General features: G+C 47.7%; 58 protein-coding genes and 1 other RNA gene (1 of these 59 cut by a window edge). 24 read left to right on the top strand and 35 right to left on the bottom strand.

The features are described from left to right. The 5 genes from lysS to xerD form a co-directional block, all read right to left on the bottom strand. Positions 1–688: the start of a lysine--tRNA ligase gene (gene lysS, locus MKR94_RS14475; RefSeq protein ID WP_241647575.1), read on the bottom strand. The gene continues 833 nt to the left of window position 1, outside the view; only the first 688 of its 1,521 coding nucleotides appear in the window; its start codon is at positions 686–688; its stop codon lies beyond the left edge, outside the window. Between the two features lie 9 nt (positions 689–697). After that, a protein-coding gene (gene prfB / locus MKR94_RS14470) for a peptide chain release factor 2 (protein WP_241647574.1) occupies positions 698–1,796 on the bottom strand; the annotation gives its coding sequence in 2 pieces (ribosomal slippage) (positions 698–1,720 and positions 1,722–1,796; 1,098 coding nt in all). An 85-nt stretch (positions 1,797–1,881) separates the two neighbouring features. Next, the gene (gene recJ / locus MKR94_RS14465; RefSeq protein WP_277755684.1) at positions 1,882–3,612 is read right to left on the bottom strand and encodes a single-stranded-DNA-specific exonuclease RecJ; all 1,731 of its coding nucleotides are present in this window, start codon (positions 3,610–3,612) and stop codon (positions 1,882–1,884) included. A 4-nt stretch (positions 3,613–3,616) separates the two neighbouring features. Next, positions 3,617–4,318 (bottom strand): bifunctional protein-disulfide isomerase/oxidoreductase DsbC, encoded by a 702-nt coding sequence (gene dsbC, locus MKR94_RS14460; protein ID WP_422047534.1) that lies wholly within the window; start codon positions 4,316–4,318, stop codon positions 3,617–3,619. Positions 4,319–4,346: 28 nt separating this feature from the next. Further along, on the bottom strand, positions 4,347–5,234 hold the full coding sequence (gene xerD / locus MKR94_RS14455; protein WP_214217534.1) for a site-specific tyrosine recombinase XerD: 888 nt from the start codon (positions 5,232–5,234) through the stop codon (positions 4,347–4,349). 141 nt (positions 5,235–5,375) lie between these two features. Between xerD and fldB the strand changes: the two genes are divergently transcribed. Then, complete coding sequence (fldB, locus tag MKR94_RS14450) at positions 5,376–5,894, top strand: flavodoxin FldB (protein ID WP_241647573.1); 519 nt, start codon at positions 5,376–5,378, stop codon at positions 5,892–5,894. 3 nt (positions 5,895–5,897) lie between these two features. On the opposite strand, the gene MKR94_RS14445 is transcribed toward fldB, so the two are convergent. After that, complete coding sequence (locus tag MKR94_RS14445; protein ID WP_241647572.1) at positions 5,898–6,308, bottom strand: protein YgfX; 411 nt, start codon at positions 6,306–6,308, stop codon at positions 5,898–5,900. Further along, positions 6,289–6,555, bottom strand: a complete 267-nt coding sequence (gene sdhE, locus MKR94_RS14440; RefSeq protein WP_048912650.1) for an FAD assembly factor SdhE — start codon at positions 6,553–6,555, stop codon at positions 6,289–6,291. The genes MKR94_RS14445 and sdhE overlap by 20 nt, the downstream gene beginning before the upstream one ends. Before the next feature lie 227 nt (positions 6,556–6,782). On the opposite strand from sdhE, the gene ygfZ reads away from it, so the two are divergent. Further along, positions 6,783–7,748, top strand: coding sequence for a tRNA-modifying protein YgfZ (gene ygfZ, locus MKR94_RS14435; RefSeq protein WP_241647571.1), 966 nt, complete (start codon positions 6,783–6,785; stop codon positions 7,746–7,748). A 78-nt stretch (positions 7,749–7,826) separates the two neighbouring features. Here ygfZ and trhA read toward each other — a convergent pair whose 3' ends face one another. From trhA to MKR94_RS14390, 9 genes are all read right to left on the bottom strand, one after another. Next, the gene (gene trhA / locus MKR94_RS14430; protein ID WP_241647570.1) at positions 7,827–8,480 is read right to left on the bottom strand and encodes a PAQR family membrane homeostasis protein TrhA; all 654 of its coding nucleotides are present in this window, start codon (positions 8,478–8,480) and stop codon (positions 7,827–7,829) included. A 140-nt stretch (positions 8,481–8,620) separates the two neighbouring features. Next, a complete protein-coding gene (gene gcvP, locus MKR94_RS14425; protein ID WP_241647569.1) occupies positions 8,621–11,488 on the bottom strand; it encodes an aminomethyl-transferring glycine dehydrogenase in 2,868 nt (955 codons plus the stop codon). Positions 11,489–11,496: 8 nt separating this feature from the next. After that, positions 11,497–11,883, bottom strand: coding sequence for a glycine cleavage system protein GcvH (gene gcvH, locus MKR94_RS14420; protein ID WP_241647568.1), 387 nt, complete (start codon positions 11,881–11,883; stop codon positions 11,497–11,499). A 14-nt stretch (positions 11,884–11,897) separates the two neighbouring features. Continuing rightward, positions 11,898–12,992 (bottom strand): glycine cleavage system aminomethyltransferase GcvT, encoded by a 1,095-nt coding sequence (gene gcvT, locus MKR94_RS14415; protein ID WP_241647567.1) that lies wholly within the window; start codon positions 12,990–12,992, stop codon positions 11,898–11,900. Between the two features lie 344 nt (positions 12,993–13,336). Continuing rightward, on the bottom strand, positions 13,337–13,993 hold the full coding sequence (pncA, locus tag MKR94_RS14410; protein ID WP_241647566.1) for a bifunctional nicotinamidase/pyrazinamidase: 657 nt from the start codon (positions 13,991–13,993) through the stop codon (positions 13,337–13,339). A gap of 11 nt (positions 13,994–14,004) precedes the next feature. After that, positions 14,005–15,210, bottom strand: coding sequence for an FAD-dependent 2-octaprenylphenol hydroxylase (ubiI, locus tag MKR94_RS14405; protein WP_241647565.1), 1,206 nt, complete (start codon positions 15,208–15,210; stop codon positions 14,005–14,007). A 15-nt stretch (positions 15,211–15,225) separates the two neighbouring features. After that, the gene (ubiH, locus tag MKR94_RS14400; RefSeq protein ID WP_241647564.1) at positions 15,226–16,404 is read right to left on the bottom strand and encodes a 2-octaprenyl-6-methoxyphenyl hydroxylase; all 1,179 of its coding nucleotides are present in this window, start codon (positions 16,402–16,404) and stop codon (positions 15,226–15,228) included. Beyond that, positions 16,401–17,747 carry a Xaa-Pro aminopeptidase gene (gene pepP / locus MKR94_RS14395; RefSeq protein ID WP_241647563.1) on the bottom strand — a complete coding sequence of 449 codons (1,347 nt, stop codon included), beginning with the start codon at positions 17,745–17,747 and terminating at the stop codon, positions 16,401–16,403. Before pepP ends, ubiH begins: the two co-directional genes overlap by 4 nt. Before the next feature lie 38 nt (positions 17,748–17,785). After that, complete coding sequence (locus MKR94_RS14390) at positions 17,786–18,355, bottom strand: YecA/YgfB family protein (RefSeq protein ID WP_241647562.1); 570 nt, start codon at positions 18,353–18,355, stop codon at positions 17,786–17,788. A 163-nt stretch (positions 18,356–18,518) separates the two neighbouring features. Here MKR94_RS14390 and zapA point away from each other — a divergent pair, with 163 nt between their 5' ends. The 3 genes from zapA (at position 18,519) to MKR94_RS14375 (ending at position 19,760) form a co-directional block, all read left to right on the top strand. Further along, a complete protein-coding gene (gene zapA / locus MKR94_RS14385; protein ID WP_048912634.1) occupies positions 18,519–18,848 on the top strand; it encodes a cell division protein ZapA in 330 nt (109 codons plus the stop codon). A gap of 41 nt (positions 18,849–18,889) precedes the next feature. Further along, a non-coding RNA gene (gene ssrS, locus MKR94_RS14380) (6S RNA) lies at positions 18,890–19,073 on the top strand. 81 nt (positions 19,074–19,154) lie between these two features. Continuing rightward, entirely contained in the window at positions 19,155–19,760 is a 606-nt protein-coding gene (locus MKR94_RS14375; RefSeq protein WP_241647561.1) for a 5-formyltetrahydrofolate cyclo-ligase, read from the top strand. Between the two features lie 20 nt (positions 19,761–19,780). On the opposite strand, the gene serA is transcribed toward MKR94_RS14375, so the two are convergent. Together serA and rpiA are read right to left on the bottom strand one after the other, a co-directional pair. Beyond that, entirely contained in the window at positions 19,781–21,019 is a 1,239-nt protein-coding gene (serA, locus tag MKR94_RS14370) for a phosphoglycerate dehydrogenase (RefSeq protein ID WP_241647560.1), read from the bottom strand. Positions 21,020–21,225: 206 nt separating this feature from the next. Next, positions 21,226–21,918 (bottom strand): ribose-5-phosphate isomerase RpiA, encoded by a 693-nt coding sequence (rpiA, locus tag MKR94_RS14365; protein WP_241647559.1) that lies wholly within the window; start codon positions 21,916–21,918, stop codon positions 21,226–21,228. A gap of 151 nt (positions 21,919–22,069) precedes the next feature. On the opposite strand from rpiA, the gene MKR94_RS14360 reads away from it, so the two are divergent. Next, positions 22,070–22,972: a LysR family transcriptional regulator ArgP gene (locus tag MKR94_RS14360; RefSeq protein WP_241647582.1), complete on the top strand. Its 903-nt coding sequence runs from the start codon at positions 22,070–22,072 to the stop codon at positions 22,970–22,972. Here the strand turns inward: MKR94_RS14360 and MKR94_RS14355 are convergent. From MKR94_RS14355 to speA, 10 genes are all read right to left on the bottom strand, one after another. Beyond that, entirely contained in the window at positions 22,914–23,681 is a 768-nt protein-coding gene (locus MKR94_RS14355) for an oxidative stress defense protein (RefSeq protein ID WP_241647558.1), read from the bottom strand. The genes MKR94_RS14360 and MKR94_RS14355 overlap by 59 nt on opposite strands. Positions 23,682–23,693: 12 nt before the next feature. Further along, the gene (locus tag MKR94_RS14350; RefSeq protein ID WP_241647557.1) at positions 23,694–24,320 is read right to left on the bottom strand and encodes a LysE/ArgO family amino acid transporter; all 627 of its coding nucleotides are present in this window, start codon (positions 24,318–24,320) and stop codon (positions 23,694–23,696) included. Between the two features lie 133 nt (positions 24,321–24,453). Then, the gene (gene mscS / locus MKR94_RS14345) at positions 24,454–25,305 is read right to left on the bottom strand and encodes a small-conductance mechanosensitive channel MscS (RefSeq protein ID WP_241647556.1); all 852 of its coding nucleotides are present in this window, start codon (positions 25,303–25,305) and stop codon (positions 24,454–24,456) included. A gap of 169 nt (positions 25,306–25,474) precedes the next feature. Next, positions 25,475–26,554, bottom strand: a complete 1,080-nt coding sequence (gene fbaA, locus MKR94_RS14340) for a class II fructose-bisphosphate aldolase (protein ID WP_048912641.1) — start codon at positions 26,552–26,554, stop codon at positions 25,475–25,477. An 87-nt stretch (positions 26,555–26,641) separates the two neighbouring features. Continuing rightward, the gene (gene pgk, locus MKR94_RS14335) at positions 26,642–27,805 is read right to left on the bottom strand and encodes a phosphoglycerate kinase (RefSeq protein ID WP_241647555.1); all 1,164 of its coding nucleotides are present in this window, start codon (positions 27,803–27,805) and stop codon (positions 26,642–26,644) included. Positions 27,806–27,845: 40 nt separating this feature from the next. After that, positions 27,846–28,874, bottom strand: a complete 1,029-nt coding sequence (gene epd, locus MKR94_RS14330) for an erythrose-4-phosphate dehydrogenase (RefSeq protein ID WP_241647554.1) — start codon at positions 28,872–28,874, stop codon at positions 27,846–27,848. 336 nt (positions 28,875–29,210) lie between these two features. Then, positions 29,211–31,199 carry a transketolase gene (tkt, locus tag MKR94_RS14325; protein ID WP_241647553.1) on the bottom strand — a complete coding sequence of 663 codons (1,989 nt, stop codon included), beginning with the start codon at positions 31,197–31,199 and terminating at the stop codon, positions 29,211–29,213. A 122-nt stretch (positions 31,200–31,321) separates the two neighbouring features. Further along, positions 31,322–31,732, bottom strand: a complete 411-nt coding sequence (locus MKR94_RS14320; RefSeq protein WP_241647552.1) for a YidB family protein — start codon at positions 31,730–31,732, stop codon at positions 31,322–31,324. A gap of 37 nt (positions 31,733–31,769) precedes the next feature. Beyond that, on the bottom strand, positions 31,770–32,699 hold the full coding sequence (gene speB, locus MKR94_RS14315; RefSeq protein WP_241647551.1) for an agmatinase: 930 nt from the start codon (positions 32,697–32,699) through the stop codon (positions 31,770–31,772). Between the two features lie 55 nt (positions 32,700–32,754). Further along, positions 32,755–34,731 (bottom strand): biosynthetic arginine decarboxylase, encoded by a 1,977-nt coding sequence (gene speA, locus MKR94_RS14310; protein WP_241647550.1) that lies wholly within the window; start codon positions 34,729–34,731, stop codon positions 32,755–32,757. A gap of 598 nt (positions 34,732–35,329) precedes the next feature. On the opposite strand from speA, the gene metK reads away from it, so the two are divergent. The 8 genes from metK (at position 35,330) to ruvX (ending at position 42,518) form a co-directional block, all read left to right on the top strand. Continuing rightward, on the top strand, positions 35,330–36,484 hold the full coding sequence (gene metK, locus MKR94_RS14305; protein ID WP_099824041.1) for a methionine adenosyltransferase: 1,155 nt from the start codon (positions 35,330–35,332) through the stop codon (positions 36,482–36,484). Between the two features lie 359 nt (positions 36,485–36,843). Next, the gene (locus MKR94_RS14300) at positions 36,844–38,241 is read left to right on the top strand and encodes a sugar porter family MFS transporter (RefSeq protein WP_241647549.1); all 1,398 of its coding nucleotides are present in this window, start codon (positions 36,844–36,846) and stop codon (positions 38,239–38,241) included. Between the two features lie 54 nt (positions 38,242–38,295). Continuing rightward, on the top strand, positions 38,296–38,808 hold the full coding sequence (locus MKR94_RS14295) for a SprT family zinc-dependent metalloprotease (RefSeq protein WP_241647548.1): 513 nt from the start codon (positions 38,296–38,298) through the stop codon (positions 38,806–38,808). Between the two features lie 103 nt (positions 38,809–38,911). Continuing rightward, positions 38,912–39,613 carry a deoxyribonuclease I gene (endA, locus tag MKR94_RS14290; protein ID WP_241647547.1) on the top strand — a complete coding sequence of 234 codons (702 nt, stop codon included), beginning with the start codon at positions 38,912–38,914 and terminating at the stop codon, positions 39,611–39,613. An 82-nt stretch (positions 39,614–39,695) separates the two neighbouring features. Then, entirely contained in the window at positions 39,696–40,427 is a 732-nt protein-coding gene (rsmE, locus tag MKR94_RS14285; protein WP_241647546.1) for a 16S rRNA (uracil(1498)-N(3))-methyltransferase, read from the top strand. Positions 40,428–40,522: 95 nt separating this feature from the next. Next, positions 40,523–41,473 (top strand): glutathione synthase, encoded by a 951-nt coding sequence (gene gshB, locus MKR94_RS14280; RefSeq protein WP_048912658.1) that lies wholly within the window; start codon positions 40,523–40,525, stop codon positions 41,471–41,473. A gap of 59 nt (positions 41,474–41,532) precedes the next feature. After that, positions 41,533–42,096 (top strand): YqgE/AlgH family protein, encoded by a 564-nt coding sequence (locus MKR94_RS14275; RefSeq protein WP_241611224.1) that lies wholly within the window; start codon positions 41,533–41,535, stop codon positions 42,094–42,096. Next, positions 42,096–42,518, top strand: coding sequence for a Holliday junction resolvase RuvX (gene ruvX / locus MKR94_RS14270; RefSeq protein ID WP_048912660.1), 423 nt, complete (start codon positions 42,096–42,098; stop codon positions 42,516–42,518). The genes MKR94_RS14275 and ruvX overlap by 1 nt, the downstream gene beginning before the upstream one ends. Here ruvX and MKR94_RS14265 read toward each other — a convergent pair. Next, positions 42,481–43,518 carry a type IV pilus twitching motility protein PilT gene (locus MKR94_RS14265; protein WP_241647545.1) on the bottom strand — a complete coding sequence of 346 codons (1,038 nt, stop codon included), beginning with the start codon at positions 43,516–43,518 and terminating at the stop codon, positions 42,481–42,483. The genes ruvX and MKR94_RS14265 overlap by 38 nt on opposite strands. Positions 43,519–43,532: 14 nt before the next feature. Between MKR94_RS14265 and MKR94_RS14260 the strand changes: the two genes are divergently transcribed. The 4 genes from MKR94_RS14260 to hemW are packed head-to-tail and all read left to right on the top strand — an operon-like array spanning position 43,533 to position 46,558. Next, positions 43,533–44,237, top strand: a complete 705-nt coding sequence (locus MKR94_RS14260) for a YggS family pyridoxal phosphate-dependent enzyme (protein WP_241647544.1) — start codon at positions 43,533–43,535, stop codon at positions 44,235–44,237. 13 nt (positions 44,238–44,250) lie between these two features. Beyond that, entirely contained in the window at positions 44,251–44,805 is a 555-nt protein-coding gene (locus MKR94_RS14255) for a YggT family protein (protein ID WP_241647543.1), read from the top strand. 3 nt (positions 44,806–44,808) lie between these two features. Then, positions 44,809–45,420 carry an RdgB/HAM1 family non-canonical purine NTP pyrophosphatase gene (gene rdgB / locus MKR94_RS14250; RefSeq protein ID WP_241647542.1) on the top strand — a complete coding sequence of 204 codons (612 nt, stop codon included), beginning with the start codon at positions 44,809–44,811 and terminating at the stop codon, positions 45,418–45,420. Beyond that, a complete protein-coding gene (gene hemW / locus MKR94_RS14245) occupies positions 45,413–46,558 on the top strand; it encodes a radical SAM family heme chaperone HemW (RefSeq protein ID WP_241647541.1) in 1,146 nt (381 codons plus the stop codon). The genes rdgB and hemW overlap by 8 nt, the downstream gene beginning before the upstream one ends. Positions 46,559–46,689: 131 nt before the next feature. Here hemW and mltC read toward each other — a convergent pair whose 3' ends face one another. The 3 genes from mltC to mutY are packed head-to-tail and all read right to left on the bottom strand — an operon-like array spanning position 46,690 to position 49,173. Continuing rightward, a complete protein-coding gene (mltC, locus tag MKR94_RS14240; RefSeq protein WP_241647540.1) occupies positions 46,690–47,766 on the bottom strand; it encodes a membrane-bound lytic murein transglycosylase MltC in 1,077 nt (358 codons plus the stop codon). A gap of 41 nt (positions 47,767–47,807) precedes the next feature. Further along, positions 47,808–48,086: an oxidative damage protection protein gene (locus tag MKR94_RS14235; RefSeq protein WP_048912667.1), complete on the bottom strand. Its 279-nt coding sequence runs from the start codon at positions 48,084–48,086 to the stop codon at positions 47,808–47,810. A gap of 19 nt (positions 48,087–48,105) precedes the next feature. After that, the gene (gene mutY / locus MKR94_RS14230) at positions 48,106–49,173 is read right to left on the bottom strand and encodes an A/G-specific adenine glycosylase (RefSeq protein WP_241647539.1); all 1,068 of its coding nucleotides are present in this window, start codon (positions 49,171–49,173) and stop codon (positions 48,106–48,108) included. Positions 49,174–49,316: 143 nt separating this feature from the next. Here mutY and trmB point away from each other — a divergent pair, with 143 nt between their 5' ends. The 4 genes from trmB to MKR94_RS14210 all read left to right on the top strand — a co-directional run bounded on the left by trmB (position 49,317) and on the right by MKR94_RS14210 (position 52,199). Beyond that, positions 49,317–50,036, top strand: a complete 720-nt coding sequence (gene trmB / locus MKR94_RS14225; RefSeq protein ID WP_241647538.1) for a tRNA (guanosine(46)-N7)-methyltransferase TrmB — start codon at positions 49,317–49,319, stop codon at positions 50,034–50,036. Then, positions 50,036–50,362, top strand: a complete 327-nt coding sequence (locus MKR94_RS14220) for a YggL family protein (RefSeq protein WP_241647537.1) — start codon at positions 50,036–50,038, stop codon at positions 50,360–50,362. Before trmB ends, MKR94_RS14220 begins: the two co-directional genes overlap by 1 nt. A 73-nt stretch (positions 50,363–50,435) precedes the next feature. Further along, a complete protein-coding gene (locus MKR94_RS14215; RefSeq protein ID WP_241647536.1) occupies positions 50,436–51,152 on the top strand; it encodes a DUF2884 family protein in 717 nt (238 codons plus the stop codon). Between the two features lie 51 nt (positions 51,153–51,203). Further along, a complete protein-coding gene (locus MKR94_RS14210; protein WP_241647535.1) occupies positions 51,204–52,199 on the top strand; it encodes an MDR family oxidoreductase in 996 nt (331 codons plus the stop codon). Here the strand turns inward: MKR94_RS14210 and MKR94_RS14205 are convergent. Then, positions 52,196–52,990, bottom strand: coding sequence for a siderophore-interacting protein (locus MKR94_RS14205; RefSeq protein ID WP_241647534.1), 795 nt, complete (start codon positions 52,988–52,990; stop codon positions 52,196–52,198). The genes MKR94_RS14210 and MKR94_RS14205 overlap by 4 nt on opposite strands. A 264-nt stretch (positions 52,991–53,254) precedes the next feature. Here MKR94_RS14205 and treF point away from each other — a divergent pair, with 264 nt between their 5' ends. After that, complete coding sequence (treF, locus tag MKR94_RS14200; protein WP_241647533.1) at positions 53,255–54,922, top strand: alpha,alpha-trehalase TreF; 1,668 nt, start codon at positions 53,255–53,257, stop codon at positions 54,920–54,922. Between the two features lie 39 nt (positions 54,923–54,961). On the opposite strand, the gene MKR94_RS14195 is transcribed toward treF, so the two are convergent. Next, a complete protein-coding gene (locus tag MKR94_RS14195; protein ID WP_241647532.1) occupies positions 54,962–55,432 on the bottom strand; it encodes a hypothetical protein in 471 nt (156 codons plus the stop codon). Positions 55,433–55,865: 433 nt separating this feature from the next. Here MKR94_RS14195 and MKR94_RS14190 point away from each other — a divergent pair, with 433 nt between their 5' ends. Further along, entirely contained in the window at positions 55,866–56,474 is a 609-nt protein-coding gene (locus MKR94_RS14190) for a hypothetical protein (RefSeq protein WP_241647531.1), read from the top strand. 59 nt (positions 56,475–56,533) lie between these two features. Here MKR94_RS14190 and MKR94_RS14185 read toward each other — a convergent pair whose 3' ends face one another. Then, positions 56,534–56,785 (bottom strand): FaeA/PapI family transcriptional regulator, encoded by a 252-nt coding sequence (locus MKR94_RS14185; RefSeq protein WP_241647530.1) that lies wholly within the window; start codon positions 56,783–56,785, stop codon positions 56,534–56,536. Positions 56,786–57,211 lie beyond the last annotated feature (426 nt).

The following is a 57,211-nucleotide window of genomic DNA, read 5'->3' as shown; positions in this document are numbered from 1 at the left end:
GCGCATTATGATGTGTGATAAACGGACGCGCAGACGCTCCCCCCGGGATCACTTGCATCATCGGGGTTTCCACTTCCATAAAGTTACGGTCGACCATAAATTGGCGCACGCCAGCCATAATCTTAGAGCGAATTTGGAAAGTATGACGTGACTCTTCGTTGGCAATCAGGTCCAAGTAGCGCTGACGATAGCGGGTCTCTTGGTCTGCCAAGCCATGGAACTTATCAGGGAGCGGACGCAGTGCTTTGGTCAGCAGGCGCAGTTCGCTACAGTGGATAGAAAGCTCGCCGGTTTTGGTTTTGAATAGCTTGCCACGCGCCCCAAGAATATCGCCAAGGTCCCATTTTTTGAATTGTTCGTTATAGTAGCCTTCTGGCAGATCATCGCGAGAAACGTAAAGCTGAATACGCCCCCCAACATCTTGCAGCGTAGCAAACGAGGCTTTGCCCATGATACGGCGCGTCATCATACGACCTGCTACCGTCACTTCAATACCGAGATCTTCCAACGCTTCTTGGCTTTGCTCATCATGGCGCTGGTGTAGCACATCAGAGCGATCGGTTGGCCGGAAGTCATTCGGGAAAGGGTTTCCTTTCTCACGCAGGGCGTCTAGCTTTTCACGGCGTGCGCTCAATTCATTATTCAGTTCGAGGGCGAGATCCGCCGGCGCGGGGGTTTGTTCTGACATAAAGGTTCCTTATAGGCCAGCTTTCAAGCTAGCTTCGATAAATCGGTCTAAATCGCCATCGAGGACGGCCTGCGTATTACGAGTTTCTACACTGGTACGAAGATCTTTAATTCGCGAATCGTCGAGCACGTAAGAACGAATCTGACTGCCCCAACCAATATCGGATTTGTTATCTTCCATCACCTGTTTCTCAGCATTTTTCTTTTGCATTTCCAGCTCGTACAGCTTCGCTTTCATCTGCTTCATCGCTTGGTCTTTGTTTTTATGCTGAGAGCGATCATTCTGACACTGTGTGACGATACCGCTAGGAAGGTGCGTGATCCGTACCGCGGACTCAGTACGGTTAACGTGCTGTCCCCCTGCCCCAGAGGCACGATAGACATCGATGCGCAGATCGGCGGGATTGATCTCAATATCAATATCATCATCCACTTCAGGATAGATAAAGGCCGAGCTAAAGGAGGTATGACGACGTCCCCCCGAATCGAACGGACTTTTACGGACTAGACGGTGAACACCTGTTTCGGTTCTTAACCAGCCGAAGGCATAGTCACCGATAATTTTCACCGTTGCGGATTTAATCCCAGCCACATCGCCGTCCGAGACTTCGATGATTTCGGTTTTAAAGCCTTTCGCTTCCGCCCAGCGCAGGTACATCCGTAACAACATGTTTGCCCAATCCTGAGCCTCAGTTCCGCCTGAACCTGCTTGCAGGTCAATATAACAATCAGCACTGTCGTATTCGCCAGAGAACATGCGACGGAACTCTAATTCAGCCAGTTTCTTATCGAGCGTTTCCAGCTCAACGACCGCCTCATTAAAGGTTTCTTCGTCATCGGCCTCGACCGCCAATTCGACTAACCCGCTGACATCGTCAAGTCCTTGAGCGAGCAGGTCGAAGGTTTCGACGATCGCTTCCAAGGAAGAACGTTCTTTTCCTAACGCTTGCGCGCGCTCGGGTTCGTTCCAGACGTCAGATTGTTCAAGTTCAGCATTAACTTCTTCTAAACGCTCTTTTTTTGCATCATAGTCAAAGGTACCCCCGAAGAACATCGCTGCGCTCGGTAAGGTCTTGAATACGATTTTTTATCGGATTGATTTCAAACATGGTTTGTTGTCTTAAGTTGAAGATAAAAAAGTAACACAGAGGGTGGAGATTCTACCCGAAACTCCCCTCGGCGTGTAACCTCTTTTTAGGCTTTCGGCCAGAGGTATTCGACTAATAATTGTGCGCTACGTTGCCCACGATACTCATTCACATCCAATTTATAGGCTAAGGTCGCCCGTTGAATGCTGGGATCGGGCCATTGGCGTAAGTCGACGTTAAAGGCAATGCCATCGATTAGCGGACCACCGTTTACCGGTTCGAGCAGCAGTTTTAAATGCTTTTGCCCGACGAGCCGCTGTTGCAAGAGCTTAAATTCGCCATCAAACATTGGCTCAGGAAAACTCTGTCCCCAAGGCCCTGCATTTCTCAGCATCTCCGCCGTCTCCACGTTTAGATGCTGCGCACCAAGCTCGCCATCAGACCAGATTACCCCTTGCAGGGCGTCGTTATCCAGCCACGCTGTGACCAATTGCGCAAAACAGTCACGAAAGCGCGGGAACTGCTCTTCCGCAAGACTCAAGCCCGCTGCCATCGCATGGCCCCCGAATTTAAGTATTAATCCGGGATATAGGCTATCCAGACGTTCCAAGACATCGCGCAGATGCAGGCCGGTAATTGAGCGGCCCGACCCTTTTAGGGTGCCATCGCCCGCCGGTGCAAACGCAATGACCGGCCGATGGAAACGCTCTTTTAAACGTGACGCGACGATGCCCACCACCCCTTGGTGCCACTCTGGATGGTAAAACGCTAAACCGTTTGGCAGATGTTGCTGGGTTTCCAGCTGCTCGCAGATCAACAGCGCCTCTTGTTGCATCCCCTGTTCGATCTCTTTACGGGTCTGGTTTAAGGCATCGAGTTCATTCGCTAACATCCGCGCTTGGGACTCGCTCTCGGTCACCAGTAACTCGACGCCATGAGACATATCGTCGAGTCGCCCCGCCGCGTTGAGTCGTGGACCTAACGCAAAACCGAGATCGCTGGCGTTGAGACGATGCGCTTGCCGTTGGCTGACCTCCAGTAATGCCCGGATACCGGGACGACATTTCCCGGCACGAATACGTTGCAGCCCCTGCCACACCAAAATTCGGTTATTGGCATCAAGGGGGACCACATCGGCGACCGTACCGAGTGCCACCAGATCCAATAAGTCTGCAAGATTGGGCGGCGACCCGCTAAACCATCCTTGCTGGCGTAAATAAGCCCTGAGTGCGAGCATGACATAAAATGCCACGCCGACCCCAGCCAAGTTCTTCGATGGAAAGGTGGCCTGGGCAAGATTCGGGTTAACGATTGCCGCCGCCGCCGGTAAGACCTCACCGGGAAGATGGTGATCGGTAATAATGACCGGAATGCCTAACTGCGTGGCGTGCTCTACCCCACTCAAGGAGGAGATGCCGTTATCAACGGTAAAAATCAGCTCCGCTTGACGGGCATGAGCCAAGTCGACGACCTCGGGGCTAAGTCCATAACCTTGCTCAAACCGATTGGGGACCAGATAGCTGACCCGTTGCGCGCCAAACTGTTGCAGTGCTAACACAGAGAGCGCCGTACTGGTGGCGCCGTCTGCATCGAAATCCCCCACCACCATGATATGGCGGTTATCGCACATCGCCTGATGTAATAACTGTACCGCCTGGTCGATGCCGGTTAAGCCCTGTGGTGGCAGTAAATGATTTGCGCCCCGCTCCAATTGCGCGGCGTCAGTGATCCCACGCTGTCGATACAGTTGTTGCAGTAAAGGGGAAAGGGTAGCCGAAAGCTCGACGTCAGCTTGTTGCTGACGTCGTTGTAGTTCAGGGATAGCGCGTGAAGACAAAGGATTATCCTGCGTTGATACGATCCAGATACTGTTTTAACTCATTAGGACCTTGATAGCCGGGGATCATTACACCATTTTTGGTGAGGATCGCCGGAGTGCCTTGAATACCGTATAACAGTCCTAGCTGATACTGTTTACCAATATCGATATTACAGCTCGCCGCTGCGGGAGTTTTACCGCCCATCGCCGCATCGAACGCTGCTTTGCGATCCTTGGCGCACCATACGTTCTTCATCGCTTTCGCCACATCGCCCTGTAACCCTTCACGTGGGAAAGCAAGATAACGGACGGTGATGCCCAGAGCGTTATAGTCTGAAATTTGTTGGTGTAACTTATGGCAGTAGCCACAAGTAATATCGGTAAACACTGTCACAACGTGCTGCTCTTTCGGCGCTTTATAGACAATCATTTCTGGCGCTAGCGCTTCCACTTTCTTGTCTAGCGTTTGGAAAGTGACGTTTACTGGCGTTTTCCCGCTGATATCGTAAAGCGGCCCTTGAATCATTTGTTTACCATCGTCAGTGACGTAGAGCACACCATTATCGGTTAATACCGTGCTGACACCGGATAAGGGTGAAGGCTGGATATCACTGATGTTGACGCCCAATTTTGTTAAAGATTGAATAATTGCAGCATTGTTCGCATAACTGGCGCTAGAAAAGAGCGCGCATGACGCGACCATCGAGAGTAATAATTTCTTCAGCATTTCCTTATCCTTATTAACCACCCCGCTAGGCGCGTGGGTGATGCTGTTGATGCAGTTGACGGAGTCTTTCATTGGCAACATGCGTATAAATTTGTGTGGTTGATAGGTCACTGTGACCAAGTAGCATTTGTACGACGCGTAAATCGGCGCCGTGATTGAGCAAGTGCGTCGCAAAGGCATGGCGCAGCACATGGGGCGAGAGCTTCGCGCTATCAATCCCGGCGATAAGGGCGTAGTGTTTGATTCGATGCCAAAATGTTTGTCGAGTCATTTGCTGCCCACGATTACTGGGGAAGACTATATCAATTTTTGCGCCATTAATCAGCCAAGGCCGACCATGTTCCAGATAATTTTCCAGCCAGTGGATCGCCTCTTCCCCCAGCGGTACTAATCGCTCCTTGTTGCCCTTACCTAAAATTCTTACCACGCCTTGGCGTAAACTGAGATCACTAAGGGTCAGTCCCGTTAACTCAGATACCCGTAATCCCGTCGCATAAAGTAGTTCGATCATCGCTTTATCGCGTAACTCGAGCGGGATTTCGGTGGAAGGCGCCTCAAGTAGGCGAGCGACTTGCGCTTCACTGAGATCTTTTGGCAGCCGTTGCGGTAATTTCGGCGAGGAGAGTAATGCGCTCGGGTCATCGAGTCGCAGCTGTTCCCGATAAAGATATTGAAAGAGCTGGCGCATCGCACTGAGCTGTCGAGCGGAACTGGTTGCCCGATAGCCCCCTTCGAGTTTCTCTGCTAAGAAGCTTTGTAATTCTGGTGCGCTCACAGTAAGCAGCGCGAGATGATGCGCCTCAAGCCACTCCACCAACTGTTTGAGATCGCGGCGATAAGCCTCTAGGGTGTTTTCTGCTAAGTTGCGCTCAATCCACAATTGGTCAATAAAGCCTTCGAGAAGGGGATCCATTAATGGTGCTGACGTCGATTTCTTCATTGCTTTTTTTTCCGATTACCTGCGCTAAACGCAGACTATTATGCATCAACTACGCCTCGCTGTATGCTTTCTGATACACTCAACGCAGAATAGGAACCTAAGAGTCAATCAAGTATGAAAATAGGGTTATTTTACGGTTCAAGCACCTGTTATACCGAGATGGCTGCCGAGAAGATCCAAGCGTTTATCGGCCAAGAGATGGTGACCTTACATAATGTGAAGGATGAGCCGCTCTCTACCATGCACCAGTACGATCTGCTGATTTTGGGTATGCCTACTTGGGACTTTGGTGAGCTGCAGGAAGATTGGGAAGCACAGTGGCAAACGCTGGCTGATCTCGATCTTTCAGGAAAAATCATCGCACTCTATGGGCTGGGCGACCAAGCCGGGTACAGTGAATGGTTTTTAGATGCCCTCGGTATGTTGCACGATTTATTACTACCAAAAGGCGTCTCTTTCGTCGGCTATTGGCCTATTACCGGTTATGAATTTATCAGTCAGAAGCCCCTGACTGCCGATGGACAACATTTTGTCGGGTTGGCCTTAGATGATGCGAATCAGTTTGAAGAGACGGATGAGCGCATTGCCAACTGGTGTGAACAGATTCTGGGAGAAGTCGCGGAGTTGTTGTAATCCCTACTCCCACTGACGATTGCGTCCTTTTAGCCAATAGAAGCGTAGGTTGCGCCACGCTTCTTCAGACATGGTGTCTGCCATTAACCAGAAATGCTGGGTTTGTTGCGCCGATCGCCAACGAATCATTACGCCCCAGGGTAGCCAACAGAGCGGCGCGCTAAGTCGCCACTGTTGCTGCTGCCAAGACCAGGTCTCTTGATCATCCATCGCCAGTAAGCCAATCCGTGAGGCGAGCCTTTTTAGGCTGCGCGACCTTTCAATCATCACCGCAATAATCGCTAAAGGCTTCAGTAAATAAAAAGCCCCAAACCAGGGTGTCGCCACAAGTGCAGCTAGCGTTAATAGCACCCAGCTATTGACCAAGATCACGGCATTACGTGAAGGGCCGATCTTAGTTTGCCACAGGTCCACGCGCACTGTTTCGCGTCCGAATCAGTTCGACCATCCCTTTGAGCTCGTCGCTCGCGGGTTGACCATGCCCCATCAACCAATTGAATAAGTCGGGGTCGTCGGCCTTAAGCAGCGCAATAAAGGTCCGCTTTTGCGCGTCAGTTAAGGTGTGATATTCGTGTTCGAAGAAAGGACGAACGGCGATGTCCAGTTCTAACATGCCGCGGCGGCACGCCCAGTGAATACGAGAAGTGTCTTCAATACCTATTTCTGCTAAGTCCACACGCTTTTCCTTATTTTACCCTTAACCAGAGAAGAAGAGTGTACCGCAGAGCCTGGTTGAACGGCAGTACAAATCACCCTCTCTTCGGGCGTGCTCGCATTTTTGTACTTGCTAATCTCTTTCCAGGCTTTACGCTTTAATGAATAATAAACCCAATTTCGTAAAGCGGCTTGGTTCGCTTTCACCTTCACTGTTGGTCGACAGGAGATGTCATGAATTCTCAACCCACCCCTACTGCCTATCACTCAGCGCTGGCTCTCTGCTCGCTTAGCGATTGGGCGCTGGTATCCGCGCAAGGTGCCGATGCCACCACCTATCTGCAGGGCCAACTTACCGCAGATCTCAGCCAATTAGCCGAGAATGATCACCAACTCGCCGCACATTGCGATGCCAAAGGTAAGATGTGGAGTAGTCTGCGGATATTCCATGATGGCGAAGGCTATAGCTATCTATTACGCCGCGACGTGCGTGAACAGCAGCTGACTGAAATAAAAAAATATGCAGTGTTCTCTAAGGTGAGCTTTACCGCCGACGATAGCCGGGCGCTAGTGGGAGTAATGGGGAGCAAAGCGGCTGAGTGCCTAAGCCAATATTTTTCTCAGCTTCCGGATGCCGATCAACCACGGGTTAAGGTCGGTAATACATTGCTATTGTGGCTGCCCACCCCACAAGCCCGCTACATCGTCATTACTGCGCCTTCTCAGGCAGAAGTGTTGCTTAAGGATCACTCCGAGGCGGTATGTGATGCCCAGCACTGGCTGGCCGCCGATATTGCCGCGGGTATTCCGGTGATCGACGCAGCGAATACTGCTCAGTTTATTCCACAAGCTACCAATCTTCAGGCATTGAACGCGATAAGCTTTAAAAAAGGGTGCTATAGCGGCCAAGAGATGGTTGCCCGCGCCAAGTATCGCGGGGCAAACAAACGCGCACTCTATTGGTTAGCCGGTACGGCGCAGCAAGCGGTTGAAGCCGGCAGCGCCGTCGCATTACAAATGGGTGAGAATTGGCGTAAAACCGGAACCGTTCTCTGTTCGGTAATGGTTGCCCCGACTACCCTGTGGGTACAAGTCGTGCTGAATAACGATTTGGGGACCGAGGATAGGTTTCGTCTCGATGGCGATGAGGCCAGTGCATTACAGATCCAGCCACTACCTTATTCACTCGACGAGGCTTAATGCCTTAACCCCTGCCCCCTCAATTCGAAGCTAAAACGTTGAGGGGGCACTAACGAGAATGTCTATCGGTGGGTAGACTCACCGAATATAGAAGTAGATCGCGCAAAAATGGCAAATTGCGCCGCCTAAGACAAAGGCGTGCCATATCGCGTGGTTGAAAGGTATCCGTCGATTGACGTAAAAAACCACCCCTAATGAGTAGACGATTCCACCTATCGCCAACAGCCATACACTCGCCGCCGAGAGCTTAGTCGCCATTTGGTAGATCACGACCAACGAGAGCCAGCCCATAAGTAGATAGGTCACCACCGATAACACTTTGAATCGATGAGCGAACACCAGTTTAAAAAGAATCCCCAATAGGGCCAGTGACCATATTACCACCATCAGGCCTTCCGCCAACGGCGAGCGCAGCCCGACAAGCAGAAATGGCGTATAAGTCCCGGCAATAAGCAGATAAATCGCACAGTGGTCGACTTTCTTTAACCAAGGCTTAGCCGGTTGATAGGGAATGGCATGATAGAGGGTCGAGGCAAGAAACAGCAAGATCATGCTGCCACCATACAGGCTATAGCTGACGAAGGTGATAACGTCGGCATCACGCTCAACTGCTTGAACGAGTAATAGGACTAAGCCGACAACACCAAAAAGACAACCTAGGCCATGACTTACACTGTTTGCTATTTCTTCCGCCAATGAGTATCCGGGAGAATGAGTTTGTGTCTTAGCCATAACAGGTATGTTAACTCCATTATCGTCCGATGAATGAACACCTAGACTAGCTGAGAATAAATTCAGAGTACACTTGTAAGCTTAAATAAAACTGTGAGGAGGTGTAACAGCCCCCTCGCGATAGAGGACTGTTACAAGCATTATTGATAATCCGTGATCGGTACACAGGAGCAAGATAAATTACGGTCGCCGTAAACATCATCCACTCTCTTGACCGTTGGCCAGTATTTATTCTCAACGCCCTGAGGGAAGACCGCTGTTTCACGGGAGTAGGCATGTTGCCAGTCGCTAACCAGTTCTTGCTGGATATGGGGGGCATTCACCAGAGGGTTATCGTCCAAGGGCCACTGACCTTCTGCGACTTGCTCAATCTCGCGACGGATAGCTAACATCGCATCGACGAATCGATCCAGTTCACCTAAGCTTTCGGACTCCGTTGGCTCCACCATTAAGGTCCCGGCGACAGGGAAGGACATGGTCGGTGCATGGAAGCCATAGTCGATTAATCGCTTAGCGATATCCATCTCACTGATAACGCTACGTTCTTTAAGAGGCCGAATATCGAGAATACATTCATGCGCCACACGACCTTCTGGTCCGGTATAGAGAATGTCGTAGTCTGACGATAAGCGGCTAGCAATATAGTTAGCATTCAGAATCGCGAGGGCACTCGCTTGCTTCAGGCCCTCGCCTCCCATCATTCTGATATACATCCAACTAATTGGCAGGATCGACGCACTGCCAAAAGGGGCTGCAGTGACTGCACCTTGCTCGGTGAGTAAGGTTGACTGGACGATACTGTGTCCTGGGACAAACGGCGCGAGATGCGCTTTTACCCCTATCGGTCCCATTCCTGGGCCGCCACCGCCGTGAGGAATACAGAACGTTTTATGCAGATTAAGGTGGGAGACATCGGCACCAATATGGCCTGGTGTAGTGATCCCCACTTGTGCATTCATGTTGGCGCCATCCAAATAGACTTGCCCACCATGCTGATGGACAATTTCGCAGACTTCACGAATGGTCTGCTCGTAAACCCCATGAGTAGAGGGATAGGTCACCATGATGCAGGAGAGCTGATCACCTGCTTGCCTTGCCTTGGTACGGAGGTCTTCGAGATCGATATTACCTTGTTTATCACAGGCAACCACTACCACGTCCATACCGGCCATTTGCGCGGAGGCAGGGTTAGTACCATGGGCAGAAGCAGGAATAAGGCAGATATGGCGTTGTGCTTGATGACGGCTTTCATGGTAACGACGGATAGCTAGTAGCCCCGCATATTCGCCTTGGGCGCCTGAGTTGGGCTGCATACAGAGCGCGTCATAACCGGTCAGGGTGATCAGCCATTCAGAAAGCTGTTCAATCATCTGCAGGTATCCCGCGGCTTGATTCGTCGGGCAGAACGGATGGAGGTCGGAAAATTCTGGCCAGGTAATAGGTAACATTTCGGCGACGGCATTGAGCTTCATCGTGCAGGAGCCAAGAGGGATCATTGCTTGGTTGAGTGCTAAGTCTTTGCGCTCAAGTTTGTGAAGATAGCGCAGCATCTCCGTTTCGCTGTGATACTGATTAAAGACTGGGTGGCTCAGAATAGCGTCTTCACGCTGCAATGGTGCTGGAATAATGACTTGCGTGCTGACAAGACTGTCTTCTTGGTCAAGATCAACGATGATTTTACGTCCAAGCAGTACCTCTATTAAAACGAGAAGATCTTGGCGTTGCGTGGTTTCATCCAGCGTAATCCCCACCGCATGGTAGAGGTCGCTGCGCAGATTAGTATGCTGCTGCTTTGCGCGTTTGAGGACCTCGGATTTATCGGGCACCTCGACCGTTAAGGTATCAAACCACTGCGCGTAGCGTAGGGTTAGCCCATTATCTTGCACGATTTTTGCGAGGATTTTCGTATATCGATGAATACGCTGGGCGATACGTGTTAACCCTTTAGGACCATGCCACACTGCGTACATCCCGGCGATATTCGCCAGTAGGACCTGGGAAGTACAGATATTAGAGTTGGCTTTCTCACGACGGATATGTTGCTCGCGAGTTTGCATCGCCATCCGCAGCGCGATATTGCCTTGGACATCACGTGAAACGCCGATAATCCGGCCCGGCATGGCTCGCTTATAGGCTTCTTTGGTGGCAAAGAATGCCGCATGCGGGCCACCGTAACCCATAGGAATGCCAAAACGTTGCGACGAACCAAAAACGATATCAGCTCCTAATTTCCCCGGTGATTCAAGAAGCACTAAGGCCATAAATTCAGCGGCGACAGCAATGATTACGCCCTGCTCGGTTAACGCTGCCATCAGTTGACGATAGTCGTGCAACGCTCCCTGCGAACCGCAATATTGTAGGCAGACACCAAAGAGATCTTGATGGTCTAGCGCCTTCTCAGCGCTATCGACCACCAGCTCAAACCCAAAGGTTTCTGCGCGGGTTTTGATAACATCGAGGGTCTGCGGATGAATATCCTCTGCGACAAAAAACTTATTGGCATTTTTACGTTTGCTCACCCGCTTAGCCATCGCCATCGCCTCAGCCGCCGCCGTTGCTTCGTCAAGTAGCGAGGCGGAGGCAACGTCCATTCCCGTGAGATCTATCGTAACCTGTTGGAAATTGAGTAAGGCTTCCAGCCGCCCTTGTGACACTTCCGGTTGATAAGGAGTATAAGCCGTGTACCATCCGGGATTCTCAAGTACATTGCGCAGTATAACCGGTGGCGTTAACACCGCGCTGTAGCCCATACCAATCCAAGATTTATAGCGAAGGTTTTTTGCCGCAATGGCTTTCAACTCTGCCAACGCTTGGTGCTCACTGGCCGAAGGCAATTGCAGGGGCGAAGAGGATAACTGAATATTTTCGGGGACGATAGACGCAATTAACCTCGGCAAATCAGTTGCGCCAATCTGCTGCAACATCTGTTGTTGTTGATCGATATCCGGGCCAATATGGCGACGGATAAAAGCATCGGGATGTTCTAACTGGCTGAGTGTTTGCGTCATCGTCTTACTCACTTATTGATCAAGGTTTGGTAGGCATCGGCATCAAGTAATTGGTTAAGCTCATTTTCGTTAGTGATCTTAATGTTAAATAACCAACCCGCCTCGTAAGGAGAGGTGTTTACAAGCTCAGGGCTGTCATTGAGTTCATCATTGACTGCAACGATCTCGCCGCTGATCGGCGCATAAATATCAGAGGCCGCTTTAACCGATTCGGCAACCGCGCAGTCGTCGCCGACGCTGACTTCACGACCGACTTCAGGCAGATCTACAAACACCATGTCGCCGAGTAGGCTTTGTGCATGTTCGGTGATTCCCACAGTGACCGATCCATCCTCTTCTTGACGTACCCATTCGTGGCTATCAAGGTATTTTAGGTGTTTTGGTACATTGCTCATTTTATTCTCCATAATTAAATCAATGATTTACCTGCGCGGACAAAGCAGGGTTGCGTAACAGACACGGACAGTTCACGCTGGCGAATCAGTACGACAGCCTTATCCCCTACCGTTGCCGGCACCCGTGCAAGCGCGATACTGCAGCCCAATGTCGGGGAGAACGAACCACTGGTGATAACGCCTTGCTGAGGATTTCCATTGATATCGGTAAAGGAGACCGGTAAAGCATTACGCAGGACGCCTTTCTCATGCAGTACCAAGCCAACCAGTTTTTCAGTGCCTTGCTCTTGTAGACGTTCGAGCGCCGCTCTACCGATAAACTCCCGTTCTTCCGGTTGCCAAGCCACCGTCCAAGCCATATTCGCGGCAAGCGGGTTAATCGCCTCATCCATCTCTTGCCCATAAAGATTTAATCCCGCTTCGAGGCGCAAGGTATCTCGCGCCCCTAAGCCAGCCGGTTTGACGCCTACCGCAAGTAATGCTTGCCATAGCGATGCAGCCTGCTTGGCAGGGAGTGCGATTTCATAGCCTCGTTCACCGGTATAGCCAGTGGTCGCGATAAACCAGCCGCCGCTTTCCACTGAGAAGAAGGGCTTGAGTTCCGCTACCGCAGCACGCTGTTCAGTACTCATCACCGATTGGCTTTTCTCTATTGCCTCAGGGCCTTGTATTGCGATAAGCGCTAAGTCTCGTCGTTCCTCAATTTGAATACCATATTCTTTAGACTGTTCTGAGATCCACGCTAGATCGTTTTCGCGTGTTGCTGAGTTGACGACTAAACGGAAGTGTTGCTCATCGATAAAATAGACAATCAAGTCATCGATAACGCCTGCCGAGGCATTCAGCATGGCGCTATAGAGCGCCTTACCAGGCTGCGTCAACTTAGCCACATCATTGGCTAACAGATAACGTAGAAATTGTCGGGTACGGGCGCCAGTCAGGTCGACAATGGTCATATGGGATACATCAAACATACCTGCTGCACGGCGCACGGCATGATGCTCATCAAGCTGGGAACCATAATGCAGTGGCATTAGCCATCCGTGGAAGTCGACCATGCGTGCACCGCAGGCTTGGTGTTGTGCAAAGAGAGGGGTTTGTTGACTCATAACACTCCTTCTGCCGCGTGAAATCGCGGTGAGTTAGCTTGCTGAGGTCGAGCGTTAGGGTTAGAAACGCAAACGTTACCTTTCTTGCACGTTATCACTCATTTCATCGCTTAGCCATAAGGTGAAATAGGGGCAAAGCTGTGATGCACCAAAAAGGAGCGGACACGCTTAAGCAGAGGTGATTGATAAAATAAGGCGGCATTAAGCAGAAAAATGGCGACAAAAGCCGCCATCTAGAGAGAAAAATAAGATAGGCCATTCGACTCATTTAGCCTGCTCGGACTATTTTATTCGCTTTCGGATTAGTTTTCCTAAGGGTGGAAATGGTCAATAATTAGAATAAATCAGCTTTCACAACCTTGGTGCAATTGCTGAGATGTGAGGAAAATCACACCAGCATCTTGCATCGCCAGCTTGGCGCGTTGCAGTGATCCGTCAATATCGATCGCTCGGCAAGCATCCTCTACTACCCAAGTGGCTAATCCCGCTTGAGCCGCGTCTATAGCCGTCCATGCAACACAGAAATCTGTGGCAAGTCCGGTTATCACCACCTGATCGATCCCCTGCGCTTGCAGCCAGGCCAGCAGCCCGGTTGAGGTACTGCGATCCGCCTCTAAAAAGGCAGAGTAGCTGTCGATGGATTGATGAACGCCTTTACGGAGAATCAATCTGGCATGAGGAAGGGATAAATCATCCGATAATTCAGCCCCGACACTCCCTTGTATACAGTGATCCGGCCATAAACATTGCGGGCCATAGGGCATATCAATTACTTGGTAATCTTGATACCCCGGGTGAGAGGAACTGAAGGAGGAATGGCCGGCAGGATGCCAATCTTGGGTAATGACCACCTGCTGGAATAACGGTGCAATCTGGTTAATAACCGGGATCACTTCATCACCCCGAGGTACCGCTAGCGCTCCCTGCGGCAGAAAATCGTTTTGAACATCGACGACAAGCAGTGCCGTATTGTTACCTATCGCAATCGAGTGGTGAGCCATCTCCCCTCCTTCTATTTACGCAGCCACTCGGGTAAATCGTGTTCACCCAAGGCCTGCTTAATGAGCTGTGGTTTAATCCCAGGTAGCTTATCCGCAAGGGTCAAGCCGATATCACGCACCATTTTTTTCAGTGGATGTTGCCCTGCAAAGAGGTCTTGGAAGCTTTGCATACTCGCCAGCATTTTGGCCGCACTGAGCTTTCTCAAGCGTTCATAGCGGCGAAGATAGAGGTGTTGACCAATATCTTTACCCTCTTGCTGTAGACGAATAAGTTGGCCGATAAGCTCGGCAGCATCCATAAAGCCGAGATTCACTCCCTGTCCCGCCAGCGGGTGAATGGTGTGTGCCGCATCACCCACTAACACAAGTCGATGGCTGGCAAATTGTCGGGCGTAACGTGCCGTTAACGGGAAAGTTTTACGTTCACTGTTCAGAGTACAAGGCCCTAACTGCATATCAAATGTGACAGCCAGTTGCTGACAGAATAATGATTCATCCATTAAGCTAAGCTTTTTCGCGGTTTGCGGCTCAGTGGACCAGACAATTGAACAATGGTGCGGATCTTCAAAAGGAAGAAAAGCGAGAATGCCTTCGCCGTGGAAAACCTGGCGGGCGACCCCTTGGTGAGGCTGTTCGGTACAGATATTCGCGACTAATGCGTGATGCTTGTAATCCCAGAAGGTTAAAGGTATGTCAGCTTTTGCTCTGAGCCAAGACTGGGCGCCATCTGCTGCCACCATCAAGCGGGCGGTCATCATGCTGCCATCTTGTAAGCTGACAAAGGTCTCGTTGTCACCGAAGGCGGTCTGGACTAGGGCGGCATTTGGGAGAAGCGTAATATGCGACAATTTTTCAGCCTGACGCCATAGGGCTGCATGCAGTACAGAATTTTCAATGATATACCCTAAGCCGTGGCCACCCAGCTCAGCGTCATCGAAGGCGATGTGTCCGAAGCTATCTTTTTCCCAGACTTTCATACCGTGATAACAGCTGGCACGCATTTGCAGGATATCTTGCCACACCCCCAATTTTTCCAAGAGACGTTGGCTTGCTCGGTTGATTGCCGACACCCGCACCGATAGCGGGTCCTGTGGGCTAAAGTGTGGGGCCGCTCCTTGTTCGAGGACCGCAACACTGAGTCCTGACTCTTTAAGACCACACGCGACTGCGAGGCCGACCATTCCCCCACCAGCAATAATAATATCGTAGCTTTGCATGAATATTCTCTTAATTTAACGTTTAACCCAGCCTAAGGTTCGGCTAGCGAGGTGGTGCTTTAACCCGGTAACTCGTTCCATCGCGAGTAACCCCAGGTTACGGCCAATAATGAGAGGCAGGTTATCATTGGCAAAGAGTCGAACTAAACCATCGGTAATAGCAATGGTTGTTGCACGGTCTTGTGCTCTTCGCTGCTGGTAGCGATTTAATACACTAAACTGCCCCATATCCTGCTGCTGTTTATCAGCCTCTGCTAGGGTTTCGGCCAAACTCATCACATCCCTCAGCCCAAGGTTAAAGCCCTGACCTGCAATAGGATGAAGAGATTGTGCAGCATTACCAATCACTACGGCGCGGTGTGTGATCAACGACTGCGCTTGATGCAAGCTTAGTGGATAGGACTCGCGCTGGCCAACTTGCGTAAATTGCCCGAGTCGCCAGCCAAACTCACGTTGTAATTGCTGCAGGAATGTCGACTTATCAGCCGCTAATAGCCTTTCACTGGTCGATGCTGCTACACACCACACCAAGGATAAACGGTTATCTGACATCGGCAATAGGGCAATAGGCCCATGCTGAGTGAAACGTTCGTAGGCTCGACCATTATGTGGCATTGAAGTACTGACATTCGCGATAATGGCAACTTGCTGGTAATCATCACGTTGCCAAGTAAAGCCAGCTTGAGTCGCCAAGGCAGATCGACTGCCGCTGGCGATGACTAACGTCTGTGCGTCTAGCGTTTGACCGCTTTCCAGTGTGACCGATACCTGCTGTGCCGTACGGGTCATCTCGACCACTTTTTCCGGGCAAAGTAGCGTGACACCAGCTGCCTGTTGTAACTGATTAAACAGAACTTTTCCTGCCGCTTGCAGTTCGATCACGTTGCCTAAGGCAGGTAAATGGTAATCATCCCGACAGAGTTCGACTTGGCCAAGATGGCCGCGGTCAGAGACATGGATGTCAGTAATAGGCGTTGCATAAGGCTCCAGTGCCGACCAGACACCGATACGTGCAAGTTGCTGGCAGGTTCCCGCCGCCAGCGCTATCGCTCGGCTATCAAACCCGGGATGGGCGGCATCCTGCGGGGAGCTCCCCTCAATGAGGGTGACCGGAATATGACCCTGCGATAAGGTGGAAAGCGCAAGCGCAAGCGTTGCCCCAGCCATCCCACCGCCGACAATAATTACGCTCATAGTGGCTTATTTTCACCTTGACGACATGCCTGCGCCGATTGCATTAACTCTTCAATGGCATCAGGATCTTTCACGACCTGCTCGGTTAAATTTTCATGCCCGGTTTCGGTGATCACGATATCGTCTTCAATACGAATCCCAATGCCGCGATAGCATTCAGGCACCTTGGCATCAGGGGCAATATAAAGTCCCGGTTCAACGGTTAATACCATGCCCGGTTCTAGGACACGGGTACGATCCGCGCTGCCATAATGGCCGACATCATGCACATCCAGACCGAGCCAGTGACTTAAACCATGCATAAAATAGGGACGATACGATTTCTCTTCGATCAATTGCGTGACCTCGCCTTCTAAAATTCCTAGGCGTACTAGGCCTTCAACCTTGATACGCACAACCGCTTCTGTCACCTCAGCGATGGTTACGCCAGGGCGAAACAGGGATAAGGCAGTCGTTAAGGCTTGCAAAACGATCTCGTAGAGTTGGCGTTGTGGGGCGGTAAATTTTCCGTCGACAGGAAATGTTCGGGTGATATCCCCTGCGTAACCATATAGCTCACAGCCCGCATCGATCAGGACTAAGTCCCCCTGTTTAAGTCGAGATTCATTTTCAGTGTAATGAAGAATGCAGGCATTATCACCTCCTCCGACAATGGTATTGTAGGAGGGGAATCGAGACCCGTGTCGAGAGAATTCATGATGGATTTCACCTTCCAACTGATACTCATACATGCCGTGCTGACATTGCTGCATTGCGCGCTGGTGAGCGAGCGCACTGATACGCCCAGCCTCACGTAAGATCGCCAGTTCTTCTTCATCTTTAATCACGCGCATGTCATGGACAATGGGTCGCCAATCGATGACAGTGGTCGGCGCGCTAAGGTTTTTCCGCGATCCTTCACGCAAGGTTTTTAATGCAGCGGCAACTTTTTGATCCGCAAAATCGTATTCGCCACTGGCATGATAAATCGTGGTTAACCCGTTAAGCACCTGCGCCAGTTGCTCATCAATTTCTCCCCATGGAAGCGCACGGTCAACGCCAAGCTTATCGATTGCGGCTTCTTGGCCAAGGCGGCGACCAAACCAGATCTCGGCATGGGGATCACGGTAACGGTTAAAGAGTATACTGTGGTTATGCTGTTCATCACTCTTAATCAGAATGAGTAGCGCCTCAGGCTCGTTAAAGCCGGTGAAGTACCAGAAGTCACTATTTTGGCGAAAGAGATATTCGGTATCTCGGCTTCTGGTAACCTCTGGCGCAGCAAAAATTAATGCCGCGCTACCCGGTACCATCTTTTTCAGCAAGGCCTGACGGCGTTGACAGTAATTTTTCTGAGAAATCATACCCTAAGCTCCCTGTAACCCATTTTACCGTGAAAGGATCAATGTAATGTTGGACCCTGTGTGACAGCTGAGGCATCCGATTGCGGTGTATTGAAGGTTTCATGACAGAGTAAAGCAGCGACTCTGACATATTCAATGACTTCCTCCAAAGATTGTGCAAGTTCTTCCGGATCTTCATCTTCGTCGTAGCCTAATTGAGCAATAGTGCGCAGATCGTCGATGGCTTCCCCGGCTTCTCCCTTCACTTTATCTAATTTCGGCTGCGTGACCCCTAAGCCTAGTAGAAAATGGTTTACCCAGCCGGCGAGTGCATCGGCGCGCTCAAAGACGTTATCACCTTGGTCATCCGGTAAATAGAGTTGAAAATTGAATCCATCTTCCTCTAGCGAGTGCAATGTATTATCGTATACCGCTTGCAAGAATTGATTGAGTTGGACAGAGAAGGCGATACCTTCATTGGTGAGGTCATGAACCAGTGCTTTCCAGCTATGATCTTTAGTCCCACCGCAAAGAATTCCGCTGAGTAAACCATGCATCTCAGCGGCGGTCATACCGACACCTTGTGTCGCGAGTTCGCTGTTAAGCGTGTTATAGTTCGGTGAAGTCATAATTATCCATAGTCTTAGGAAAGTGAAGTGAGGTCTATGCTACCATCAGCACCCTCATCGATTCCAGAAAAGGGGTTGTAACTTCTGCCTCAGGTAGATATAGTGGCGCCCTTCCAGAGCAAGTGACTTTGGGAGCGGACAACGTAATTATCAGGAAGGTAACATGTCTGCGCAACCGGTAGATATTCATATTTTTGGTCGTTCACTGCGAGTGAATTGTCCTCCAGAACAAAAAGAAGCTCTACTTTCTGCGGCTGAGGATCTTGACCAGCGCCTGCAGGATTTAAAACACAGAACACGCGTTACGAATACTGAACAATTAGTGTTCATTGCAGCTTTGAATATTTGTCACGAACTTGCGCAAGAAAAGAACAAGACCCGTGATTATGCGAGTAATATGGAACAACGTATTCGTGTTCTGCAGCAGACTATCGAACAGGCTTTAGTCGAACAAGGGCGTATCAGTGATCGCCCAGAAAGTAAATTCGAATAATAGTTTTAGGGATCCTGTGCTATAATACTCCCTGAACAACGTATTCTCTGAGATGTTTGCAAGCGGGCCAGTCCCCTGAGCCGATATTTAGTACTACTAGAACGTGGCGCCTCATATCTTGTGTGCATGCTCGGTTCGTCCGAGAAGCCTAATAGGTATGACGACATGTTCACCTTGAACCAAGGGTTCAAGGGTTACAGCTCGCAGCGGCATCTCGGAGATCCCCTCTTCTCCCTTTTAGTTTTCCTTTACTGTCTCAATGTATCGCCCTATTATCCTTGAGTGCCCTCACAAGGATGTTATGTCATGGACTCATCTCTAGCTCAACAGCGCCAAGCTTTACGCCAGCATATGCGTCGCCTTAGACGTTCACTGAGTGACACTCAGCAATTCCAAGCCAGCCAGCAACTCGCTGAACACGCTATTCTCTTCTCTCCAATTGAGCAGTCACACCGTATTGCGCTGTTTCTCTCGATGGACGGTGAAATAAATACTCGACCGCTTATTGCACGGTTATGGCATTTGGGGAAAAGTGTTTATCTCCCTCGTATCGATCCCACATGCTCCACTTCCCTGATATTCCAGCAATATACTCCACAAACTAATTTAATAAAGCATCGCTTAGGGATGTTGGAGCCTGAGGAAAATACCGAGGAGATCTGTGCCTTCACTGAGTTGGATGTGGTAATTGTGCCTTTGGTGGCGTTTGATAGCACAGGCCAGCGTTTAGGGATGGGCGGAGGATTTTATGATCGCCTACTCGCCGATTGGCAGAAGACGTCAGTTTTTCCGATTGGGGTGGCACATGATTGTCAGCTCCAGGAAGCACTCCCCATTGAATCTTGGGATATCCCCTTACCTGCAGTGATTACGCCTAATCGATTATGGCAATGGAATAATAAAGAGGCCTAACGGCCTCTTTGGTCTCAGCATTAGTAAAGCAATCTAGCACGGATAGTGCCTGGAATTTCCTTCATCAGCTGCAACGCTTTATCTGCCACTTCTTGCTCAGCATCAACATCAATGACCACATAACCTAAGTGAGGCGAGGTCTGTAGGTACTGGCCAACGATATTAATATTTTGATCGCCAAAGATATTGTTAATCGCGGTCAGAATGCCTGGGCGGTTCTCGTGGATATGAAGAATACGACTCGCCGAAGCACTGTGTGCCGGCAGTGAGACTTCAGGGAAGTTGACTGCAGAAAGGGTTGAACCATTATCTGAGTATTTCGCCAGTTTACCTGCTACCTCAATCCCGATATTTTCTTGGGCTTCTTGGGTCGAACCACCGATATGTGGGGTTAAGATAACATTATCAAACTTGCAGAGCGGCGAGTCGAACGGATCGCTGTTAGAAGCCGGTTCAACCGGGAATACGTCGATGGCTGCACCACTTAAATGTTTACTCTCTAAGGCTTCACAGAGCGCAGGAATGTCGATAACGGTTCCGCGTGAGGCATTAATCAATAATGCGCCAGGTTTCATCGCTGCCAATTGATCTTTGCTGATCATATCTTGGGTATTCGCGGTTTCTGGGACGTGTAAGCTGACCACATCACTCATTGCCAGTAACTTATCCAGTGACTCAACCTGCGTTGCATTCCCCAGCGGCAGTTTGCTTTCGATATCGTAGAAGTAAACATACATACCTAAGCTTTCCGCTAACACGCCCAATTGCATCCCGATATGGCCGTAACCGATGATACCGAGTTTCTTACCACGCGCTTCATAGCTGCCTTTAGCATTTTTGTTCCAGATACCACGATGCGCTTTTGCATTAGCTTCTGGAATACCGCGCATCAGCAATAATAGTTCGCCGATAACTAATTCCGCTACCGAACGGGTATTAGAGAAGGGGGCGTTAAAAACAGGGATACCGCGCGATGCGGCGGCGTTGAGATCAACTTGGTTGGTGCCGATACAGAAGCAGCCAACCGCAATCAGTTTCTCGGCCTCTGCAAAGATCTCTTCGGTTAACTGCGTGCGAGAACGTAATCCGACGAAGTGAGCATCACGGATCGATTCCTTGAGTTGCTCTGGACTGAGCGCAGCTTTATGGAATTCGATATTGGTATAACCCGCCGCTTTTAAATTATCAAGGGCAGATTGGTGAACACCCTCAACCAACAGAAACTTAATCTTGTCTTTTTCCAGTGAAACCTTAGCCATTACCCGACCCTATAAAAGTGATTTTCGTAAAATACCCTTAGCTGACTGTCAACATAAGAAAAAAATAGGCTAAGAGCAACACCCTACAAAATTTTGAAACGATCGACGCAATCGTTTACCTTTGCGCCTTACAACGCCAAAACACTGTCTATTACAGATGATTTAGCGTATTAACTTGAGGTGGAGGTTATTTGTGATATAAATCACTATTTGTGGGTGGCGACTCTTTTTTCGTGGCCGTCAGGAATAATTTTTTTAACGCCGTTTTCATCACCAATTAACGCAATATCTGCACCACGTTTAGCGAACAGTCCAACCGTCACCACCCCTGGTAATGCATTGATGGCGACTTCTAATCTATCCGGATCGTCAATACGCAAATCGTAAACATCGAGAATGATGTTACCATTATCGGTGACGATATCTTTGCGATACTCCGGGCGGCCGCCAAGTTTCACTAACTCGCGGGCGACATAGGCTTGAGCCATAGGGATAACTTCGACGGGTAAAGGAAAGTGGCCTAAACAGTCGACCAGCTTCGATTGGTCGGCAATACAGATAAAGGTCTCGGCAACTGCGGCGATGATTTTTTCCCGGGTAAGCGCTGCGCCACCGCCTTTGATCATTTGTAGATCAGGATTGATTTCATCTGCGCCATCGATATACAAGGAAAGGGAGTCGATTTCATTTAGGTCGAAAACCGGAATACCATACGATTTTAAACGTTCTGTCGAGGCTTCTGAACTGGACACTGTACCAATAATGTCGTGTTTACGGGTGGCTAATGCATCAATAAAATGCGCTGCCGTTGTACCGGTGCCTACACCAACGATCGTATTGGGCTGAACATAGTCTAGCGCCGCCCAGCCTACTGCTTTTTTAAGTTCGTCCTGAGTCATGGTATGTTAAAACCTATACGTGTTGCGGTAGCAGTAGTATAAAACAAGCTTATCTAAAATAGTGATTTTTCATTAGTTGAAGTGTAGTTTTACGCATTCAATCACAACACCAACCGATTTTTTTCTTTCAGTCAGGGACTGAGAAAACATGATTAAAAGACCTGATTACCGCAATCTTCAAGCCCTTGATACTGTTATTCGTGAACGCGGATTTGAACGAGCGGCACAAAAACTCTGTATTACTCAATCGGCGGTTTCGCAGCGAATCAAGCAGTTAGAATCACAGTTTGGTCAACCTTTGTTGGTACGTACCGTGCCCCCTCGCCCTACCGAACAGGGCCAAAAGCTACTTGCTCTGCTTCACCAAGTTGAACTTCTTGAAGAGCAGTGGCTGACCGATGAAAAAGGCGGCACCACTCCCCTTCTGCTGTCTATTGCGGTGAACGCTGACAGTTTGGCGACTTGGTTACTGCCTGCCTTACGAGATGTGCTCGATGATTTACCGGTCCGCCTTAATTTACAGGTCGAAGATGAGAGCCGTACACTTGAGCGTCTACGTCGTGGCGAAGTCGTGGGGGCGGTCAGTATACAGCCTCGCGCCTTACCGAGCTGCCACGTCGATACCTTAGGTGCCTTAGACTACTTATTTGTCTCTTCACCGGATTTCGCCAAGCGCTATTTCCCGCAGGGCGTTAATCGTCAAACCTTGCTTAAAGCCCCGGCCGTCTCTTTCGATCACCTAGACGATATGCACCAAGCCTTTTTACAGGAGAACTTCGATTTGCCTCCCGGTAGCTTGCCGTGCCATATCGTTAACTCTTCTGAAGCCTTTGTACAGTTAGCCAAACAAGGATCAGTCTGTTGTATGATCCCACATCTACAAATCGAATCTGAATTAGCGCAAGGCGCATTGATCGACCTTACGCCAGGGTTATACCAGCGCCGTATGCTTTACTGGCACCGATTTGCGCCAGAAAGCCGCGTGATGGGACGTGTTACGGACTCTTTGGTTGAGTATGGTCGTCAGGTGTTGCGCCAAGAGTGTGAGTGTTAAGGGTAAAGATCACCTCAACGTTATCGGTAAAGTCGAGCTTTTGCTGTTGATAGGTTTGGTCTGGAGTGGTATCAGCGGCCGAAGCTTTTACGCTCATCATTCTTACCATCGGCAGGGTGACGTTACGTTGCGTCTGATAGTTAATGCTCCATACCGATCCCAGCGAGGCATTAAAACCTGATGCCAATCCTTTAGCCTTGGTGATCGCATCAGTGATTGCCGCCTGACGCGCTTGTTGCTGATATTGTTCGGGATGATCAACCCCCATTGATACCGAGCGAATATCGTTAAGCCCCGCGGCAAGCGCACCGTCTAATAAGGCATTAAGCTTGCCGAGCTGATGCAAGGTAACTTCGACACTCCGTGATGCCTGATAACCGGTCAGTTTCGGTTTACCATGCTGTGAATAGTCATATTCAGCATGAGTGGTGACATTGGCAGCATTAATATCTTTATCGGTTACCCCTTGCTGATGTAAAAAATCGAAGTACCGTGCTACGCGACTGTCCACCTGCTTTTTAGCTTGCGATGCTTGCGCATGGCTAGCGTTCACTTCAATAACGATAGTGGCCATGTCTGGCTGAGCTTGGACCTGCCCCTGTCCGGAGGTGCTAAGATAAGGCGCGTTAGGTGTTGTTTCAGCCGACACTGATGACATCAATCCCAAACTCGCTCCAAGCAAGGTCATTGCAGTAAGGCGTTTCTTCATCGTTATGCTCCCTTATTCATAGTGTTGCCACATTACCACGCCCTCACTGGACAGTCTAAATGCGAGTATCAGTAATAAGATGACAACGGTGAGCGAGATCACCTTTTGAATACGTGGCTGCATAAGCTTTGCCGACAATAATGTTGAAACTGACGAGAGCAAATAGAACCAAAGGATTGAGGCTGAAATAGCCCCTGCGACAAAGGTTAAGCGTAATGCTGTGGGAATCTGACTGCCAAGAGTGCCAAGCAATACCACGGTGTCCAGATAAACATGGGGGTTTAGCCACGTCACGGCTGTTAGCGTTATAAGCAGCTGCGGCAGTGAATTAACGCTAACGCCTGCAAGCTCAGGGATAATGGGGTGGCGGAGGGTCTTAAAGATGCCATAACTGTACCAAAGCAGAAACAGCACACCCACCCCTGTCATCCCCAGCATTAATAGTGGATAGCATTGTAAAAATGCCGCGCCACCCAATACGCCAGTCGTGATAAGGATCATATCGCTCACCACACAAAATGTTGCCGCTAAGAAAGCATAGCGCCGCAACATACCTTGACGTAATACGATCGTATTTTGTGGGCCGATAGGCAGTATCAACGCAGCACCCAGTGAAAAACCTTGAATAAAAACAGACATTTAAATCCCCCCTTAATGACTTAGGGGTTTAGTATCCGGTAAAGCGTTAGGCGAAAGGAAATTAAAAAAAGCGGGGGGTAATTAGTAAAATGAATACTCCACAGCCAGCTATGCTGACTGCGGAGGTGAGGTATTAGCTTTCGCTGCTGCGAACGAGGTGCACATCCATTTGCGGGAATGGAATCCCGATTTGGTGCTTATCTAAGGCACGTTTGAAGTCTGCCATCAGATCCCAATAGACCTGTTGTAGATCATCGCTCTTGCTCCAGCAGCGTACAATAAAGTTAAGCGATGAAGGGGCCATCTCGTTCAATGCCACGACAATCGCTTTGTCTTTAATGACACGCTTATCTGCCTCGACTACTTCACGCAGTACTTTCATTGTCAGGTCAATATCAGCATCGTAAGCCACGCCAATGATAAACTCATTGCGGCGCTCTGGTTCACGTGAATAGTTGATAATTTTACCTGTAAAGATTGAGCCGTTCGGAATGACTGCAATCTTACCGTCCGAGGTTCTCAGCGTAGTTTGGAAGATTTGTACGTTTAAAACGGTACCCGAACATCCACCAACATCTACGAATTCCCCAACACGAATAGGTCTGAAGGTAACCAACAACACACCGGCTGCAAAGTTGGAGAGTGAGTTTTGTAACGCTAAACCAACGGTTACACCAATGGCACCCAGTACAGCAATGAAGGAGGCGGTTTGTACGCCCACTCGGCTGACTGCAGCAATCAAGGTAAACGCAATAATCGCATAGCGAACAATCATCGAGATAAAGTCGGCGACTGTTTGGTCAATATGACGAGAGAGTAAAACTTTATTGATGGCTCTTGAAACGATTTTCGCAACGGTAAACCCGATAAAGAGAATGACCAGCGCCGCGGCGATATTCACTACATAGCTTAATAAAAGTGACTGGTTCTTTTCAATCCAAGTCCCGGCATTATGTAAGCCGCTTACTACGTTAAGATCTTGCATTAAATCTTCCTGTCGTTAGTTCCCAAAAAAAAAGCACTGAGCATCTTTGAAGACGTCCCTTAAAAAGGGTAACTAAAAACCCGCAAATTGCCAACCTTGCTAGGTAACTTCAAGAAATTTACTCTGATATATGGAGAAAACGCCAGCAGAGCTGGCGTTTGGGGAGGGATTACAGACGGTCGATGGCATTCAGTTCACGGAAGGCTTGCTCTAAGCGAACAACCATTGAACTTTGTGCCGCACGTAACCAGACTCGTGGGTCATAGTATTTTTTGTTTGGCTTATCGTCACCTTCTGGGTTACCCAGTTGGCTTTGGAGGTAGCCTTCGTTCTTTTTGTAGAACTGCAGAATACCGTCCCAGTTTGCCCATTGCGTATCGGTATCGATGTTCATTTTGATAACACCGTACTCGATAGACTCTTTGATCTCTTCTGCTGAAGAACCCGAACCGCCGTGGAAGACAAAGTTCAGGCTGTTGTGAGGAAGGTTATGCTTCTCACTCACGTAGTCTTGCGAATTTCTCAGAATTTTTGGCGTCAGTTGGACGTTACCGGGCTTATAAACACCGTGTACGTTACCGAATGATGCGGCAATGGTGAAATTAGGACTGATAGCGCTGAGTTTTTGGTAAGCGTAGTCAACATCTTCAGGCTGAGTGTAGAGTGCCGAGTTATCGAGGTGTGAGTTGTCCACACCATCTTCTTCCCCGCCTGTGCAGCCTAATTCAATCTCAAGCGTCATTCCCATCTTCGCCATACGCGCAAGGTATTGACCGCTGATTTCGATATTCTCTTCTAACGACTCTTCGGACAGATCGATCATATGTGAAGAGAACAGTGGCTTACCGGTATTTTTAAAGTGTGCTTCGCCTGCATCCAGCAATCCGTCGATCCATGGCAGTAATTTTTTCGCACAGTGGTCGGTATGAAGAATAACCGGTACACCGTATTGCTCAGCCATCAGATGGACGTGTTGAGCACCAGTGATGGCACCAAGGATAGCCGCTGCTTGTGGCTTATCAGAGGTAAAACCTTTGCCTGCAAGGAATGCTGCACCGCCGTTAGAAAACTGAACAATCACCGGCGCTTTAGCTTTGGCTGCAGCTTCTAATACCGCATTGATTGAGTCAGTACCGATGCAGTTGACTGCTGGTAACGCGAATTTATTCTCTTTAGCTACTTGGAAAACTTTTTGTACGTCTTCACCGGTAACGACACCCGGTTTTACGAAATCAAAAATTTTAGACATAAGTGTTGTCCTGTTTCGTTGGTCGTAAGCTGAGATCATCTTTTCAGCGGTAGAAAATAGAGGAGGGATAACCCTCCTCAGAATTTATTATTGTTTCGCGCGCTCTTCTAACATTGCTACAGCTGGGAGCTTTTTGCCTTCCACGAACTCAAGGAATGCACCACCACCCGTGGAGATGTATGAAATTTTATCTTCAATACCAAACAGGTCGATTGCCGCCAGCGTATCCCCGCCACCGGCAACTGAGAACGCGTCGCTATCTGCAATAGCATTAGCCACAATTTCAGTTCCTTTACGGAAGTTAGGGAACTCAAATACGCCGACTGGGCCGTTCCACAGAATCGTTTTCGCTTCTTTTAAGATCTTGGCCATTTGCGCGGCAGTTTCATCACCAAAATCCATGATCTCTTCGTCATCTTGAATTTCGTTAACTTTCTTCACGGTAGCAGGAGCCGTTTCGGAGAATTCGGTCCCGACACGTGAGTCAACGGGAACCGGGATCCCATGTTCATCACGAAGCTTTTTCGCTGCTTCAACAAAGTCTGGCTCGTACAGTGACTTACCAACGTTATTCTCGATTGCAACGAAAGTGTTGGCAATGCCGCCCCCGACGATGACGGTATCGGCAATGCCGACTAAAGATTGCAGTACATCAAATTTGGTGGACACTTTAGAGCCCCCTACTACGGCAACCATAGGACGAGCTGGGTTGCTCATCGCTTTACCTAGCGCTTCAAGTTCTGCTGACAGCAGTGGACCGGCACAGGCGATAGGCGCGAATTTCCCCACACCATGGGTAGAAGCTTGGGCACGGTGAGCCGTACCGAATGCATCCATGACGAAGACGTCACACAGGGCTGCATATTTTTTCGCTAAGGTTTCGTCATCTTTCTTCTCGCCTTTGTTAAAGCGAACGTTTTCCAGTACCACCAGCTGACCCGCCTCAACGTTTACGCCGTCAAGGTAGTCTTTTGCCAGGCTAACCTCTGCGCCAGCAAGCTTATCTTTCAGGTAGTTCACAACAGGCAGCAGAGAGAATTCTTCGTTATATTCGCCTTCTGTTGGACGACCTAAGTGAGAGGTCACCATTACTTTCGCGCCTTGCTTCAGGGCTTGTTCAATGGTCGGTAGTGATGCACGGATACGCGCATCTGACGTCACTTTCCCATCCTTGACTGGCACATTAAGATCAGCACGAATCAGAACACGTTTTCCAGCAAGATCCAGATCGGTCATTTTAATTACAGACATGGTGAATCCTCTTATTGATTCTTTAAGTTTATCCCGCCGCTTAGGCGACAGGTTCGAAAGTGTTGTCAGACATCGCTAAACAGGTATCGATCATTCGGTTTGCGAAGCCCCATTCGTTATCACACCATACTAACGTTTTTACCAGGAGTCCTCCACTGACTCGCGTTTGCGAACCGTCCACAATCGCACTGTGGGGATCATGGTTAAAGTCCGCCGAGACCAGGGGTAGCTCGGTATAGTCGACTATACCATGAAAGCAGCCATTGGCAGCCTCCTGCAATAGGTGATTAACCTGCTGCGCCGTCACTTTTTGTTCGAGCGTTACGCTAAGATCGATTGCGGTAACATTGATTGTCGGTACCCGTACCGCAATCGCTTCAAATCGGTCGAGAAACTTTGGAAATATCCGGGTAATACCAGCCGAGAGCCGCGTGTCGACTGGAATTATCGACTGGCTTGCCGCGCGGGTTCGGCGTAGATCGGGATGATAAGCGTCGAGAACTTGTTGATCATGCATCGCTGAATGGATGGTGGTAACCGTTCCGGATTCAATCCCGAAAGCGTCATCCAACAGCTTGATCACAGGGATAATACAGTTGGTGGTACAGGAGGCATTGGAAACAAACCGATGTTCAGGCAGGAGCGTGTCATGGTTCACACCATAGACAATTGTTGCATCTAGGTCGGGTTCACCTGGGTGGGCAAAAAGAACTTTACGTGCCCCCGCACGATGGTGCGCTTCGCCATCAGCCCGGCTGCCGTAAACGCCAGTACAATCTAGGACCACATCAATATCGAGATCGCCCCATGGCAGTTCGTCGATAGATGAATGATGCAGTAGCGTAATCGCATCTCTACCAATAAAGAGTTGCTCGCCTTCTAACTTAACTTCCCATGCGAACTGACCATGGGTGGTATCATATTTTAAAAGATGTGCTATCCCTCGGCTTTCGGCGACTTCATTTATCGCAACGACAGTAACCTCTAGGTGACGACCTGTCTCATACAGTGCCCGCACAACAGCCCGACCAATTCTTCCAAAACCATTAATCGCAATTCTGAGGCTCATTGCTTATCCATCACCTTGATCAACGTAAGGACCAGTTGCCCTTATACTAAGATTATCTTTTGAGGCTACAACGATTTGATAAATTTAGATACCCCATTTTAAGCCGAACGGTCTCTATCGACTTGAGAATAAATCAACTGCTGAAGCAGCGGAATGATAGAGATCAACAGTCATTTATAAAATACGATCAAGATCACAAAATTATCCGAGACGCCACCTGTCAGCCGCTGATGCTTACCTTTCCGCTCTCTCAGCGGTCGGTGTCGGCAGAATCATTAAGACTTTAGTAAAAAAAAAGCATGGCAGATGCCATGCTTTATTCGCTTGAGGCTGGTGTTACAGAAGCGCTTTCGCTTTTGCAACCACGTTGTCAACGGTGAAGCCAAACTCTTCAAACAGTTGCTCTGCAGGCGCAGACTCACCAAAGGTGGTCATTCCTACGATTGCACCGTTTAAGCCAACATATTTGTACCAGTAATCAGCAATACCCGCTTCAACTGCGACACGTGCGGTCACTGCTGCAGGAAGTACTGACTCACGGTAAGCGGCATCTTGCTTATCGAAGTGATCGGTAGAAGGCATAGAGACGACGCGGACTTTACGCCCCTCTGCAGTCAATTTCTCTGCCGCATCAACCGCTAACTGGACTTCAGAACCGGTAGCGATAAAGATAAGCTCTGGTTGGCCTTCGCTATCTTTCAGCACGTAACCACCTTTGCTGATCGCGGCAAGTTGCTCTGCAGTACGCGTTTGCTGCGCAAGGTTTTGACGTGAAAGAATCAGTGCTGAAGGACCGTCTTGACGTTCGATCGCCTCTTTCCACGCTACTGCTGTTTCGACCTGGTCAGCTGGGCGCCATACGCTCATGTTTGGCGTAGTACGTAAGCTTGCGACCTGCTCTACGGGTTGGTGAGTCGGGCCATCTTCGCCTAAACCGATAGAATCATGGGTATACACTAAGATTTGGCGGAGTTTCATCAACGCAGCCATACGGGCAGCGTTACGCGCATATTCCACAAACATTAGGAAGGTTGCGGTATAAGGAATGAAACCTGAGTGTAACGAGATACCGTTAGCAATCGCCGTCATACCGAATTCACGCACACCGTAGTGGATGTAGTTACCTGCTGCGTCATCTTTGATCGACTTAGAGCCCGACCACATAGTCAGGTTACTCGGCGCCAAGTCTGCAGAGCCACCTAAGTACTCTGGCAGTAATTTACCATAGGCTTCGATCGCGTTTTGAGAAGCTTTACGGCTTGCAATTTTTTGTGGGTTAGCTTGGAGGTCTTCGATGAATTTTTGTGATTCAGCCGCCCAATTAGCAGGCAGTTGATTTGCCGTACGACGTTTGAATTCTGCCGCTAATTCAGGGAAGGCTTTCGCATAGGCATCAAATTTCTCATTCCATACCTGCTCTTTCTTCGCACCGGCTTCTTTCGCATCCCATGCAGCATAGACATCTGCAGGAATTTCGAAAGGCGCTGCGTCCCACTCTAACTCTTTACGAGTCAGTGCGATTTCATCGTCGCCTAATGGGGCACCGTGTGAATCATGCGTACCGGCTTTGTTAGGAGACCCGAATCCGATAACGGTTTTACACATGATCAGCGTTGGACGCTCAGAAGCACGCGCCTCTTCCACCGCACGACGGATGGATTCATTATTGTGCCCATCAACACCACGGATAACATGCCAGCCGTATGATTCGAAGCGTAAACCTGTGTCATCACTAAACCAGCCATCAGTGTGACCATCGATAGAGATACCGTTGTCGTCATAGAAAGCGATTAGTTTGCCAAGTTGCAGGGTTCCCGCTAAAGAACAAGCTTCGTGCGAGATCCCTTCCATCATACAACCGTCACCCATAAAGGCGTAGGTGTAGTGATTGACGATGTCGTGGCCCGGGCGGTTAAATTGCGCAGCCAATGTACGTTCTGCAATCGCAAAACCGACAGCATTCGCAATCCCTTGACCTAGTGGGCCTGTCGTTGTCTCGACGCCAACGGTATAGCCGTATTCAGGGTGGCCTGGGGTTTTAGAGTGCAGCTGACGGAAGTTTTTTAACTCTTCGATTGGTAAATCGTAACCGCTGAGGTGCAGCAAGCTGTAGATCAGCATTGAACCGTGGCCGTTGGATAAAATGAAACGGTCACGATCGGCCCATGACGGGTTTTTCGGGTTATGATTTAAGAACTCACGCCATAATACTTCAGCGATATCTGCCATGCCCATAGGTGCACCTGGATGGCCAGATTTAGCGCGTTGGACCGCATCCATACTGAGTGCACGAATCGCATTTGCAAGTTTTTTTTCAGAAGGCATCTTTCACTCCAGATCGGACGATTTAGTTGTGTTGATTTTTAAACACTTTCAACATAAATTGGAAACTTAGTTAGTTCAATGTACATGATGTGCCGAACGAAAGTACATTCGATCCGCACAATTTAACGCTTGAAGATTGAATCCACTAATGAACCCAGATCATTTTGCGCGTTACCACTGGCCTCAGGATGGACTTCACCTTGCGGGGAGATTTTATCAACCAGTTGCGGCAGAACTTCAGATAAGGTGCCTGAGGCACCTTGAACATCGGTACCAAGCTTATCTGCCAGTGATTGTAAATCTTGCTGGCTAAAAGCGGATTGAATGTTGTTATGGCTCACAGATTGGTTACTACCATTACTCAGCCATGAAGAGAGGATTTCCCCTAAGCCACCTTGCTGGAATTTTTGGATCAGCACTTCCACGCCGCCCTGCTCTTGTACCCAAGACCAGACCGCTTGAAGTTGACTCAGAGAATTCTGTTGCCCTTCTCCACCCGTTAGTGATCCGACAATGCTATCGAGTAATCCCATCTAACACTCCTCGTAATTAACCTATTTAGAATAATGATTAGCGCTGAGCCTGCTTATTCGCAGCCTGTACATGTAGCATATCTAACGCGACCGTTGCAGCCGCGAGAGCGGTAATATCAGCATGGTCATAGCCAGGCGCAACCTCAACTAGGTCCATCCCGACGATGTTTAACCCTTGTAAGCCACGGAGTAATTTCGTCGCTTTGTCGCTGGTCAATCCACCGACTACGGGCGTACCAGTACCAGGTGCATGAGCGGGGTCAAGACAGTCTATATCGAAGGTCAGGTAGACCGGTAGGTCACCTACGGTTTGACGAATTTTAGCGAGAATATCCTCTACCGCAGTATCGTTAACCCATGCTGCATCCAGAACTGTAAACCCTAAAGAGGGATCGTACTCTGTACGAATACCAATTTGGACTGAGTGAGCCGGGTCGATAAGATCTTCTTGTGGCGCGGTATAGAACATCGTGCCATGGTCGAAGGTCGGGCCATTTGAATAAGTATCCGTGTGGGCATCAAAATGGACTAAGGCCATTTTACCGAAGTGTTTTGCATGCGCGCGCAACAACGGTAAAGAGATATAGTGGTCGCCGCCAAAGGTTAGCATACGCTTGCCGTGGGCAAGTAACTTCTCTGCGTGTGCCTGTAGTTTTGCCGACATGTCTGCAGAGTCACCGAAAGCATAGACCAGATCGCCGCCATCAACGACATTTAGTTGTTGGCGTAAATCAAATTTCCAAGGCCAGCGACAGCCTTCCCACGCTAGATGGGTAGAAACTTGACGAATCGCGTTAGGGCCTAGGCGACTGCCGGGCCGACCTGAGGTCGCCGCATCGAAAGGCACACCGGTAATGACCCATTCTGCATCGCTCTCGTAGGGCTGGAAATTAAGCGGGAAACGCAGAAAACCAAAGGCGTTAGACACCAATGAGTTGTCATATTCGTTACCTAAGGTATTGTACATAATTTATTCTTTTCCTCGACAAGGGCGCTGATCGTTCAGCGCCTAGACAATAAATTTATTCATCTTCCAGATACGTGTAGCCGTATAGGCCGCTCTCGAACTCTGATAAAAACTGATCACGTAACTCTTCAGCGATATCACTGGTTTGAACTTGCTGATAGAACAGGCTGAGTAACTCTTGCGGATTAAGCTGAACATATTCCAACATGTCCGCGACGGTATCTCCTTCATCGGATAGCTCAACATCCACTGCACCATTTTCGTTAACGTATACGTTGACGGCCTCGGTATCACCGAACAGGTTGTGCATATTCCCCAAAATTTCTTGATAAGCACCGACCATAAAGAAGCCAAGCATCGGTGGGTTTTCAGCATCGTACTCTGGCATCGGCATCGTTGTGGCGATCCCATCACCATCAATGTAATGATCAATAGTCCCATCCGAATCGCAGGTAATATCGAGTAATACTGCGCGACGTTCAGGTTGCTTGTTCAACCCCTCGAGCGGTAAGACAGGGAAGAGCTGGTCGATTCCCCAAGCATCCGGCATTGACTGGAATAACGAGAAATTGACATAAATCTTGTCTGCCATGCGTTCTTGTAGCTCATCGATCACCGGGCGGTGAGCACGGTTGCTTGGATCGAGGTGCTGCTGAGTGTAATGACAGATATTTAAGTATAATTGTTCCGCCCAAGCGCGCTGCGTCAGGGTATACATTCCGGACGAATAGCCAGTATGAATATCTGATAAATCTACTTGGCTGTCATGAAGCCATTCGCGTAATGAGCGATGCCCCTGCGTTTCGTGCATCTCTTGCCAGGTTTTCCACATACTTAATAAAGGACGTGGAGAGTCATCCTCTGGCGGATTTGGCGGAGCAAAGGTATTACGTTCAACACCAATAATATTCGACACTAACACGGTATGATGAGCCGTTACTGCGCGCCCTGACTCAGTAATCACGGTCGGATGGTCTAAGCCATGCTCTTCACACGCTTCGCCGATGGCATAAATGACATTATTCGCGTATTCATTTAATCCGTAATTCACTGAGCAGTCAGATTGCGAGCGAGTTCCCTCATAATCGACACCTAAACCACCACCGACATCAAAACATTTGATCTGCACGCCTAACCGGGCGAGTTCCACGTAGAAACGCGCCGACTCACGGACACCAGTGTAAATATCGCGGATATTCGCCATCTGCGAACCAAGGTGGAAATGGAGCAACTGTAAGCTTTCTAAGCGCCCAGCCTGGCGCATAATATCAACCAACTCAAGAACTTGTGAGGCGGATAGACCAAATTTCGATTTCTCCCCCCCGCTTGATTGCCATTTGCCAGAACCTTGCGAGGCTAAACGCGCCCGGATCCCTAGACGTGGCACAACATTGAGACGCTCAGCTTCTTCAAGCACTAAACGGATCTCGGTCATCTTTTCAATAACGAGATAGACTTTGTGGCCTAGTTTCTCGCCGATCAGCGCAAGCCGGATATACTCACGATCTTTATATCCATTACAGACAATCACCGAGCGAGTTTGCCCTGCATGAGCTAATACTGCCATCAGTTCAGCTTTAGAACCTGCTTCCAGTCCTAACGGCTCCCCTGAGTTAATCAGTGACTCAATAACACGTTTGTGTTGGTTAACCTTAATCGGATAGACAAGGAAGTAATCCCCTCGGTAACCGAAAGATTCACGCGCACGTTTGAAGGCGGCATTGATCGAGCGTAAGCGATGCTGCAGGATCTGTGGAAAGCAAAATAGTGCAGGTAAACGCTGGCCTTGGGCCTCGCGTTCTTTTACCAGTTTAGCCAGATCGACACGGGCAGAGGGAATGTCTGGATTCGGACAGACACTAATATGACCGAGTTCGTTGACGTCATAATAATTATTTCCCCACCATGCAATATTGTAGGTGCGTAACATACGGCTTGCCTCTTGATCGTTCACTGCAACCTCTTGCATAGAACGTAACTCACCGTGTTCGCCAGCGGATGAACCTTGAATATGCTTAATGACGTCGGTCATCTCATGCCTCTATCTTAGATAAAAAACAATTAAGTATTTACCCTAGCGCAACCCGCTAAGCACTGCAAATACTCGTCATAGGTCTACTGCTTTATCCACCTTTTACTGCGGATAATTGAGGTTTACCGAGAAATAATACTACTCGTGATAGCAATTTTAGTGTCGATAACGATAGTGATGGTCGATAACTAAAAAAGAGATTTCGTCAGGTGAGCATCCGACAGTGGAGCACAGGGAAAGCATCTCTAAACGACTGTTATGACTAATTTTAGTTTCTACTCTCTCAGCGTGAAACTTATCAATTTTAGGTGTCAAGGCGGTTCGCGATTTATACCCCTAAGGGGGTAAAAATGCAAAATGTTTGTCTCGGGTCTAGGCTGTTATCAGTGTCTATGTGGCTATCGATGCGCTAATTCAGAAAAATCGCTGGAATTATTCAGCCATCCTACCCTAGAATAGACGTCCAGATGGAAAACCATCCGATAATGTTTTCCTCCAATTCATTATTCAAGGTCGTCGTGTGAGAAGACGGCGATGTTGAGGCAGCACTTATTATCAGTGCACACGAATTAAATCCCTTAAGCAAGGTAACTATATAATGGCTAAACATCTTTTTACCTCAGAGTCAGTCTCTGAAGGGCATCCCGATAAAATCGCCGATCAAATCTCTGATGCCGTTTTAGATGCAATCCTCGAGCAAGATCCCAAAGCACGTGTGGCCTGTGAGACTTATGTAAAAACCGGTATGGTTTTAGTTGGTGGTGAAATTACGACCTCAGCTTGGGTCGATATCGAAGAGATTGCGCGTCAAACCGTTCGTGATATTGGTTACGTTCATTCTGATATGGGCTTTGATGCCAACTCTTGTGCAGTACTAAATGCAATCGGTAAACAATCACCGGATATCAATCAAGGGGTTGACCGTCAAGATCCCCTCGATCAAGGTGCAGGTGACCAAGGTCTGATGTTTGGTTATGCGACGAATGAAACTGATGTGTTGATGCCCGCGCCAGTGACTTATGCTCACCGCTTAGTCCAACGCCAATCAGAAGTACGTAAAGACGGGACTCTTCCGTGGTTACGCCCAGACGCTAAAAGCCAAGTAACCTTCCAATACGACGGCGATAAAATTGTCGGTATCGATGCGGTTGTACTTTCTACCCAGCATGCTGAACAAATCGGTCAGAAAGAGCTGCAAGAAGCTGTAATGGAAACCATTATCAAGCCAGTATTGCCGACCGAATGGCTGACGGCCAACACCAAATATTTTATTAACCCAACAGGGCGCTTTGTAATTGGTGGTCCAATGGGCGACTGTGGTCTGACTGGTCGTAAAATTATCGTTGATACTTACGGCGGTATGGCACGTCACGGCGGCGGAGCGTTCTCAGGTAAAGATCCATCGAAAGTTGACCGTTCAGCAGCCTATGCCGCGCGCTACGTTGCGAAGAACATTGTTGCGGCAGGCTTAGCAGACCGCTGTGAGATTCAGGTTTCCTATGCGATTGGTGTTGCAGAGCCGACCTCAATCATGGTCGAGACCTTCGGTACTGAAAAGCTGCCAACAGAGCAATTGACCCTGTTGGTCCGCGAATTCTTCGACCTTCGTCCTTACGGCTTAATCCAGATGTTAGATCTGTTACATCCTATTTACCGTGAAACGGCTGCATATGGTCACTTTGGCCGTGAACACTTCCCATGGGAAAAAACAGACAAAGCTGAAGCCCTGCGTGATGCAGCGAATCTGAAATAGTTTCTCTTACTAGGGGGAATTCCCCCTAGTCTCTCCCTCTACTCCCTCTTTATTCCCCCGAATAGCCCTATAGCCGGCTCCAAGTGATAACGATTACATCGTCTTTTTCAAGTCGAAATGTAGTCTATTTCTTCAATTGGTAAAAAAAATATGATTTATTCAGAGGTTAAGGCTATAAATACCCGATATTTATGTATAGTTCCGTCAAGAACCCGTGAATGAGGTCTTTACCAAGCTGTTGAATCATATTTAATTAGACTTCGATGTAATCGATTACATCGCTGTGATCTGGCTCACTGATAATTGACACATAGTTACGTACAATTGCAAAGATAAGAAATCTAACATCGGAGGCATTCATGCCTGTAAATAACTCAAAACGTAGAACGTCAAATAAAATGATGACGTTTTTCGTCTGCTTTCTCGCTGCACTCGCAGGTTTATTATTTGGTCTAGACATTGGGGTTATTGCAGGGGCACTGCCCTTCATTGCCAAAGAGTTCAACGTGACACCTCATCAACAAGAGTGGATTGTCAGCTCAATGATGTTCGGTGCCGCAGTGGGAGCTGTCGGCAGTGGCTGGATGTCCTCGTCTCTCGGCCGTAAAAAAAGCTTAATGGCCGGTGCTATTTTATTCGTTATTGGCTCGTTATGGTCAGCCTTAGCGACCTCACCGGAAATGCTGATTTCGGCACGGGTACTATTAGGACTGGCTGTCGGGATTGCCTCCTACACTGCCCCACTTTATCTCTCTGAAATCGCGCCGGAAAAAATTCGCGGCAGTATGATTTCTCTTTACCAACTGATGATCACTATCGGTATTCTGGGTGCATATCTTTCTGACACCGCGCTGAGCTACAGTGGTGATTGGCGTTGGATGTTAGGGGTCATCACTATCCCTGCTGCCTTGTTACTAATCGGTGTTGTCTTCCTTCCGAATAGCCCACGTTGGTTAGCGGCTAAGGGGCAATTTTATGACGCTCAGAAAGTGCTTGACCGTCTGCGTGATACCAGTGAACAAGCTAAACGCGAATTGGACGAAATTCGCGAGAGCTTAAAAATCAAACAGACGGGCTGGGCGCTGTTTAAAGGTAATAGTAATTTCCGTCGTGCCGTGTATCTGGGCGTGTTACTGCAAGTTGTGCAGCAGTTCACCGGTATGAACGTGATCATGTATTATGCACCGAAAATTTTCGAAATTGCGGGGTTCACCAACACCACTGAGCAAATGTGGGGAACAGTAATCGTTGGATTGGTTAACGTCTTAGCGACCTTCATTGCCATTGGCTTAGTAGACCGTTGGGGCCGTAAGCCTACCCTGATCCTCGGCTTTATCGTGATGGCTGCTGGGATGGGTATATTAGGCACTATGCTGCATTTAGGTATCCATTCAGCCGGTGCGCAGTACTTCGCTATCGCTATGCTGTTGATGTTTATCATCGGTTTCGCAATGAGTGCTGGTCCATTAATCTGGGTACTGTGTTCAGAAATTCAGCCACTGAAAGGTCGGGACTTTGGTATCACCGTCTCTACGGCAACCAACTGGATTGCTAATATGATAGTCGGTGCGACCTTCTTAACGCTATTGACTAATTTAGGCAATGCGGGAACCTTCTGGCTATACGCAGCACTGAACGTAGTGTTCATCGTTCTGACGCTGTGCCTGATTCCAGAGACCAAAAATGTTTCCCTGGAACACATTGAAAGAAATCTAATGAAAGGTAAAAAACTGAAAGATATCGGATCACGCGATTAATTCAGATAAGGGGGGTGACAGGTTCACCCCCTTTTTTTATGTTATTCTAGCCCCATGAAAAAACATCAGCGCCTACCTATCGCTTTACAGCAAGCTATATATCGATCGTTACGTCATCATCTCAGCCTTGCCACTCCCTTCTTTGATGAGCTCCTTCCTGAGCCCTCTATCAGCTGGCAACAACGCGGAACGACCGCAGGTAGCGCTTGGCTAAAGGAATGGCAGATCCGCCTTAACCCGATACTGTGTGAAGAGAATCCGTCAGCCTTTGTGGAACAGGTGGTACCGCACGAACTTGCCCATCTACTGGTATGGAAAAAGTTTGGCCGTGTGGCGCCTCATGGTAAAGAGTGGCGCTGGATGATGGAGGAGGTATTGAAGGTAAAAGCCGAGCGAACTCATCGCCTTGTAACGACGTCCGTTGCGGGTAAGACCTTCCCCTACTATTGCAATTGCCAGCAGCATGCCCTGACGGTACGACGCCATAATCGCGTCGTGCGCGGCGAGACGGAATATTGCTGCCGCCATTGCGCTGCACCGCTAAGAAGAGGTGAATTTCAGGGATGAATACGGAAATATCTGACTAACGCTAGCCTGTGTTTTACGCAACTTTTTGCACTAGAATGAGTTATTATCGCGTATCGATGTCACTTTGATACTTTTCTAGAATATGCGTCTCAAAATCAGTTTTCTCACCTTACTTTTTTCAATCTTCCCAGCCTTTGCTAAAGACTATCAGCAGAACAATTTTCAAGCGGCTAAAAAGGCCTCTGTCGAGATCAACCAAGGCGCTAAGGAATTTTATTGTGGCTGCGATATTCATTGGCAGGGTAAAAAAGGTCTTCCGGATTTAGCCTCTTGTGGCTACCAGCCACGTAAAAATATACAACGAGCCTCTCGTATAGAGTGGGAACACATCGTACCGGCTTGGGTATTTGGCCATCAACGTCAATGTTGGCAACAGGGAGGAAGAAAAAATTGTCGCAAGGATAGCGAATATCGACGAATCGAAGCAGATCTCCATAATCTGGAGCCCGCCATTGGTGAAGTAAACGGTGACCGTAATAACTTTGCTTATAGCCAATGGAATGGTACCCCTACGCAATACGGCGCCTGTGAGATGATTAATGATTTTAAAGCTAAACTCACTCAACCTGCTGCACGGGCACGGGGTCCGATTGCCCGAATTACGTTATATATGCGTGACCAATATCATCTTTCGCTTTCACGCCAACAGACACAACTGTTGATGGCGTGGAATAAGCTTTACCCTGTTACCCCTTGGGAATGTCAGCGCGACCGTCGTATCGCTCGAATTCAAGGTAATGCTAATCCTTGGGTCGCCAAGCAGTGTCAAGAGTTAGCCCCTTAATTGCAATTAGTCGACTCAGCGGTCAAGCTATACGGTATAGTTATCAAAGCGATTCATTTATTTTTAATTAAGAGATCAGACCATGCGCATTCCCCGCATCTTTCATCCAGCCCCCCTTCACAGTGATCAACGTGTTCAGCTTTCTGAAGACGCCGCCAATCATGTTGGCCGAGTGTTACGCATGGTCGCCGGGCAGCAAGTACTGTTATTTGATGGCAGCAATCAGGTCTTCCTGTCAACGATCGTGGAAGCCAGTAAAAAGCATGTTACCGTTGAGACCTCCACAGCAGAACTCGATGACCGCGAGTCTCCTCTCGATATTCATTTAGGCCAAGTGTTATCACGGGGCGAGAAAATGGAATTCACCATCCAGAAATCGATTGAATTAGGGGTTAACACTATTACACCTTTAATCTCTGAGCGTTGTGGTGTAAAACTGGATAAAGAGCGTCTTGAAAAGAAACTTTCACAATGGCAAAAAATTGCCATTGCCGCATGCGAACAGTGCGGACGTAATCGCATTCCTGATATACGCCCTGTTATGACGTTAGCAGAGTGGCTTTCTGAAGACAGTGATGCGCTTAAGCTCAATCTTCATCCGCGCGCCTCACAAAGTATTAATCGTCTTACCCTACCCAATAATAAGGTAAGGCTACTTATTGGGCCGGAAGGTGGATTATCCGTCGCTGAAATTGAACAGGCCAGTGCGGACAACTTTACTGATATTTTACTAGGGCCACGGGTATTACGTACCGAAACGACGGCTTTAACGGCTATTACCGCGCTGCAAGTACGATTCGGTGATTTAGGATAAATAACTGTCTGGCATCATCAGTAAAGCGCTCGACGGATCCTTGGGTATACTGAGTTCTATGTTAGTGAAAACACTAAATTTTGAAGGGGTTGTAAATGATTAAGCTGGGTATTGTGATGGATCCTATTACAACCATCAATATCAAGAAAGACAGTAGTTTTGCGATGTTATTAGAGGCCCAAAAACGCGGTTACGAAATCCATTATATGGAGATGAACGATCTATCGTTGCGCAAAGGTGTCGCTTCGGCGCGTACTCGCGGCCTGACCGTTATGCAAAACGAAGAGAAATGGTTTGAATTCACGAGTGAGCAGACCTTACCTCTGGCCGATCTTGATGTCATCCTTATGCGTAAAGATCCCCCTTTTGATACCGAGTTTGTCTACGCGACCTATATTTTGGAAAGAGCTGAAGAGCAAGGCACGCTTATCGTTAATAAGCCACAAAGCTTACGTGACTGTAATGAGAAACTCTTTACGGCTTGGTTCGCAGACTTAACTCCAGATACCTTAGTTACCCGCAGTCGTGAGACCTTACGTGATTTCTGGCAGGAGCATGGTGATATCATCATGAAACCGCTAGATGGTATGGGGGGCGCATCTATTTTCCGCGTGAAACAAGACGATCCAAACTTCTCTGTCATTTGGGAAACCCTTACCCAGCAAGGTACACAGTTTTGTATGGCACAAAATTTTGTCCCGGAAATTAAACAGGGCGATAAACGTGTTCTCGTCGTCGATGGCGAGCCCGTTCCCTATTGCTTAGCTCGTATTCCCAAATCAGGGGAAACACGTGGCAACTTAGCCGCGGGGGGCCGTGGCGAGCCTCGTCCGTTAAGTGAAAGTGATTGGGCCATCGCCCGCAAAGTGGCACCCACACTGAAAGAGAAAGGACTTATTTTTGTTGGCCTAGACATCATTGGCGATAAATTAACAGAAATCAATGTCACAAGTCCTACCTGTATTCGTGAAATTGAAGCCGAATTCCCGGTATCAATTACTGGTATGCTGATGGATGCCATCGAAAAACGTTTAGCTAACGCGTAATTTTGTTCAACCTTTCTGGTAGCCCAGCGGTTACCAGAAACTTAATCACTTGAGACGGTATGAATTTACAGCACCATTTCCTGATTGCCATGCCCACCTTAGAGGACCCGTTGTTCAAGCGTTCCGTGGTTTATATCTGCGAACATAACGCTGACGGTGCTATGGGGATTATCATCAACAAACCTCTAGAAAATCTTAATGTCGAAGGCGTATTAGCCAAACTAGATATTGAGCTTTCTGGAGATGGCTGCCAACGACAGCTTGAGCAACCGGTGTTTACCGGAGGCCCCATGTCTGAAGATCGTGGATTTATTCTCCATACTTCGTCCCAAAAATATGCTTCCAGTATCGACGTTTCCCCTGAGACCATGGTCACTACCTCCAAAGATGTACTTGAGGCCCTTACCACTGACCATCACCCCGAGCACGTGCTGGTAGCCCTAGGGTATTGCGCTTGGGAACAACAGCAGCTAGAGAATGAAATTTTGGAGAATGCCTGGTTAACCGTCCCTGCCACCAGCGATATTATCTTCCATTTGCCCGCATCAGAGCGTTGGTCCGCCGCGGCAGCAAAACTCGGTATAAATATACATATGATCGCTAGTGAAGCAGGACATAGTTAATGAGTAACCACACCATTATTGCGTTCGATTTCGGTACTCGCAGTATCGGTATCGCCGTGGGTCAAACCTTAACGGCAACGGCCTCCCCTCTTACTGCCGTAAAAGCCCAAGATGGCGTGCCGGATTGGACGTTAATCGAAAAAGTGGTTAAGGAGTGGCAACCCGATTATTTAGTTGTCGGTCTTCCGCTTAATATGGACGGAAGCGAGCAGGAACTGACTCAGCGGGCAAAGAAATTCGCCAATCGTCTACATGGCAGATTGGGAAAAAAGGTCGAGCTACAAGATGAGCGTTTAAGTACGACTGAAGCCCGCGCTCGGCTCTTCGAAAAAGGGGGATTTAAGTCCTTATCAAAAGGACGCGTTGACTCTCAGTCTGCGGTGATTATTTTAGAAAGTTGGTTTGAAAATCTTTATCAGTAGTACTTTGTAGCGAGAAGCTGTCTTCTTGATGGTATTGTGCAGACGATTGCCGAAATGAAACCATCCCCTCTTGACTACCTTGTTCCAGTTGCGCTTGTAGCTGATGAAGCTTAGCTTCACGGATCAGATTCCCGACTGCTTTAGTGTTAATGAGTAGCTCATAAAGAGGGAGTACCTTATCTGCCCGATAAAGAAGTTGCTGCGCTATCACTGCGCGTAAGCTTTGTGCCAAATGTTGACGTGCAGTATCGCGCTCATGGGGGGGGAAAGCATCCACCAGTCGCTGTAAGGCATGAGTGGTATCTGTACTGTGTAGCGTCGCGAGGACAAGGTGGCCAGTTTCTGCCGCGGTTAGCGCGAGCTTAATGGTTGTTGTATCACGTAGTTCGCCAATCACGATAATATCGGGATCTTGACGTAACGCTGCGACTATCCCGCTATACAAGTCACTGACATGTTCACCTATCTCCCGCTGTTGAATCAGACATTGCACAGGACTGTGACAATACTCGATGGGATCTTCGAGCATCAGAATGTGCCGCTGACACTGCTGATTAAGGTGATCGATCACTGCCGTCAGTGTCGTCGATTTGCCTGATCCGGTAGCCCCCGTAATAAGAAGTAGTCCATCCTCGCCTTTCACGCGCTGAATAAAGGCACTGGGTAGCGTTAACTGCTCAATTGTCTTTACTTGTGCGGGAAGTATTCGTAATGAGAGCGAAAAACCCAGCTGCTGTTTGAATAAGGAGGCTCGGATACGTATTCCTTGTTCACTACAAAACGCGAAATCGCAATGTCCTTGCTGAGTAAGATGTTGCTGTAAACGTGCTGTAGTGTGCTGGCGAATGAACAGCTCAAACCAAGTAGGACTTAATTTCTCTGTATGAGGGATGATATGGATCCTATTTTCTCTGCGCCAACGGGGAAATTCTCCGCAGCACAGGTGTAGATCACTCGCGTTATGTTTTACACTACGCGCAATTAATTCTGTTAACTCCATAGTGATTCCCGGTTATGACATCCATTTCTCAAAATTTACACTCAGTGGAACAACGGATCGCCGATACTGCTCAGCATTGTGGGCGTAGTTCTCAAGAAATTACTTTACTTGCTGTAAGTAAAACTAAGCCTGAGAGCGATATCGTTGCGGCATATCACGCCGGCCAACGCGGCTTCGGTGAGAATTATGTGCAAGAAGGGGTCAGTAAAATTACAGCCTTGGCTCACTTATCCGACATTGACTGGCACTTTATCGGGCCATTGCAGTCGAATAAGAGTCGTTTAGTCGCGGAGCATTTTGCTTGGTGCCATACCGTTGACCGCTTAAAACTGGCACAACGTCTTTCCGCGCAACGTCCTGAACACCTTCCCCCGTTGAATATTTTGATTCAGGTGAACATCAGTGATGAGTCCAGTAAATCGGGCATTCAGGTCGAAGAGCTTAACGCATTGGCTGCGGCAATTTATCAGCTTCCCCAATTAAGGTTAAGAGGGATCATGGCTATTCCAGCGCCAGAACCTGACTACCCAAGGCAGTTAGCGGTTTGCCAGCGTATGGCGAAGCTCTACCACGCCTTAGCAGAGCACTATCCTGAGGTCGATACACTCTCCTTAGGTATGAGTGATGACCTTGATGCGGCGATCACCGCAGGCAGTACCCTTGTACGAGTCGGTAGCGCGATTTTTGGTGCCCGTCAGTACCCTACTACTTCAGAATAAGCTAAGGAGCTTTATGTATACCTTGACGTTTTTGGTCAAAACTTTTATCGAGCTATATGTGCTCGTACTGCTGTTGCGAATCTGGATGCAGTGGGCGCGTTGTGATTTTTACAACCCACTGGCGCAGTTCGTGGTCAAACTGACTCAGCCGATTATTGGTCCTTTACGTCGCGTCGTGCCAGCGATCGGTCCGATTGACGGTGCGTCGCTACTCCTCGCATTTATTTTAACGACACTCAAATACCCTCTACTGGTTGCGATTAATCAGGGGGGGTTCTCGCTCTCGCTAAGCTTAATGTTAATTGGGGTGTTATCCCTGCTTAAGGCTGCAGGTAACCTGGTCTTCTGGGTTATCTTGATCCGCTCCATTATGAGCTGGGTGAGCCAAGGTCGTAGCCCTGTTGACTACGTACTTTACCAACTTACCGAACCATTAATGTCGCCCATTAGACGCTGGTTACCGGCGATGGGTGGAATAGACTTCTCGGCGATGATCGTCATTCTTATTCTTTATGCATTAAATTATCTCGGTATGGATCTTTTCCCTAATCTCTGGGTTTGGTTATAAATTATGACGAATCATCTTGCTCCACAAAATGTTGTGTTGGCCACCGGTAATGCCGGTAAAGTGAGCGAACTGGCCGAATTGCTACGCGATTTTGGCTTAACGATTACCGCGCAAACCGAACTCGGTGTAGGCTCAGTTGAAGAGACTGGACTGACCTTTATCGAGAATGCCTTGATTAAGGCCCGACATGCTGCGCGTGTGACTGGCCTACCCGCGATTGCCGATGATTCAGGATTAGCCGTCGATGCCCTACAAGGCGTACCCGGTATTTACTCTGCACGCTACGCTGGCGAAACCGCCAGTGATACCGACAACCTGAATAAGCTATTAACGGCCATGCAGGACGTACCGGATGCACAGCGACAAGCTGCTTTCCATTGTGTCTTGGTCTATTTAGCCCATGCAGACGACCCTACCCCTATCGTTTGCTACGGCCGCTGGCCGGGCATGATTGCTCGCGAACCTAGCGGTCAAGGCGGTTTTGGCTATGACCCGATATTTTATCTCCCTGAGCAACAGAAATCGGCAGCGGAAATGAGTAAGGCAGAGAAATCTGCACTCTCCCATCGTGGCCAAGCTTTGCAGCAACTGATGGAAGCATTACGTAATGGCTAAAGGTTTGCCCCCACTCAGTTTATATATTCATATTCCCTGGTGCGTCCAAAAGTGCCCCTACTGTGATTTCAACTCTCACGCCCTCAAGGGCGAGGTGCCGCATCAGGAATATGTTGAGCATTTACTAAAAGATTTAGATGAGAGTCTACATTTAGTTCAAGGACGGCAACTCTCAACGATCTTTATCGGTGGGGGGACACCGAGTTTATTGAGTAGCCAAGCCATGCAACTGCTGATGGATGGGGTACGCGAGCGTATCCCTCTCTCCACTGGCTGTGAAGTGACAATGGAGGCCAACCCCGGCACGGTTGAAGCAGAACGTTTCAGTGGCTACCAACATGCAGGAATTAACCGTATCTCGATTGGCGTACAAAGCTTTGATGCGGAGAAATTAACACGTCTAGGAAGGATCCACGGTCCGCAAGAAGCCGAGCGTGCAGCACAACTCGCATCGGGCTTAGGGCTACGGAGTTTCAACCTCGATCTGATGCATGGTCTCCCGGATCAGAGTATCGAGCAGGCTTTAGCCGATTTACGCCAAGCGATTGCGCTCAATCCTCCTCACCTTTCGTGGTATCAATTAACGATTGAGCCCAATACGCTATTCGCTTCTCGTCCCCCTAAGCTACCCGATGATGACGATTTATGGGATATTTTCGAGCGAGGGGATCAGCTACTGCGTGAGGCAGGGTATGAGCAGTATGAAACCTCGGCCTATGCTAAGCCCGGTTACCGTTGCGAACATAACCTTAATTACTGGCGATTCGGGGATTATCTCGGTATTGGCTGTGGGGCGCATGGCAAAATTACGCTAGCGGATGGCAAGATTATGCGTACCGTAAAAACGCGCCATCCTAAAGGGTTTATGCGGGGGGAATACCTCGATAAGCAATTTATGGTTGCCGACGAAGATAAAGCCTTCGAATTTTTTATGAATCGTTTTCGCTTATTGGAACCCTGTCCGCGTCAAGATTTCGTCGAGTTAACTGGCTTGGCAGAACAACAAGTACGGCCTGCACTCGATAACGCTATTCAGGCAGGCTATTTACAAGAAACTGCTGAGCATTGGCAAATCACCGCTAAAGGGAAATTATTCTTAAATTCGTTACTTGAAGCGTTCCTACCGGAAACGAAATAGAAAAAAGCGTGCCCCAAGAGAATTTTATTTATCTTTGGGACGCTTTCTACATGAGTTGGCTACAAGGTTAACTATTATCTGACTAAAAGTGCCTCACTCGAGCAAGGCACTTTACTGATTCGGATTAACGTTTAATACCGGAAATAACTGCGCTGCGCTTTATCCACTTTATACAGATAACGGCGTGATTCAGCAGCAGGATGATTACGTACCAAGATACGATAAACTTCCGTCGGTGGCATCGCATTAATAATCGCCACCGCTTTGTCTTTATTACTCGAGAAGACCTTCAATACGCTTCCTGCACCACCATTATAAGCGGTGATGACTGCATAGCGTCTGGATTGGGGATCGGTAATTCCTGCCAGATAGCTGTTCTGCAAAATAGACAGATACGCCGTTCCTGCATCGATATTATTTTCTGGATCGAGTAAGTAACTACGGCTCGGTTTACCCCACTTGCCTTTCATTTTAAAGACATCGACGCCAGCGGTATGTTGGACAACCTGCATCAGCCCTAACGCATCAGAATTACTGATTGCATAGGGGTTGAAACTGGACTCCGTTTGCATGATGGCCAATATCAGTGAAACATCCACCCCATACTGGTCAGAGGCTTTGCGTACCATTGGCAGGTAACGATGAGCACGTTGGTTTAAGTGGTTAGGTACCATCGGAATGGTAATGGACCAAATAACGTGCATCCCAGAAACCCGACGATGCAATTTATATTTAAGCAGGTAATCGGCGAAGGTTCCCGCCCGTCCTTGCCAACGAATGGGTTGACCGGTGTTATCGAGTACCTGGCCATAAAGTAGTGGCTCTTGGCTCAGGTTGATATCGTTAGCATCAGAATAGAGATCGACATTACCTGGATTTTCACCGATCAATAGCGTCGTAATGATCGCTTCACGTAAGCTCGCCATCGGGTTAGTACCCGATATCGATTCGATAGTAATTTTACCGCTTTCGAAGTTGATGTGGCTACGTGTGTAGTAGTTGTCGCTATATTTTACGTAGTCTTTGGGACCGGCAATCAGAACTTCGTTTATTCCCCAAATGTTTTCGATGTTATGCGCGAACTGGCCCATAAGGATATCGAAACCATTGGTGTCCTTTACCCAATCTTCGTGAAAAACACTTTTTTTATCACTCGAGCAAGAGACAAGCAGTGGTGCGATAAGCACTAAGGGAATCAATTTTTTCATAAGATGGCGTTCTGGCTGCTTAGCGTAAGTTTAAATATTAGTTAGTTTGACTGCTCTGGCGGCGTGTAGCCATCAATTTGAACATCCTTCCCTTCAAACAAGAAGCTAACCATCTCTTGCTCAATAATCTTACGATGTTCTGGATTCATCATGTTTAATTTTTGTTCATTAATTAACATGGTTTGCTTGGCCATCCACTGCTGCCATGCTGGCTTAGAAATTTCTTGGAAAATACGTTTACCTAGCTCACCTGGATAAAGTTGAAAGTCTTGGCCTTCAGCATCTTGTTTTAAAAATGTGCAAAAAATTGTACGGCTCATAGGTCAATCCTGTTAATTATTAATGCGCTATGGCGAGTTCGTGACTTAATTCGTTCAAAATACGTTGTACCGGTGCGGCTAATCCCACCGATTGCGGCTGCGCTAAGTTATACCAGAGAGTAACAGATTCCTCCATTAAAGCCGTAATAGTAGTCAGCTCTATCATCACCGGAATAATCTGTAAATGGAAATGGCTAAAGGTATGCTTAAAGCCATTCAACTGTAGTGGCGTAGCCTTAATGCCACGCTGCGATAACCATTGTTCCATCTCTGTGCGATCGGAAAATTGAGGAAAACTGTACAATCCCCCCCAAATACCGAGACTGGGCCGTTTTTCCAACAATACTCTATCGTCTTGCTTCATTAACAATAGCCAAGCTTCTCGAGTTGGGAGATCTTTTTTGGGCTTTTTACCTGGATAATCCTGCCAATTGTGCTGAGCATACGCAATACAGCCATCATTAAGCGGGCAAAGCTCACATTTAGGGCGCGAACGAGTACAAACCATTGCCCCCAAATCCATCATTGCTTGGTTAAACGCTGCAACCTCCTGTTTAGGGGTAACTGTTTCACTTAATGCCCATAATTTACTTTCAACTTCACGCTGCCCCGGCCATCCTGCTACCGCATAATAACGGGCCAATACGCGCTTCACATTTCCGTCTAAAATAGGATGATGTTGACCTAGAGAAAGGGAGAGTATTGCTCCCGCCGTTGAGCGCCCAACCCCTGGCAAGGCAACGACCTGCTCAAATCGCTCTGGAAACTGGCCTTGGTGTTCACGCATTACCTGGCAGGCCGCTTTATGAAGATTACGTGCTCGCGCATAATAGCCGAGGCCCGTCCATAAATGCAGCACATGGTCAATCGGCGCGGCACTCAGCTCGGCAACCGTTGGAAATTGTGCCATAAAACGCTCAAAATAGGGAATGACCGTAGCCACTTGCGTCTGTTGAAGCATCACTTCAGACAACCATACCTTGTAGGGCGTTTTTTCTTGCTGCCAAGGCAGCGTTTTTCGGCCAAACTGGTGATACCATGTCAAGACTTGGTTAGCAAAAGATGACGCATCGGTGGTAGTTAACATCGTTTGTACAGAATTCGTGAAGAGAGATAGATAAATTGCAGCATAGACCTGGCATTAAGTAAACCACTGCTTGGTAAAGGCTTGCTAATCATGCTTAACTTTGCATAATCCCCACTTAAAATTGAAACATTTGTAGGCTTATTATGATTAATGACGTCATTACACCAGAATTTGATGAAGATGGGCGTCCATTACGCCGGATAAGAAGTTTTGTTCGACGCCAAGGCCGCCTTACCAAAGGCCAGCAACAAGCCATTGACGAACTTTGGCCAATCAATGGAATTGAATACAGTGCTGAGCCTATAGATTTTCAGCAGGTGTTTGGCCGCGAAGCCCCATTAGTGTTGGAAATTGGTTTTGGTATGGGAGCCTCTTTAGTAGAGATGGCCAAAGCCAATCCTCATCAGAATTTTTTGGGTATCGAAGTCCACGCGCCAGGGGTTGGCGCATGCCTAGCCAGTGCGGAAGAGGCTGGCGTCACCAATTTACGTGTCATGTGTCATGATGCAGTAGAAGTGTTAGAAAAGATGATTCCTGATAATTCATTACGTCTTGCTCAACTTTTCTTCCCAGACCCTTGGCATAAGGCACGCCATAACAAACGCCGTATCGTACAAATCCCTTTTGCTGAGCTTATCCTCCGCAAATTGAAACTTGGCGGTGTATTCCATATGGCCACTGACTGGGAAAATTATGCAGAGCATATGCTCGAAGTTATGCAGTCCATCCCAGGCTATATCAACCAATCGCCGGAAGGACTTTATGTCCCTCGGCCAAATTCACGCCCACTTACCAAATTTGAGCAGCGGGGTCACCGCTTAGGACATGGTGTGTGGGATTTAATGTTTGAGAGGATTAAATAATGGCTGTTAATCGTAGTCGTCGTTTACGTAAAAAATTACATCTTGATGAGTTTCAAGAGTTTGGCTTCTCTGTCGCTTGGTCGTTCCCAGCGGGTACCGATACGACCACAATCGATAAGACTGTTGATGACTTCATCAGTGAAGTGATTGAACCACAAGGGCTGGCTTACGATGGCAGTGGCTATCTACAATGGGAAGGTTTAGTCTGCTTACAGAAAACCGGTAAATGTACCGACGAACACCGCACGGCGGTAAGCCAATGGCTCTCTGCTAAGGGCTTAGAAAACGTCCAAGTGACAGAACTGTTTGATGTTTGGTGGGACTAAGTCAGTATAACCTTAAGACGGATAATACTGCCTGTATTGTCCGTCAACCCCTCCCCCTTTCTGGAGAAACTCCATGCTACGCAAAGTTTTACTCGCTACGCTACTTGTTTCAGCCGTACAAGCTCATGCTGCTTATCAGTGTGATTCAATCCCTAAAGATGATATTACCCTGTCACCACAAAGTGTCGCTATCGTCGGAAGTGATGGCACCATGGTCATTACCCCTAATGGGGATATTACTTTCAATGGTAAGGCTCTTCAGCCCTCCGCAGCGGTACGTCAGCAAGCCATCAATTATCAAGCCGCTGTGCGTAAAGATATGCCGTGGATTAATCAGGGTGCGCATCAACGACTCGACCAAGCAAAAACTGCTTTAGATCGAATCATTACCGAAAAACTCGGCGCAGAAAGTGGGATTCATCAACGTTTGGATAACTTAAACTCCCAGCTAAAATTACAATTTGCACGAGTTCTCTCGCAAAAAAATGATGTCATGACCTATCATCACAGTGCTATCGATAGCGTTCATCAAGACAGTGAAAAACTAGTACAAAATGCGATGGGCGGCGTACTGCAAGATAGCCTAAATGAAATGGGTAATATGAAGAACCTCAGTAGTAACGGTAACCCATTACAAGCATTAGTCGGTAATTTGGGTGGTTTACAACAAGCGGTTCAGCAAGAATGGAAACAGCACGAAAACGATTTCCAACAATTTGGCCAACAAGTTTGCCAACGCGTTACCCAACTTGAGACACAGCGTATCGCGCTCTACAAGTCTGCAAAATAAAAGGTGGGACCCTAGAGGTCCCTTCTTTTTTCAGCATCTGGGAGAAAAGTTATGACGTTTAACGCTCTTTGGCTTGCCGACCCTAAAATCGATAAGAATTCCGCTACACTTTCCGCAGTCGATGAGACCACTCTCACGCACCTTCCCGTTACTCTTCGCGTTCTCTACTCCTCACTTAATTATAAAGATGCGTTAGCGCTCCGTGCCAAAGCTCCGGTTATCCGCCAGTTTCCGTTGATCCCCGGTATCGATATGATTGGTGAGGTAATTGCCAGCGAATTAACAGAGTGGTCAATCGGGAGACTCGCCGTCGTCACTGGCTGGGGAATTGGTGAACAGTACCATGGTGGACTCGCTGAAAAGTTTTCAGCGAAAGCTGAATGGCTGACCGCACTACCTGAGGAGATATCCTCCTTTAATGCGGCGTTGATTGGCACAGCGGGTCTAACCGCTATGCTCGCCGTTTTACAGTTAGAGCAACAAGGAATTACCCCAGAAAAAGGCCCGATTGCCGTCAGCGGAGCCAGTGGTGGAGTCGGCAGTTTTAGTACATGGATTTTAGCGCAGCTGGGCTATGAGGTTATCGCCATTAGCGGCGACCGTCATGCTGAGGAATATCTAATTAAGACCTTAGGTGCTCGTTCAATTCTCTCGAGAAATGCACTATCTGAATCCGGTAAGAAACTCCAGGCCGAACGTTGGGCAGGCGCCATTGATTGTGTTGGAAGCCATACCCTCGCTAACTTACTTGCAGCGACGCAGCGAAATGGTTCTGTCATTGCCTGTGGAATGGCTCAAGGCCTCGAACTCAATACCAGTGTCGCGCCCTTTATCCTCCGCAGTATCCGCTTAGTCGGTGTTGATAGCGTGTACTGCGAAGTCGCGCAGCGTCATGCTGCATGGCAGCGCTTCGCGACATTACTCAAATGTTCATCGCTACCGATCCGCTATCAAACCATCAAACTGGATCAAGCCATGGAATTTGCCGACCGTCTTCTTGAAGGAAACGTTCGTGGGCGCATTGTTGTACAAACAACTTTGACTTAATCTTTAGCATGCCAATAGGCAACGGCTCTGACTAACTCCGGTGAACACTCTCGTTGCTCAATAAAGTGGTCGCTGAGGTGTTTTACCGCTTTCCCTTCTCCCGTCAGCCAGATGAAATGGTCATCAGCTGGGAAATGTAGCGGGTTACTGAGGCTGATACACTGCTCGATACCTTTAGTATCCATTGTATGATCTTCTAAACAATGTAAGGTGTAATCGGCCAGTAGCCCCCCTAAGTATTCTTCGACGACTTGGCGCTTGGCAAAAGCGATCAGTAGAACGTTGTCTGCTTGCAAGCTACGTAACCGCCGTTTCATCGCGGGTAAGCCCGTCTCATCGAATATATAGAGTTGCTGGGAATAGTCTTCTGGGATGATCAACGATCCACGTGGCCCACCAATCGTTAGCGAATCACCCACATTAACATTCTCCGCCCATTCACTGGCGACACCTTGCTCATGCCGGTAAAAATCGATAACGAGTGTCCCCTTACCATCAAACTCAAGGGGAGTATAATCTCGTGATTCCGGCCGCTGATTATCAGGCCAAACGATACCTTCCTCGGTAACCGTTGGGATGACGGGTGCCGTTGCGCTCTTTTCAGGGAAAAAGAGTTTAATATGATCGTCAGTACCTGGTGAGGTAAAACCCTCCAATGCTTGGGAGTGGAAAGCTATGCGCCAAAATTGTTCTGCAACCAATTGTTTATCGCAGACCGTTAGGGTGCGAAATTTTAGCTCATTACGAACACGATGCGGTGCCTGCTTACCAGAACTCAGGGTTTTAGTCATACTTTCTCCTTAGTAAGAATCTGTCGAAGTCTACCTTTGCATGCTTAATTTTAATAGTAATAATTCTTATTATCATGTTACGACAGATAACGACCTTTACAATCTCGATCTAGGAACCTGTTTATTTTGACCCATTAGGACTTAGATGAAATTTTAGCTTACACTCACTTAAGTCGCCTCCCCCCCTCCAACTATCGTTCATTGTCTATACTTAACCGATATACCTGTTGCCCATAAGCCCATGTGTTAAGGAGGCAATTCGCCATGTCGCGACAACAGAAAGAGCCGGTCCCGAATAACCAAAACGATAATTACGATGAGGACGATCTTTACGAGAACGCTCAGGAATTTGAATTGACTGACCATGACAACGATCATGAACCAGAACCTGAACATATTGCGGGTATGCCGTCTGCAGACGCACTCACCCCTTCAGACCGCTATTTAGAATTATTCGAGGATGTGCAAAACCAGCGCATCTTTGAGGACAGCAAAACCTTTGCAGATTGCGCGCCTAAACACGACCCTGTCGATATTTTGATCTCATATCGTAAACTGGCCCGTCGTAACCAAGATTTTTCACTAGGGCAATTTGTACAGGACAATTTTTACCTACCGGAAGCGCCTCATAACTATGCGCATGCCGAACATGAGAAGAGGACGCTCAGCCAGCATATTGATGCACTATGGCCAGTAATGATTAGAAACCCTCAAAGTCATCATCCTAATACGTCGCTACTCCCATTACCTAAACCTTATATTGTCCCAGGCGGACGTTTTACCGAGGTTTATTATTGGGATTCCTACTTTTCAATGCTCGGCTTAGCCGAAAGCGGGAAAATCGAATTACTGAAAAATATGGCGGATAACTTCGCTTGGTTGATTGAGAAATATGGCCATATCCCTAATGGTAATAGAACCTATTATCTTAGCCGTTCTCAACCGCCCGTCTTCGCGCTAATGGTTGAGTTATGTGAATCAGCTAATATTGGCGGTAGTGAGCACTATTTACCCTACTTAATCTCCGAGTATCACTATTGGATGGATGGTTCTGGCTCTCTTAATCCCAATCAAGCATTTCGGCATGTGGTTAAGATGCCGGACGGTTCGATGCTAAACCGCTACTGGGACGATCGTGATACGCCTCGCGATGAATCGTGGCGTGAAGATATTGAAACAGCCTCCTCATCGAAAAGACCCTCTAGGGAAGTCTTCCGTGATTTACGTGCAGGTGCCGCCTCTGGATGGGATTACTCATCACGGTGGTTGAGAGACCCGATGAGGTTGGCCAGTATTCGTACTACGCAATATATTCCCATTGACCTCAATGCATTTCTCTACAAATTAGAATGCACGATATCCACTATTGCTAAGAAAAATGGCGAAGAACTTACCGCTTTGGCATGGGAGAAGAAGGCTGAGGATCGTTTGAATGCGATTAATCACTGGCTATGGGATGCAAAAAGTGGCGTATTTCGCGATTATGATTGGCGAAGAGAGCAATTCGGGCTCTTCAGTGCAGCAACCTCGGTGGCCCTATTCACCGGACTCGCCACACCAGTTCAAGCTCAGCGTATCGCTACACAGATCAAAGAGCAGCTCCTGGCACCCGGCGGCTTAGTCTCCACAACAATTGAAAGTGGTGAACAATGGGATAAACCTAATGCGTGGGCGCCTTTACAATGGATGACTATTCAGGGATTAAAAAAATATGGTGAAGATGCGTTAGCAGAGGAGATCGCCGTTCGCTGGCTCAAAACAGTAAGCAAACTTTTTAAAGAAAAACACAAACTCGTCGAAAAATATAATGTGGTGGACGGTGATAATGTGTCTGGCGGCGGCGGCGAATACCCGCTTCAAGATGGATTCGGTTGGACAAATGGCGTGACGCAATGCCTACTCAATGAATATGGTCACCTTTTAGAGGAATAAAAAAGGGCCTCCTTATGGAAGCCCTTAACCAAGAGCGAATTAGTTTGTGCTATCGCTAATGGATTTTTTAGCACTTGCGGCAGCGTCTTTAGTCTTTTGCCAAGCGCTGCTAGCGCCTTGCTTAGTGCTATCTACACCTTTAGAGGTGGCTTCTTTTTTTTTGTCCCAACCTTCTTTGGCACCTTCTTTGGTTTTATTCCAACCCTTGGTGGTACCTTCTTTGGTTTTGTTCCAGCTATGCTGTGCACTTTCTTTAGCTTTAGTGCTGTTGCTATTGTCGCCTTGTAGACGGTGTTTTGCTTTGTCTACGTTTTCGTTAAGACGATTTTTAGATTCAGTCGTGGTTTCCGATGCACGGTCTTGAGCTTTTTGAGAAGTCTCAGAAGCTCGGTTTTGTAGTTGCTGAGTTTTCTCTTGTAGTTGCTGGGAAGCTGTTGGCGTTGTATCAGCAAAAGCGTGTGAAGCCAGAAGGGTCATTGAAATGGCTGCTGCAGTTAATGTCTTTTTCATCTTCATCAATCCTTGTAAGTTGTAATGCCTGCTAGAAACATAGCAACCAAAGTTAAAACTGACAAGTAATAGCCCCCAAAACGGAATTTTCTTACTTAAAAAGCATTTCACGATCACATAATAAGGGTGAAGTAATGATTATTTAATCATATAAGTGGAAACATTAAGTATGAAGATAATAAAAATTCCTCTAATAACTAAGAAAACACTTAAAAAGTAAAATATTAGGATTTTATCCAAACAAAACTCAAAAAAAGTAACAATCCTATTTTAAGAGATTTTTAAATTTGTATATGGAAGAGAAAGAGAAAGCCTGACATAATCAACCGTATCTGCTTAAAATTAAAAGGATGAAATTAAGAAGAAAATATTAATACCCTTAACTAATCAATAAACATAAAATTAACTTTAACTGTAATGATTATGGTGTTATATGAATAACAAGGAATACGTTCGTTCTATAGCTATCATTGATACGTGCAATTTCACAAAAATTGCAATTGAATCAGTCTGCCAACAAATATCTAAAAACATATTGGTTCTACGATTTAATTCTGTACAAGATCTTATTCAATATCCACAGCGATCTCAAATTGACCTTGTCTTCTATGATACATTGACCACCAATAGCGTGATTATCGATCCAGAGTTAGATATTAAAAGAATTAGAGAAAGTATTAATGGAGTAAAAATTTGTATTTTTTCGATATTACATCAATTTATGTCGATAAAAAGTGCAGATTACGAAATTGACAAGAGATTATCGTTAGAAGATTTTAATTTTTTTACACGTGTCCTCTGCCAAGATGATGGTGAACGTTGTAAGAGAAATTACAGTGTTGTCTTTTACGATAGAATCAACCTATCTAAAGAACAAGTATCACTACTGCGTGGTTATCTGTTGAATTTAAACACAAAAAGTATCGCTGACATCTTACAGTGCAATCTTAGAAAAGTATATTTCTACCGTGAGGGTACACTGCGAAAAGGAAAGCTTAGGGAAAATTTCTATAAAGATATAGGTCGTTTAATCAATCCTTAATGCGCTAAAGGCTACGTTGTAATAAAAGCGGAGCCTTTAGCGTTTTAGGTAGAGAATTCTTAACGTCGAACTTTAATAAACCAACGTAGAGAATTAGAATATAGCTGGGGGGATTTAATTATTTTCCCCTCTTCAACCAGTTGAAGTAATAGACTCCTTGTAACATAGATACTAGAATCACACTTATCTGAAATATCACGAGTTTTAGGCCACAACTCTAAATCTGGTAATTGGCCACGCTGGACCTTCACACTGTTATGCTTCTCGCATAGCTCAGACAAAACTTTCAATACTTCATCCTTCTTACTCATTGAGTAATCTCCGTTATAATATCATTCATACTCTGAATATATATCTCTTTATTTTTCTCGATAACCGCTCCTCGACATAAAGACAGAAGTAATAGCTGACTACCCAGGAAAAAAATAAAGATATAAAAAACAGGTTAAATCTTGCTGGAAAATCCCCAAAGACGTCACTTCCAAAAATCCATGTCGATATATCTATGATGGTAAAAATAATAGCCATGTGGAGTAAATATATCGAATAAGATATTCTAGACGTAAAGACTAAAAAACGCGGGGCGGTTTTTTTATCTAAATCAAAAATCTTTATGCAAAAAAAGAAAACAAATAAAGCAGGTAAAAACATTCCTCCTATATGAAAATCAGAACAAAAATAAAAAGTTCTCATCTCAAAGTATATTAGAGTCATTAAGATAATTATTGTTAATATAA

The sequence above is a fragment of the Rosenbergiella metrosideri genome, from assembly GCF_022602565.1.
GTDB lineage: Bacteria > Pseudomonadota > Gammaproteobacteria > Enterobacterales > Enterobacteriaceae > Rosenbergiella > Rosenbergiella metrosideri.
The sequence above is the reverse complement of the archived record's forward strand: the minus strand, read 5'-3'. Positions and strand labels throughout refer to the sequence as shown.

What these genes read in the sequence shown, in the direction of transcription:
- xerD (WP_214217534.1), bottom strand. Translation starts at nt 5,234, where the DNA reads ATGGATCCCCTTCTCGAAGGCTTTATTGACCAATTGTGGATTGAGCGC.
- fldB (WP_241647573.1), top strand. Translation starts at nt 5,376, where the DNA reads ATGAAAATAGGGTTATTTTACGGTTCAAGCACCTGTTATACCGAGATG.
- ygfZ (WP_241647571.1), top strand. Translation starts at nt 6,783, where the DNA reads ATGAATTCTCAACCCACCCCTACTGCCTATCACTCAGCGCTGGCTCTC.
- trhA (WP_241647570.1), bottom strand. Translation starts at nt 8,480, where the DNA reads ATGGCTAAGACACAAACTCATTCTCCCGGATACTCATTGGCGGAAGAA.
- gcvP (WP_241647569.1), bottom strand. Translation starts at nt 11,488, where the DNA reads ATGACGCAAACACTCAGCCAGTTAGAACATCCCGATGCTTTTATCCGT.
- gcvH (WP_241647568.1), bottom strand. Translation starts at nt 11,883, where the DNA reads ATGAGCAATGTACCAAAACACCTAAAATACCTTGATAGCCACGAATGG.
- gcvT (WP_241647567.1), bottom strand. Translation starts at nt 12,992, where the DNA reads ATGAGTCAACAAACCCCTCTCTTTGCACAACACCAAGCCTGCGGTGCA.
- pncA (WP_241647566.1), bottom strand. Translation starts at nt 13,993, where the DNA reads ATGGCTCACCACTCGATTGCGATAGGTAACAATACGGCACTGCTTGTC.
- ubiI (WP_241647565.1), bottom strand. Translation starts at nt 15,210, where the DNA reads ATGCAAAGCTACGATATTATTATTGCTGGTGGGGGAATGGTCGGCCTC.
- ubiH (WP_241647564.1), bottom strand. Translation starts at nt 16,404, where the DNA reads ATGAGCGTAATTATTGTCGGCGGTGGGATGGCTGGGGCAACGCTTGCG.
- pepP (WP_241647563.1), bottom strand. Translation starts at nt 17,747, where the DNA reads ATGATTTCTCAGAAAAATTACTGTCAACGCCGTCAGGCCTTGCTGAAA.
- MKR94_RS14390 (WP_241647562.1), bottom strand. Translation starts at nt 18,355, where the DNA reads ATGACTTCACCGAACTATAACACGCTTAACAGCGAACTCGCGACACAA.
- zapA (WP_048912634.1), top strand. Translation starts at nt 18,519, where the DNA reads ATGTCTGCGCAACCGGTAGATATTCATATTTTTGGTCGTTCACTGCGA.
- MKR94_RS14375 (WP_241647561.1), top strand. Translation starts at nt 19,155, where the DNA reads ATGGACTCATCTCTAGCTCAACAGCGCCAAGCTTTACGCCAGCATATG.
- serA (WP_241647560.1), bottom strand. Translation starts at nt 21,019, where the DNA reads ATGGCTAAGGTTTCACTGGAAAAAGACAAGATTAAGTTTCTGTTGGTT.
- rpiA (WP_241647559.1), bottom strand. Translation starts at nt 21,918, where the DNA reads ATGACTCAGGACGAACTTAAAAAAGCAGTAGGCTGGGCGGCGCTAGAC.
- MKR94_RS14355 (WP_241647558.1), bottom strand. Translation starts at nt 23,681, where the DNA reads ATGAAGAAACGCCTTACTGCAATGACCTTGCTTGGAGCGAGTTTGGGA.
- MKR94_RS14350 (WP_241647557.1), bottom strand. Translation starts at nt 24,320, where the DNA reads ATGTCTGTTTTTATTCAAGGTTTTTCACTGGGTGCTGCGTTGATACTG.
- mscS (WP_241647556.1), bottom strand. Translation starts at nt 25,305, where the DNA reads ATGCAAGATCTTAACGTAGTAAGCGGCTTACATAATGCCGGGACTTGG.
- fbaA (WP_048912641.1), bottom strand. Translation starts at nt 26,554, where the DNA reads ATGTCTAAAATTTTTGATTTCGTAAAACCGGGTGTCGTTACCGGTGAA.
- pgk (WP_241647555.1), bottom strand. Translation starts at nt 27,805, where the DNA reads ATGTCTGTAATTAAAATGACCGATCTGGATCTTGCTGGAAAACGTGTT.
- epd (WP_241647554.1), bottom strand. Translation starts at nt 28,874, where the DNA reads ATGAGCCTCAGAATTGCGATTAATGGTTTTGGAAGAATTGGTCGGGCT.
- tkt (WP_241647553.1), bottom strand. Translation starts at nt 31,199, where the DNA reads ATGCCTTCTGAAAAAAAACTTGCAAATGCGATTCGTGCACTCAGTATG.
- MKR94_RS14320 (WP_241647552.1), bottom strand. Translation starts at nt 31,732, where the DNA reads ATGGGATTACTCGATAGCATTGTCGGATCACTAACGGGTGGAGAAGGG.
- speB (WP_241647551.1), bottom strand. Translation starts at nt 32,699, where the DNA reads ATGTACAATACCTTAGGTAACGAATATGACAACTCATTGGTGTCTAAC.
- speA (WP_241647550.1), bottom strand. Translation starts at nt 34,731, where the DNA reads ATGACCGACGTCATTAAGCATATTCAAGGTTCATCCGCTGGCGAACAC.
- metK (WP_099824041.1), top strand. Translation starts at nt 35,330, where the DNA reads ATGGCTAAACATCTTTTTACCTCAGAGTCAGTCTCTGAAGGGCATCCC.
- MKR94_RS14300 (WP_241647549.1), top strand. Translation starts at nt 36,844, where the DNA reads ATGCCTGTAAATAACTCAAAACGTAGAACGTCAAATAAAATGATGACG.
- MKR94_RS14295 (WP_241647548.1), top strand. Translation starts at nt 38,296, where the DNA reads ATGAAAAAACATCAGCGCCTACCTATCGCTTTACAGCAAGCTATATAT.
- endA (WP_241647547.1), top strand. Translation starts at nt 38,912, where the DNA reads ATGCGTCTCAAAATCAGTTTTCTCACCTTACTTTTTTCAATCTTCCCA.
- rsmE (WP_241647546.1), top strand. Translation starts at nt 39,696, where the DNA reads ATGCGCATTCCCCGCATCTTTCATCCAGCCCCCCTTCACAGTGATCAA.
- gshB (WP_048912658.1), top strand. Translation starts at nt 40,523, where the DNA reads ATGATTAAGCTGGGTATTGTGATGGATCCTATTACAACCATCAATATC.
- MKR94_RS14275 (WP_241611224.1), top strand. Translation starts at nt 41,533, where the DNA reads ATGAATTTACAGCACCATTTCCTGATTGCCATGCCCACCTTAGAGGAC.
- ruvX (WP_048912660.1), top strand. Translation starts at nt 42,096, where the DNA reads ATGAGTAACCACACCATTATTGCGTTCGATTTCGGTACTCGCAGTATC.
- MKR94_RS14265 (WP_241647545.1), bottom strand. Translation starts at nt 43,518, where the DNA reads ATGGAGTTAACAGAATTAATTGCGCGTAGTGTAAAACATAACGCGAGT.
- MKR94_RS14260 (WP_241647544.1), top strand. Translation starts at nt 43,533, where the DNA reads ATGACATCCATTTCTCAAAATTTACACTCAGTGGAACAACGGATCGCC.
- MKR94_RS14255 (WP_241647543.1), top strand. Translation starts at nt 44,251, where the DNA reads ATGTATACCTTGACGTTTTTGGTCAAAACTTTTATCGAGCTATATGTG.
- rdgB (WP_241647542.1), top strand. Translation starts at nt 44,809, where the DNA reads ATGACGAATCATCTTGCTCCACAAAATGTTGTGTTGGCCACCGGTAAT.
- hemW (WP_241647541.1), top strand. Translation starts at nt 45,413, where the DNA reads ATGGCTAAAGGTTTGCCCCCACTCAGTTTATATATTCATATTCCCTGG.
- mltC (WP_241647540.1), bottom strand. Translation starts at nt 47,766, where the DNA reads ATGAAAAAATTGATTCCCTTAGTGCTTATCGCACCACTGCTTGTCTCT.
- MKR94_RS14235 (WP_048912667.1), bottom strand. Translation starts at nt 48,086, where the DNA reads ATGAGCCGTACAATTTTTTGCACATTTTTAAAACAAGATGCTGAAGGC.
- mutY (WP_241647539.1), bottom strand. Translation starts at nt 49,173, where the DNA reads ATGTTAACTACCACCGATGCGTCATCTTTTGCTAACCAAGTCTTGACA.
- trmB (WP_241647538.1), top strand. Translation starts at nt 49,317, where the DNA reads ATGATTAATGACGTCATTACACCAGAATTTGATGAAGATGGGCGTCCA.
- MKR94_RS14220 (WP_241647537.1), top strand. Translation starts at nt 50,036, where the DNA reads ATGGCTGTTAATCGTAGTCGTCGTTTACGTAAAAAATTACATCTTGAT.
- MKR94_RS14215 (WP_241647536.1), top strand. Translation starts at nt 50,436, where the DNA reads ATGCTACGCAAAGTTTTACTCGCTACGCTACTTGTTTCAGCCGTACAA.
- MKR94_RS14210 (WP_241647535.1), top strand. Translation starts at nt 51,204, where the DNA reads ATGACGTTTAACGCTCTTTGGCTTGCCGACCCTAAAATCGATAAGAAT.
- MKR94_RS14205 (WP_241647534.1), bottom strand. Translation starts at nt 52,990, where the DNA reads ATGACTAAAACCCTGAGTTCTGGTAAGCAGGCACCGCATCGTGTTCGT.
- treF (WP_241647533.1), top strand. Translation starts at nt 53,255, where the DNA reads ATGTCGCGACAACAGAAAGAGCCGGTCCCGAATAACCAAAACGATAAT.
- MKR94_RS14195 (WP_241647532.1), bottom strand. Translation starts at nt 55,432, where the DNA reads ATGAAAAAGACATTAACTGCAGCAGCCATTTCAATGACCCTTCTGGCT.
- MKR94_RS14190 (WP_241647531.1), top strand. Translation starts at nt 55,866, where the DNA reads ATGAATAACAAGGAATACGTTCGTTCTATAGCTATCATTGATACGTGC.
- MKR94_RS14185 (WP_241647530.1), bottom strand. Translation starts at nt 56,785, where the DNA reads ATGAGTAAGAAGGATGAAGTATTGAAAGTTTTGTCTGAGCTATGCGAG.